This is a genomic window from Pseudorhodoplanes sp. (assembly GCF_050250235.1).
Lineage (GTDB): Bacteria > Pseudomonadota > Alphaproteobacteria > Rhizobiales > Xanthobacteraceae > Pseudorhodoplanes.
In genome coordinates this window covers 53763-95248 of record NZ_JBFWPA010000013.1, presented here as the reverse complement: position 1 = coordinate 95248, position 41486 = coordinate 53763, and the positions used below count along the sequence as shown (strand labels likewise).

General features: G+C 63.8%; 41 protein-coding genes and 1 pseudogene (1 of these 42 only partly in view). 28 read left to right on the top strand and 14 right to left on the bottom strand.

Annotated elements, in window-relative coordinates; translation table 11 throughout:
• Nucleotides 1-250: 250 nt before the first annotated feature.
• The 3 genes from AB7F49_RS08845 (at nucleotide 251) to AB7F49_RS08835 (ending at nucleotide 1820) form a co-directional block, all read left to right on the top strand.
• Nucleotides 251-424, top strand: a complete 174-nt coding sequence (locus AB7F49_RS08845; RefSeq protein ID WP_428521467.1) for a hypothetical protein — start codon at nucleotides 251-253, stop codon at nucleotides 422-424.
• A gap of 70 nt (nucleotides 425-494) precedes the next feature.
• Nucleotides 495-866, top strand: coding sequence for a DUF427 domain-containing protein (locus AB7F49_RS08840; RefSeq protein WP_428521466.1), 372 nt, complete (start codon nucleotides 495-497; stop codon nucleotides 864-866).
• A gap of 132 nt (nucleotides 867-998) precedes the next feature.
• The gene (locus AB7F49_RS08835) at nucleotides 999-1820 is read left to right on the top strand and encodes a DUF3108 domain-containing protein (protein ID WP_428521465.1); all 822 of its coding nucleotides are present in this window, start codon (nucleotides 999-1001) and stop codon (nucleotides 1818-1820) included.
• Between the two features lie 52 nt (nucleotides 1821-1872).
• On the opposite strand, the gene AB7F49_RS08830 is transcribed toward AB7F49_RS08835, so the two are convergent.
• Nucleotides 1873-2838, bottom strand: a complete 966-nt coding sequence (locus AB7F49_RS08830) for a S1C family serine protease (RefSeq protein ID WP_428521464.1) — start codon at nucleotides 2836-2838, stop codon at nucleotides 1873-1875.
• Nucleotides 2839-2908: 70 nt separating this feature from the next.
• On the opposite strand from AB7F49_RS08830, the gene AB7F49_RS08825 reads away from it, so the two are divergent.
• The 7 genes from AB7F49_RS08825 (at nucleotide 2909) to AB7F49_RS08795 (ending at nucleotide 8968) form a co-directional block, all read left to right on the top strand.
• Nucleotides 2909-3745 (top strand): nitroreductase family protein, encoded by an 837-nt coding sequence (locus tag AB7F49_RS08825; protein ID WP_428521463.1) that lies wholly within the window; start codon nucleotides 2909-2911, stop codon nucleotides 3743-3745.
• A 109-nt stretch (nucleotides 3746-3854) separates the two neighbouring features.
• On the top strand, nucleotides 3855-4994 hold the full coding sequence (locus tag AB7F49_RS08820) for a L,D-transpeptidase (protein WP_428521462.1): 1140 nt from the start codon (nucleotides 3855-3857) through the stop codon (nucleotides 4992-4994).
• 255 nt (nucleotides 4995-5249) lie between these two features.
• The gene (locus AB7F49_RS08815) at nucleotides 5250-6224 is read left to right on the top strand and encodes a hypothetical protein (protein ID WP_428521461.1); all 975 of its coding nucleotides are present in this window, start codon (nucleotides 5250-5252) and stop codon (nucleotides 6222-6224) included.
• Nucleotides 6225-6326: 102 nt separating this feature from the next.
• Nucleotides 6327-7373 (top strand): LLM class flavin-dependent oxidoreductase, encoded by a 1047-nt coding sequence (locus tag AB7F49_RS08810; protein WP_428521460.1) that lies wholly within the window; start codon nucleotides 6327-6329, stop codon nucleotides 7371-7373.
• A 39-nt stretch (nucleotides 7374-7412) separates the two neighbouring features.
• Nucleotides 7413-8087 (top strand): dienelactone hydrolase family protein, encoded by a 675-nt coding sequence (locus tag AB7F49_RS08805; protein ID WP_428521459.1) that lies wholly within the window; start codon nucleotides 7413-7415, stop codon nucleotides 8085-8087.
• Between the two features lie 136 nt (nucleotides 8088-8223).
• The gene (locus tag AB7F49_RS08800; RefSeq protein ID WP_428521458.1) at nucleotides 8224-8652 is read left to right on the top strand and encodes a hypothetical protein; all 429 of its coding nucleotides are present in this window, start codon (nucleotides 8224-8226) and stop codon (nucleotides 8650-8652) included.
• A gap of 67 nt (nucleotides 8653-8719) precedes the next feature.
• Nucleotides 8720-8968, top strand: coding sequence for a hypothetical protein (locus tag AB7F49_RS08795; RefSeq protein WP_428521457.1), 249 nt, complete (start codon nucleotides 8720-8722; stop codon nucleotides 8966-8968).
• Between the two features lie 22 nt (nucleotides 8969-8990).
• On the opposite strand, the gene AB7F49_RS08790 is transcribed toward AB7F49_RS08795, so the two are convergent.
• Both AB7F49_RS08790 and msrA read right to left on the bottom strand, forming a co-directional pair.
• Nucleotides 8991-9662 carry a polysaccharide biosynthesis/export family protein gene (locus AB7F49_RS08790; protein WP_428521456.1) on the bottom strand — a complete coding sequence of 224 codons (672 nt, stop codon included), beginning with the start codon at nucleotides 9660-9662 and terminating at the stop codon, nucleotides 8991-8993.
• A gap of 183 nt (nucleotides 9663-9845) precedes the next feature.
• Entirely contained in the window at nucleotides 9846-10502 is a 657-nt protein-coding gene (gene msrA, locus AB7F49_RS08785; protein WP_428521455.1) for a peptide-methionine (S)-S-oxide reductase MsrA, read from the bottom strand.
• A 183-nt stretch (nucleotides 10503-10685) separates the two neighbouring features.
• Here msrA and AB7F49_RS08780 point away from each other — a divergent pair, with 183 nt between their 5' ends.
• On the top strand, nucleotides 10686-11183 hold the full coding sequence (locus tag AB7F49_RS08780; RefSeq protein WP_428521454.1) for a GlcG/HbpS family heme-binding protein: 498 nt from the start codon (nucleotides 10686-10688) through the stop codon (nucleotides 11181-11183).
• 40 nt (nucleotides 11184-11223) lie between these two features.
• Here the strand turns inward: AB7F49_RS08780 and AB7F49_RS08775 are convergent, their stop codons facing one another.
• The gene (locus AB7F49_RS08775) at nucleotides 11224-11541 is read right to left on the bottom strand and encodes a hypothetical protein (RefSeq protein WP_428521453.1); all 318 of its coding nucleotides are present in this window, start codon (nucleotides 11539-11541) and stop codon (nucleotides 11224-11226) included.
• A gap of 356 nt (nucleotides 11542-11897) precedes the next feature.
• Between AB7F49_RS08775 and AB7F49_RS08770 the strand changes: the two genes are divergently transcribed.
• The 13 genes and pseudogenes from AB7F49_RS08770 to AB7F49_RS08710 all read left to right on the top strand — a co-directional run bounded on the left by AB7F49_RS08770 (nucleotide 11898) and on the right by AB7F49_RS08710 (nucleotide 28158).
• Nucleotides 11898-14180 carry an NADP-dependent malic enzyme gene (locus tag AB7F49_RS08770; RefSeq protein ID WP_428521452.1) on the top strand — a complete coding sequence of 761 codons (2283 nt, stop codon included), beginning with the start codon at nucleotides 11898-11900 and terminating at the stop codon, nucleotides 14178-14180.
• Between the two features lie 154 nt (nucleotides 14181-14334).
• Entirely contained in the window at nucleotides 14335-17223 is a 2889-nt protein-coding gene (locus tag AB7F49_RS08765; RefSeq protein WP_428521451.1) for a lanthionine synthetase LanC family protein, read from the top strand.
• A gap of 13 nt (nucleotides 17224-17236) precedes the next feature.
• Nucleotides 17237-17584, top strand: coding sequence for a hypothetical protein (locus tag AB7F49_RS08760; protein ID WP_428521450.1), 348 nt, complete (start codon nucleotides 17237-17239; stop codon nucleotides 17582-17584).
• 131 nt (nucleotides 17585-17715) lie between these two features.
• Nucleotides 17716-18612, top strand: a complete 897-nt coding sequence (locus AB7F49_RS08755) for a dihydrodipicolinate synthase family protein (RefSeq protein WP_428521449.1) — start codon at nucleotides 17716-17718, stop codon at nucleotides 18610-18612.
• 160 nt (nucleotides 18613-18772) lie between these two features.
• Nucleotides 18773-19039, top strand: coding sequence for a 30S ribosomal protein S20 (gene rpsT, locus AB7F49_RS08750; RefSeq protein ID WP_428521448.1), 267 nt, complete (start codon nucleotides 18773-18775; stop codon nucleotides 19037-19039).
• Nucleotides 19040-20236: 1197 nt separating this feature from the next.
• Nucleotides 20237-21670, top strand: coding sequence for a chromosomal replication initiator protein DnaA (gene dnaA, locus AB7F49_RS08745; RefSeq protein ID WP_428521447.1), 1434 nt, complete (start codon nucleotides 20237-20239; stop codon nucleotides 21668-21670).
• A 115-nt stretch (nucleotides 21671-21785) separates the two neighbouring features.
• Nucleotides 21786-22904, top strand: a complete 1119-nt coding sequence (gene dnaN / locus AB7F49_RS08740; RefSeq protein ID WP_428521470.1) for a DNA polymerase III subunit beta — start codon at nucleotides 21786-21788, stop codon at nucleotides 22902-22904.
• Nucleotides 22905-23018: 114 nt separating this feature from the next.
• Nucleotides 23019-24161 (top strand): DNA replication/repair protein RecF, encoded by a 1143-nt coding sequence (recF, locus tag AB7F49_RS08735; RefSeq protein ID WP_428521446.1) that lies wholly within the window; start codon nucleotides 23019-23021, stop codon nucleotides 24159-24161.
• 164 nt (nucleotides 24162-24325) lie between these two features.
• Nucleotides 24326-24562, top strand: a complete 237-nt coding sequence (locus tag AB7F49_RS08730; protein ID WP_428521445.1) for a hypothetical protein — start codon at nucleotides 24326-24328, stop codon at nucleotides 24560-24562.
• A 169-nt stretch (nucleotides 24563-24731) separates the two neighbouring features.
• A complete protein-coding gene (gyrB, locus tag AB7F49_RS08725; RefSeq protein ID WP_428521444.1) occupies nucleotides 24732-27164 on the top strand; it encodes a DNA topoisomerase (ATP-hydrolyzing) subunit B in 2433 nt (810 codons plus the stop codon).
• A gap of 26 nt (nucleotides 27165-27190) precedes the next feature.
• A complete protein-coding gene (locus AB7F49_RS08720) occupies nucleotides 27191-27511 on the top strand; it encodes a hypothetical protein (RefSeq protein ID WP_428521443.1) in 321 nt (106 codons plus the stop codon).
• Nucleotides 27495-27698, top strand: a pseudogene (locus AB7F49_RS08715) (nucleotidyl transferase AbiEii/AbiGii toxin family protein); the annotation flags it as partial. The gene AB7F49_RS08720 and the pseudogene AB7F49_RS08715, both read left to right, overlap by 17 nt.
• 49 nt (nucleotides 27699-27747) lie before the next feature.
• Nucleotides 27748-28158: a nucleotidyl transferase AbiEii/AbiGii toxin family protein gene (locus AB7F49_RS08710; RefSeq protein ID WP_428521469.1), complete on the top strand. Its 411-nt coding sequence runs from the start codon at nucleotides 27748-27750 to the stop codon at nucleotides 28156-28158.
• Here AB7F49_RS08710 and AB7F49_RS08705 read toward each other — a convergent pair.
• The 6 genes from AB7F49_RS08705 to AB7F49_RS08680 all read right to left on the bottom strand — a co-directional run bounded on the left by AB7F49_RS08705 (nucleotide 28155) and on the right by AB7F49_RS08680 (nucleotide 35793).
• Nucleotides 28155-29132 carry a Bug family tripartite tricarboxylate transporter substrate binding protein gene (locus tag AB7F49_RS08705; RefSeq protein WP_428521442.1) on the bottom strand — a complete coding sequence of 326 codons (978 nt, stop codon included), beginning with the start codon at nucleotides 29130-29132 and terminating at the stop codon, nucleotides 28155-28157. The two genes, AB7F49_RS08710 and AB7F49_RS08705, sit on opposite strands and share 4 nt — an antisense overlap.
• Before the next feature lie 274 nt (nucleotides 29133-29406).
• The gene (boxA, locus tag AB7F49_RS08700) at nucleotides 29407-30606 is read right to left on the bottom strand and encodes a benzoyl-CoA 2,3-epoxidase subunit BoxA (protein WP_428521441.1); all 1200 of its coding nucleotides are present in this window, start codon (nucleotides 30604-30606) and stop codon (nucleotides 29407-29409) included.
• 217 nt (nucleotides 30607-30823) lie between these two features.
• The gene (gene boxB / locus AB7F49_RS08695) at nucleotides 30824-32269 is read right to left on the bottom strand and encodes a benzoyl-CoA 2,3-epoxidase subunit BoxB (RefSeq protein WP_428521440.1); all 1446 of its coding nucleotides are present in this window, start codon (nucleotides 32267-32269) and stop codon (nucleotides 30824-30826) included.
• A gap of 23 nt (nucleotides 32270-32292) precedes the next feature.
• Nucleotides 32293-33981 (bottom strand): 2,3-epoxybenzoyl-CoA dihydrolase, encoded by a 1689-nt coding sequence (gene boxC / locus AB7F49_RS08690; RefSeq protein ID WP_428521439.1) that lies wholly within the window; start codon nucleotides 33979-33981, stop codon nucleotides 32293-32295.
• Between the two features lie 154 nt (nucleotides 33982-34135).
• Complete coding sequence (locus tag AB7F49_RS08685; RefSeq protein WP_428521438.1) at nucleotides 34136-34951, bottom strand: alpha/beta fold hydrolase; 816 nt, start codon at nucleotides 34949-34951, stop codon at nucleotides 34136-34138.
• Nucleotides 34948-35793, bottom strand: coding sequence for a helix-turn-helix transcriptional regulator (locus AB7F49_RS08680; RefSeq protein WP_428521437.1), 846 nt, complete (start codon nucleotides 35791-35793; stop codon nucleotides 34948-34950). Before AB7F49_RS08680 ends, AB7F49_RS08685 begins: the two co-directional genes overlap by 4 nt.
• A 196-nt stretch (nucleotides 35794-35989) precedes the next feature.
• Between AB7F49_RS08680 and AB7F49_RS08675 the strand changes: the two genes are divergently transcribed.
• From AB7F49_RS08675 to arsC, 4 genes are read left to right on the top strand one after another with little or no spacing between them, the layout of a single operon-like run.
• The gene (locus tag AB7F49_RS08675) at nucleotides 35990-36385 is read left to right on the top strand and encodes an ArsR/SmtB family transcription factor (RefSeq protein WP_428521436.1); all 396 of its coding nucleotides are present in this window, start codon (nucleotides 35990-35992) and stop codon (nucleotides 36383-36385) included.
• Nucleotides 36378-36905, top strand: coding sequence for an arsenate reductase ArsC (locus tag AB7F49_RS08670; RefSeq protein WP_428521468.1), 528 nt, complete (start codon nucleotides 36378-36380; stop codon nucleotides 36903-36905). Before AB7F49_RS08675 ends, AB7F49_RS08670 begins: the two co-directional genes overlap by 8 nt.
• On the top strand, nucleotides 36905-37603 hold the full coding sequence (locus tag AB7F49_RS08665; protein WP_428521435.1) for an aquaporin: 699 nt from the start codon (nucleotides 36905-36907) through the stop codon (nucleotides 37601-37603). Before AB7F49_RS08670 ends, AB7F49_RS08665 begins: the two co-directional genes overlap by 1 nt.
• Nucleotides 37600-38001 carry an arsenate reductase (glutaredoxin) gene (arsC, locus tag AB7F49_RS08660; RefSeq protein ID WP_428521434.1) on the top strand — a complete coding sequence of 134 codons (402 nt, stop codon included), beginning with the start codon at nucleotides 37600-37602 and terminating at the stop codon, nucleotides 37999-38001. Before AB7F49_RS08665 ends, arsC begins: the two co-directional genes overlap by 4 nt.
• A gap of 133 nt (nucleotides 38002-38134) precedes the next feature.
• Here the strand turns inward: arsC and AB7F49_RS08655 are convergent, their stop codons facing one another.
• The 4 genes in view from AB7F49_RS08655 to AB7F49_RS08640 are tightly spaced (each overlapping or abutting the next) and all read right to left on the bottom strand, a layout consistent with a single transcriptional unit that may run on beyond the window.
• Entirely contained in the window at nucleotides 38135-38848 is a 714-nt protein-coding gene (locus tag AB7F49_RS08655) for an ABC transporter ATP-binding protein (RefSeq protein WP_428521433.1), read from the bottom strand.
• Entirely contained in the window at nucleotides 38841-39608 is a 768-nt protein-coding gene (locus tag AB7F49_RS08650) for an ABC transporter ATP-binding protein (protein ID WP_428521432.1), read from the bottom strand. Before AB7F49_RS08650 ends, AB7F49_RS08655 begins: the two co-directional genes overlap by 8 nt.
• Nucleotides 39601-40593 (bottom strand): branched-chain amino acid ABC transporter permease, encoded by a 993-nt coding sequence (locus AB7F49_RS08645; protein WP_428521431.1) that lies wholly within the window; start codon nucleotides 40591-40593, stop codon nucleotides 39601-39603. Before AB7F49_RS08645 ends, AB7F49_RS08650 begins: the two co-directional genes overlap by 8 nt.
• Nucleotides 40590-41486: the 3' portion of a branched-chain amino acid ABC transporter permease gene (locus AB7F49_RS08640; RefSeq protein ID WP_428521430.1), read on the bottom strand. 21 nt of this gene lie beyond the right edge of the window; 897 of the gene's 918 nt are visible here — the last part of the coding sequence; its start codon lies off the right edge, out of view; it ends in the stop codon at nucleotides 40590-40592. Before AB7F49_RS08640 ends, AB7F49_RS08645 begins: the two co-directional genes overlap by 4 nt.

Here is a 41486-nt window from a genome sequence, read left to right as displayed (position 1 = left end):
AGAGCGTGCCGAAGGATACGCTCGGCGAGCGCGAATTTCAATTTCGTTAGCAATGCCAGTATGATAGCGTAGCATGGCGTGCCCTATCGTTTTTGAGCGTAGGGCGAGTTAAATTGCTCCGAAGGCAAAGGTCACACGTTCGAATCGTGTCGGGTGCGCCAGCGCAGCTTCTTCTCGGAGAACAGTGTCGATACCTTGGCCCAACGGACCCATTCTATTCGTTGGCACCAACGGCCGTCGCGAAAAAGGCATGCTGGAAATCGATCAAGCTTTTGACCGCGTGCAAGTTCTGATCGGCAAAGAGCCGCCGTCACACACGATGGGCTATCGGCATTTCGACATTCCCTACGTTCGGCGTCGGCTATGCCGAAAGCAATTCGTCATCGCGCCAACTTGCCGCCCCGGGGCTCGCCACGACCGCTGACAAAATGTCCGACGTCATTTTTCATCCCGGATGCTAATGTAAGGCACGACCTTCGCGAGGCGGACCAGACATGCCATCACCCGACCCCAGCCATCCCATCAGCATCGAACCTGCAACCCATCGCGTGCGGGTCACGCATGGCGGGCGCGTGATTGCCGATTCACGGCGGGCTCTCGCGTTGCAGGAAGCTTCCTACCCGGTGGTGCACTACATCCCGCGCGAGGATGTCGACATCAGCGCGCTGTCGCGATCCGATCACGCGACCCATTGCCCCCACAAGGGCGACGCCTCCTATTTCTCGATCGAGACCGATGGGCACAGCTCGGCCAACGCGATCTGGACCTACGAGGCACCATTCCCGGCGGTGGCCCGGATCGCCGGCCATCTTGCCTTCTACCCGCAGCGGGTGGACCGGATCGAGCTGCTGCCGCTGTCCGGTTAGGGCGTTAACGCTGGCTCAAGGGAGCCATCGCAGCGCGTGAGATTTGCGCCTGCAAGCCGTCGGATATGGCGTATATCCACCTGTGGTAGAACGCAGGCGTGACCGGAACGTCCCGCTCCAGGCGGTAAACCGATGCGGTGGAACTACCGAGGGACATATCTTGCGCTGATCGCGTTTGTCGCTGTTGAAGCCGGCGCCGGCGCTCCCGCCTGCGCGCAAGTCCGGTTCGACGCGCGTTATACCCTCTCCATGGCAGGGCTCTCGATCGGCAAGCTGACCTGGCAGACGCAGCTTGGCACATCCGACTATTCGACCATGGCCAGTGGACAGGTCAGCGGCTTCCTCAGTCTTCTGATGACCGGCGAAGGCAAGGTCGCGGTCAAGGGCCAGATCAGGGATGGGCGCCCGCGCCCCGCAAGCTTTTTCGCCGCGGTCGAGCGCGTGGATGAAAAGATCGGCATCCGGATGACGTTCGACGACGCCCGCGTGCGTGAACTCAAGGTCGATGAACCGCCGCCGGAAAGCGACCGGGTGCCGATCGCGGACTGGCACAAGGTCGGCGTCATGGATCCGCTTTCGGCGTTTCTGATTCCCGGTCCGGTCGATCCGATGGCGCGCGAAACCTGCGAGCGCTCGCTTGCGATTTTCGACGGCCGCCGCCGCTACGAGCTGACGCTGTCCTTCAAGCGCACCGACATGATCAAGGGGGACAATGACAAGCGCAGCATGGCGATCGTCTGCACCATCCGGTTTACGCCCATGTCCGGCCATCGTGCGTCGAGCCCGCTGGTGAAATTCCTTTCGGAAGGGCGCGATATCGAAGTCTGGCTGGTCCCCATTGCGGGCACGCGCATCCTTGCGCCGGTTCGCCTGTCGGTCGCGAGTCTCGTGGGCAACATGGTGCTGCAGGCCGATGAGTTCGAGACGACCGCGCTCGCCTTGTCCGGCAAATAGGCCGCGGAACTGATCGGCCAAAGGAACGGGGAGGCACCTCGCCGCACTCCGCTCAATGCATGCGCGGCGTTTTCAGGAAGGTGTTTCGGTCTGCCGACCGGATCGTGAGATCGACCTTCCGCTTGTCGCGCAGGACCGAGATCGGCACCTCGACGCCGGCATGGCCCATCGCCCAGATTTTCCGAAACAGATCGGCAAGGGTTCCGACCCGCTCGCCGTTGACCGCGAGCACCACATCTCCGGTTTCGACCTTGGCCCGCTGCGCGGGTCCGCGGCTGGCCAACCCCATGACCACGAGCTTGTCGTCGGTATCGGCGACATAGAGCCCGAGCCACGGACGCGCCGGACCTTTCCGGCCTCCCGAGGTGAGCAGATCGCCCATGATCGGCTTCAGGAGGTCGATCGGAACCATCATGTTGATATCCCGACCGGCACTCGCCTCAAGCTGCAGCGATCCGATGCCGAGCAATTCGCCGCGTTCGCCGATCAGCGCGGTACCGCCCCAATTGGGATGCACCGGAGCGGTGAAGATCGCCTCGTCCAAAACGTATTCCCAATAGCCCGCGAATTCCTGCTTGCCGACCACCTGTGCGGCCACGGAGCGCTTGCGACCGCCGGAACCGCCGACGACGACCTTGTCGCCGAGTTGAACCGCACCGGATTCTCCGAGCGGCAGCGCCGGCAAGTCGACATGGCCCAGCGCCTGCACAAGGCCGAAGCCGGTCGCCTGGTCGAAACCGATGGCGGTTCCTGCGACCGATCGGCCATCGGCCAGATGCAGCCAGATCTGGTCCGCCTCGGTGATCAGATAGCCAATCGTGAGAACAAGGCCGCGGTCGCCGATCAGCACGCCGTGCCCCGCCCGCTCGGTTCCGAGTGTCTCTGCGGTGAAGGCGTCCCGGGGCATGGTGGCGCGCAGGCCGACGATGGATTGAAGGGCGCGATCGAGATCGAAGGAATAGTCTTCGGGTCGGGGTTGCACGGCTGCCGTAACCTTCCACTCGTCGATCGATGGCATCCGCCATTTTCTCCTTTGCGCCCGTCGTCCCGATCGGCCACCAACGACCGCACCCAGACCGGAGACGCTCATGACCGCCTCTCGCCGCATCGAAGCGCTGCTTCAGGACCGCTTTGGCGAGCCTTTTACCGTCGATCCCGGCTGGCCCGGCCTCGAACGCATCGAATCCCTGATAAAACATCGCGTGATCCGGCGTTATTCCCCGCAGCCGGTCGACGCAGCGCTGATTCGCCTCATCTGCGCCTGCGCCCTCTCGGCGCCCTCCAAGAGCGACCTGCAGCTGCGCGACGTCGTCGTGGTCGAAAACCAGGCGACCCGGCAAGAGATTGCCGGCCTGATTCCGGACATGCCCTGGATCGGGCAGGCCCCGGTGTTTCTGGTGTTCCTGGGGAACGGCCGCAGGATCATGGAAATCGCGCGGCTGCGCACCAAGCCATTCCCCAACAATCACTTCGACCTGGTCTTCAACGCCGCGACGGACGCTGCGATCGCCCTGGCGACAGCCGTAGCGGCAGCGGAAGCCATGGGGCTTGGCGCCTGCCCGATCAGCGTGATCCGCGACCACGCTGCCCGCGTCGGTGCCCTGCTGGACCTGCCGGAGCGGGTGATCCCGTTCGCCGGCCTTTGCATCGGCTGGCCCGCCGATGAGGGCCGGATGTCGCCGCGGCTGCCGCTCGCAATGACGGTCCACCGCGACCGGTTCGACGAGGAGAACGCGCCCGACGCAATCGATGCCTATGACCGCCGCCGCGAACAAATGGCGCCCTACCGGACGCAACGCGACACCCAGATGTGGGGCGAGACGGCACGATACGGCTGGTCGGAGGACAAGGCGCGGCAATATGCACAGCCGCAACGGGGGGACTTCGGTGCCTATGTCCGGAGCCGCGGATTTTCGATGGATTGACCGCCGAGAGGATCACAAAGCCGTTGCTGCCGTCCGGCCTTTACCGCGCCTTCATGCTGCCTAATCTATCTCGCATAGGCGAACGCGTTCGGATGGGGGTTTCAGCGACATGCGGCGTCTGGTTCTGGTTTCATCACTCGCGGCTTTTGGGTTTGCGATCGCCGAACCCTCGAACGCCCAATACACGGATCCGCGCGGGTATCGCGGCAACGGCGTAATCGCCGTCGAGCCGGACGAGGATGACGGCCGGATCTTGCCACCAGGCCCCGCGGCCCGAGGCTCCTACGATCCCGCGATCGACCGGCAGACGCTGCCCCCCCTTCCCGGGGGCGAGGCGGCGTCCCAGCCTTACGATGCCTATCCGCGTGCCGCTGCCCCTGGTGACATCCTGCCTCCGCCGCCGGATCGCGATTTCGCAAACCGGGCGCCGCGCTATGGAACGATGGGGCCGCAACACGAACCGCCCTATTACGCTCCGCCTCCCGGCGGATACGCCCCGCCGCCCGGCGGGTACGCGTCGCCCGCGGCTCCCTATGGCGCACCGCCGCCCTATGCTGCGCCGCCCCCTGCGGCCTACGGCGCTCCGCCGGCCGCGCCATACGGCGCCCATCCGGACGACCTGCGTCAGGCACCGCCGCGCCCGCCGGGGGCGATCGAGGCGGGCCGGGGCTATCCGGGCACGACCGGCTCCATTCCGCCCCGGACCATCGCCGCGCTGCCACCGGAAGATCAGCCCGAGGTCGGCAAGCCGAAGGAGCTTCCGCCGCAATTCAAGCGCCAGGTCGTGGACTATCGGACCAAGCACCCGGCCGGCACGATCATCATCGATACGCCGAGCACCTTTCTGTACTACGTGAACGGTGACGGCACGGCGATCCGCTATGGCATCGGAGTCGGCCGCGATGGTTTCACCTGGGCGGGCACCGAGAAGGTGACCCGGATGGCGGAATGGCCGGACTGGCATCCGCCCGCAGAGATGATCGAGCGCCAACCCTATCTGCCGCGCTTCATGGCCGGCGGTGAAAGCAATCCGCTCGGTGCACGCGCGCTCTATCTGGGCAGGACGATCTACCGCGTCCATGGCACCAACCAGCCTTCGACCATCGGGCAGTTCGTGTCATCGGGGTGCATCCGCATGCTGAACGACGACGTGATCGACCTTTACTCGCGCGTGAAGGTCGGCACCAAGGTCGTGGTCATCGGCGACGGCAAGGGCCCGCAGGCACCCAATACCACTGCTGCGCGATGAGCTGCGGCAGTGTTGCCGCTGAGGCGGATTGAGCGGAAATTTTCCGCTCGCCGCCGAGACTTATGAACTATTCACATGACGGATTCGCGCGAATCAGAAAGGATTCGGCGATGAGATCGGCCGTGCCGTCGCCTGCACCGGCTGTCGCGGCAATGACGCGGCGCTCGATGCGCCGTCATGCAGGCTTTCTCACCTTGCGTGATGCGTGCTGCGCCGCTTCGGGCGACTCAACTTCTTTGGCTGCCGGATTCGCAAATGCTTCCCGATCTTCGGATCGTCATCGCCGCCGTCACCTCGACCTTCGTCTTTGCAGCGGGCGTCGGTTTCTACACGTCGTCGCTTTTCATCGACAAGCCGAAGAAACCGACCGAACCGTCCGCCACGGCCGAAGCCAGCCCGATTGACCGGATCGCACTGAGCTGGCCGGAGCCGACTCCCCAGCCCGAGCCACTCGCACTGGATTTCGCCGTGACCGCACGGGCGCTGCGCAACCCGGTACGGGACGTCACGAACGAGCCGATCGCAGCGAACCCTCGATCGCAGGAGGCCGGGGAGGCGCCGGTTCGCACTTCCGCGACCAGAACCGATGCGGCCGACGCCGCGAGCGAGCGGCCAGCGATTTCGCCTTCGGTCATCGAACAAACGGCGAAGGTCGAGCCGGCACCCGTTGCGCTGCCGGAGCCGGTCGCGGACCCCGTTCCCGTGCCCGGCGCGGCTTCGAACGAGAGCAAGCCCGCAGCGGACCGTCCGGCCCCGGTCCCGGAGCCCGACTTTCGGATCGCCGTGCAATATCCGCCCCTAGCCGAGTTGCCTCCGGAATTGCGCGCGCCCGCGATGATGGCGCCGGTGCTTCCTGCCGAAGCGCCATCGCAGCCGGCCGATATTGCCACCGGTTCCATCCCCGCGACGGACCAGCCGGGCGAGCCAGCCACACGGTCGGACGAGTCCGCGGCGAAGCCATCGGGGGAAGCGCCGCAGCCGCAAGTTGCGAGTCGACCGGAAGCGGAGGAGGCGCAAGAGGAGGCCCTGCCCCGGACCGTACAGCTGCCGGAGCTGCCAAAGCCTGCCCCGAAAGCCGCGCGCAACGCGGGACCCAAGAAGAAGGCCGCACCGGCCAGGGCTGCAAAGCGCCCCGCCAGAGCCACACGACGAAGTTTCCGTGCGCCGGCCAGGCCCCGCGCCACCGCGAACTTCCCGTTCAATTTCTTCGGCACCAACCTGCAGAACTGACGACCCTCGCCGAAGCGTCCTCATTTCGGCATGTCCGCCATCCGTTGGCGTTTCAGTCCGGGCGGCATACATCGACGGACGGAAAAATCATGGCCATGCCGCATGATCGCATTGTCAATTCTGGACCTGTCACCCGTCCCGGCCGGCGGCTCCGCCGCCCAGTCGCTGCGGGACAGCATTGATCTCGCGCGACACGCGGATGCGCTTGGCTATCGCCGCTACTGGCTCGCGGAACATCACAATCTCGCAAATATCGCAAGCTCCGCGCCCGATATCATGATCGGGCAGATCGCGGCCGCGACGCGCAACATGCGCGTCGGCTCCGGCGGCGTGATGCTGCCGAACCATGCACCGCTTGCGGTTCTGGAGCGCTTCAAGGTGCTGGAAGCGCTGTTTCCCGGCCGCATCGATCTGGGCATCGGCCGCGCGCCGGGAACGGATCACGTCACCTCGATCGCGCTGCGGCGGCGGCAGGATATTCGCGACGAGGACGATTTCCTCGATCGCTTCCAGGAATTGCTGCTGCTGGAAAACAACGGCTATCCGAAGGACCATCCGTTTCACAGCGTGCATGCGATGCCGAATGACGTCGCGCTGCCGCCGATCGTGCTGCTCGGCTCAAGCGATTACAGCGCGCAGCTTGCGGCGCAGATCGGCGCCGGCTTTTCCTTCGCGCATCATTTCGCCGGTCACGATGCCGAACACGCGATGCGGCTCTATCGCGACAGGTTCCAGCCGTCGGAACGGCTGAAGGAACCTCTCGCCATTCTGGCAACCGCAGCGGTGGTGGCGGAAACGCCCGAACAGGCCGAGCGACTCGCCTCCACCATCGATCTCAACTTCGTACGCCGTGCGAAAGGCGTCTACGCGCCGCTGGAAAGTCCGGAGGTGGCGCTCGCCTACGACTATTCACCCATCGACCGGGAACGGATTCGAAAAAATCGCGAACGTCTCGCCGTGGGCAGCCCGGCCATGGTGAAGGCGCGGCTGACGGAACTTGCAACCGCAACGCAGGCGGACGAGATCATGGTCACCACCATGATCCACGATCACGCGGCGCGGAAGCGGTCCTATTCGCTGCTGGCCGAGGCTTTCTCCGTCGCACCCTCGCGTGCTATGCCCCAGCCGCAGCCGGCTGCGGCCGGTTAGCGCTGATTGACGTAGCTGACGACGTACAGGGAGAGAGTCTTGGGCAAGCATTTTTCGCTCACCACCACCGACAATCATTCGCTTGCGGCCTATCGCGCCGACCCGAAAGGCAAGCCCAAAGGCGCGATGGTGGTCGCGCAGGAGATTTTCGGCGTCAACAGCCATATCCGCAATGTCTGCGACCGGCTCGCTGATGCAGGCTATGTCGCTGTCGCTCCCGCCCTGTTCGATCGTTTCGTGCGCGACTTCGAGTCCGGCTATACGCCCGACGAGGTTGCCCATGCCCGCTCCCATCTCGGCAAGATCGACTGGCCCAAAATGCTGCTCGATATCCAGGCCGGCGTCGACGACGTGAAGGCGGTCGGCCCGGTCGGCGTCATCGGCTTCTGCATGGGTGGCAGCGTCGCCTTTCTGGCGGCGACCCGTCTCACCGGCCTGAGCGCCGCGGTCGCCTTCTATGGCGGCCAGATCGTCAAGTTCGCCGACGAGGCGCCGAAATGTCCGGTGCAGATGCATTTCGGCGAGACCGACGCCAGCATCCCGATGTCTGATGTGGACATCATCAAGCAGAAGCGGCCGGATTGCGAAATCTACACCTATCCGGCCGGGCACGGATTCTATTGCGACGAGCGCGGCAGCTTTCATGACGATAGTGCGAAGCTGGCGTGGCAGCGCACACTCGACTTCCTCGGCAAGCATATGAAGCAATCGTGACTGCCGCCGGGACGCTGTCCCGTCGGCCTGTCGCCCTGCGAAATAGCCGTTGATGGGCCGCGAGCCCGATTGCGAAGGCCGCGCGCGCTGGATATTTTCGCGCGCGGCATTTTCCAATTGCGATCGGGGATCGACGATGAAATCGATTTTTGCTCACGGCGTGCTTTGCGCTGCTGTGACATTCGCGGCCCACTCGGCTTTTGCCCAGACGACACCACCCAATCTCGTCGGCACCTGGAAAGGCAAGGCCGAGGCGGTGATTATCGGTGCCAACCCCTATCGCGTCACCGAGAGTCCGGGACCGAATTTTGGCGGCGCGATGGAGTTCACCTACATCATAAAGCAGCAGCAGGGCGTCCGCTTCACTGGTGAATTATCGGCCAAGGTGACCGAAACGATCATCGGCACTCTGCGTCCTCCGGAATTCCGAAGCGGCATCATGCTCGACAACGACGGAGAGTACGACTTCACGCTTCGCGATGCGACGACGATGGACGTCTGCTACCGGCACATCAATCTCACCAGCAAGGCCGTGGCCTGCTGGACGATGCAGAAGCAGCCGTAGTGGTGTAACCCGCTTTGTAGTTCGCGGCATCTCAACGTCTGCCCGCCATCTCATCAAATTGCCTTTGATGGGCCGCGAGCCCGATTGCGAAGGCCGTGCGCGCTGGATTGTTTTCGCGCGCGGCATTTTTCGATCGCGATCCGAGTCGATCATCGGAACGTTGCGGCCACCGGAATATCGCAGCGGAATCATACTCGGCCACGACGGCGAATCCGACTTCGTGCTGCGCAACGCGACCACCATGGATGTGTGCTATCGGCACACCAACATGACCAGCAAGGTCGTGGCCTGCTTCACCCTGGTGAAACAGCCCTAGGCGGACGAAGCCGTAACCCGCATCAGAACCAGCGCTCGCGCACGGTGAGCGTATCGCCTGGCCGCAGCGGCATGTCCGGCAATACGCGCACCCGCATGACTTCCCCATTGAAGTTGCGGGCAAGCAGGATGTCACCCTTGTTGGCGCGCGGCGCAAATCCGCCGGCGATCGCGACCGCCGCCTCCACCGTCATGTTGGGTACATACGGATACTGACCGGGTGCGTTGACCTCGCCGAGAATGAAGAACGGGCGATAGACCTCGACCTCGACCGAGACATGGGGATTTCGGATATAGCCCGCGCGCAGCCGGTCGGAGATGACGCGCGCGACCTGGGCGGTCGTCAGACCCCTCACCGGCACCGAACCGATCAGGGTCAGCGAAATATTGCCGGCGGCATCGACGATATAGGAATTGGTCAGGCCCTCCTGTCCGAACACCTGAACCCGCAAGCGATCGCCGGCATCCAGCTGATAGGGCGCGTCGTGACCGGCCAGCACCGGTGCATAAGGGCCACCGGATGCGACCACGATCGGCATGGGGGCCGGCGCCTGCACCACCGCAGGTTCGATCGGCGCGGCTTCCACCGCACCGGGATCGGCGGGCGCGACATAGGCCTGACGATGCACGCAGGCCGGCAGCACCAGCGCAACAAGCAACACGGTCAGGCGGCTGAGCTTGGCCTTGGGCCGCATGGGCGAATCCGGGACGGTAAATTCCAAGCCCGATTAACGCCTTGTATGGTTAACAAAGTCTCTCTGCCGCCGGTCGCGGCCCAGCTATTTCGCCGCCTCGCAGGCGCCGCGAGCACAATGCGAAAGAGCGGCGGGATTGCTCCCGCCGCTCCTTCGCAAGAGCGAAGCATGGTCCGTCTGCTATCAGGCGGCGACGCCGGTCCCGACCGGACAGCTCACGCCGGTGCCGCCAAGCCCGCAATAGCCGGACGGATTCTTCGCCAGATACTGCTGGTGATAATCCTCTGCGAAGTAGAAATCCGGCGCGTCGACAATTTCCGTCGTGATCGCGCCGTAGCGCTTGTCGGCGAGCGCCTTGGCATACATGGCCCTGGTCGCCTCCGCGGCCTTGCGCTGGCCCTCGTCGAACACGTAGATGCCAGACCGATACTGGGTCCCGATATCGTTGCCCTGGCGCATCCCTTGCGTCGGGTTGTGGTTTTCCCAGAACGTCTTCAGAAGCTGCTCGTAGGAGATTTTCTTCGGATCGAACACCACGAGCACGACCTCGTTGTGGCCGGTGCGGCCCGAACAGACCTCCTCGTAGGTGGGGTTCGGCGTCGGCCCGCCGGCATATCCCACCGCGGTGACAAACACCCCGTCGCCGAGCTCCCAGAATTTTCGCTCGGCGCCCCAGAAACAGCCCATGCCGAACAACGCCTTCTCGGCGCCGTCGGGATAAGGGCCCTTCAGCGGATGGCCGTTCACAAAATGCGTGGTTGCGGTGGGAATTGGCGTGGCGCGGCCGGGCAGCGCCTCGGCCTTGCCCGGGATGGTCAAAGACTTTTTGAACAAGAGCATCGGAAGGTCTCCCGGTTTTCTCGCAATATAGTCATTCCGGCGCAGTTTCGCAGGTAGTTCCGGGGACCACGCCCCGGACAGGGCAGCGGCGCGGCGCAGCACTTCGTCATCTTCCCCTCGCCGGAGCGAAACCCTATGCTGGCACCTCGATTCAAGGCCGACGCCGGAATGTGAGGAGCAGTCATGAGGTTCAGCACGCTTGCGCTTGCGCTCGCCGGGCTTCTGTTCGCGGGTCCGCTGGCCGCCCAGACCGGGACGCCTCCACCCTACGGCCCCCCGATCGCTCTCGATGCGGCGAAGAAGGTCATCGCCGCCGCAGAGGCGGAAGCAGTCCGCAACAACTGGCAGGTGGCGATCGCGGTCATCGACAGCGGCGGCCACCTGGTCATGATGGTGAAGCTCGACAATACCCAGCTGGTTTCGATCCGGGTCGCGGAAGCCAAGGCACGCTCGGCACTGGGCTTTCGGCTGCCGACCAAGCTGCTGGAGGACGCCGTCGCGGCCGGCGGGGCCGGAACCCGCCTGCTCGCGGTTCAGGACATCGCCCCGTTCGAGGGCGGCTTCCCGATCATCGAGGCCGGCAAGATCATCGGCGCGATCGGCGTCGCCGGCGTCCTGTCGGCGCAGGACGCGCAGATCGCCAAAGCCGGGCTTGCCGCGATCGAAAATCCCAGCCGCTAATCCGCCCCACCAGCGGAAGGTGCAAGGCGGCCGGACGCGATCAGCGTGCGTAGCCGATCAACGGCTTGCGTTTGCGCCCGAGCAGGATCAGCACGGTTCCGACAATGCCGAAAACCAGCCAGGAGGGCTGATCGAGCAGGGTCGTGATCGCCGGGTCCCACACCACCGCAGGCAGGCTTGCCTGAACCTTGGCCTGGGCTGATTCCAGGCTGGCAGCATGGATATCGGTCCAGAGCTGGCCGAGCTTGTAAATATAAATCCGGCTGTCGGCGATCGACTTCGCCCCGTCATACATCAGGAGAATGAAGCCGGCGGCCAGAAACAGGACGCCGAGCAGACGCAGCAGCGCACGGATCATGATTGAGTCCCACACATCCGGAAGGGTCGGCGCGGACGGCTCTGTCGATACCTCCCCGCATCCGCCGGTTCAACCCGTATAGTCGCCAAGATGGCGATTCAGGGCTCGTCCCTTGAGGATCACATATCGGTTCCGCTAACGTCCGCACAGGCGGGACCCGCCCAGCAAGATCACCTTGCGTCCAGTGTGGTAATCAGAAATTCCTCGCTGTCGGCGCCAACCCAAAACGGAATTTCTGAAGCAGAAAATCGCGCCGGTCTCAGTAAATTGCTGGTGTCCCCCTGAATCCGAAATTCGCTCGGCAGAAGGCGACGGGTCATCAGCGAATTCCGGACTCAGAACACCAGGGAGTTGTAATGCCCGCTACGCCTCCGGGCCGTGCCAAACGGCCGCACTTCACCGATCAGGAAGCCCTGCTGTTTCATTCCGAGGGCCGTCCCGGAAAGCTCGAAGTCATCGCCACCAAGCCGATGGCGACCCAGCGCGATCTGTCGCTGGCCTATTCTCCGGGCGTAGCGATTCCGGTGCTGGCGATCGCGGAGGATCCGAGTCGGGCTTTCGATTACACGACGAAGGGCAATTTCGTCGCCGTGATCACCAACGGAACCGCCATCCTCGGCCTTGGCAATCGGGGCGCGCTCGCGGCAAAGCCGGTGATGGAGGGCAAGGCGGTCCTGTTCAAGCGCTTTGCCGATGTCGATTCGATCGACCTTGAAGTGTCGACCGAAGACCCGGAGGCATTCATCAATTGCGTCAAGCTGCTCGGCCAGAGCTGGGGCGGCATCAATCTCGAAGACATCAAGGCGCCGGAATGTTTCATCATCGAGCAGCGCCTGCGCGAATTGCTCGACATCCCGGTGTTCCATGACGACCAGCACGGGACCGCGATCATTTCCGCGGCCGGGCTGATCAACGCCCTGCATCTGACCGGGCGCGACATCAAGACCACCAGGCTCGTCTGCAACGGCGCGGGCGCCGCGGGCATCGCCTGTCTGGAACTGCTGGAGGCGATCGGCTTTCCGAAAGAGCATCTGATCCTGTGCGACACCAAGGGCGTGATCTACCAGGGCCGGACCGAAGGCATGAACCAGTGGAAATCGGCGCATGCGGTGAAAACCTCGGCGCGCACGCTCGCCGACGCGCTGGTCGGCGCCGACGTCTTCTTCGGACTCTCGGCCAAGGGCGCGGTGACCAAGGACATGGTCAAGTCGATGGCGGACAAGCCGATCATCTTTGCGATGGCCAATCCGGACCCGGAAATCACCGCCGAAGAGGTGGCCGAGGTGCGCGATGACGCGATCATGGCAACCGGGCGCTCCGACTATCCGAACCAGATCAACAACGTGCTCGGCTTCCCCTACATTTTCCGTGGCGCGCTCGATGTGCGCGCCACCACCATCAACATGGAGATGAAGATCGCCGCCGCGCACGCCCTTGCCGAACTGGCGCGCGAGGACGTTCCGGACGAGGTGGCTGCAGCCTATGGCGCGCGGCCCAAATTCGGGCCGGACTACATCATTCCGGTGCCGTTCGACCCTCGCCTGATCTCGTTCGTGCCGCCGGCGGTCGCGACCGCCGCAATGGATACCGGTGTGGCGCGCAAGCCGATCGTGGACATGGAGGGCTATCGCCAGCAATTGCGCACGCGGCGCGATCCGGTGGCCGGCGTCCTGCAGCGTGTCTATGAAAGGCTGCGCCGCTCGCCGAAGCGCGTGGTGTTCGCCGAAGGCGAGGAAGAGCAGGTGATCCGCGGCGCCGCCAGCTTTGTGCATCAGGGGCTCGGCACCGCGCTTCTGGTCGGCCGCGAGGATCGCGTTCGAGCGGCTGCCGAAGACCTCGGCGTCGAGCTTGGCGACAATATCCAGATCGTCAATGCCGCGCTGTCGCGGCGCAATGCCGAGTATGCGAGCTATCTCTACGAGCGGTTGCAGCGCAAAGGCTATCTGGTGCGCGACTGCCAGCGTCTCGTGAACACCGACCGCAATCATTTCGCCGCCTGCATGGTGGCTTTGGGCGATGCCGATGCCATGGTCACCGGCGTCACCCGCAATTTCTCGGTCGCATTGGAAGACGTCCGCCGCTGCATCGATCCCAAGCCCGGCCATCGCGTGATCGGGGTTTCGCTCGTGCTTGCGCCCCGCGGCCGCACGGTGATCGTCGCCGATACCGCGGTGACCGAAATGCCAAACGCGCAGGACCTCGCCGATATCGCGGTCGAGGTCGCGGGGGTGGCACGGCGCCTCGGCTATGAGCCGCGCGTCGCCCTGCTCGCCTTCTCCACCTTCGGCCATCCGCCGGGAGAGCGCGCCGCCCATGTGCAGGAAGCGGTGCGCATCCTCGATCAGAAGCGCGTCGATTTCGAATATGATGGCGAGATGGCTGCCGATGTCGCAATGAATCCCGAAATGCAGACGGCCTATCCGTTCTGCCGGCTGACCGGTCCGGCCAATGTGCTGGTGATGCCTGCGTTCCACTCCGCTTCGATCTCGACCAAGCTCCTGCAGGAACTCGGCGGGTCGACCGTGATCGGTCCGATCCTGGTCGGGCTCGACCGGCCGGTGCAGATCGTGCAACTCGGCGCGAAGGACACCAATCTCGTCAACATGGCATCACTGGCGGCGTACAATGTAAGCGGATAGCGCGCATTTTCGCCGCGGTGGAACGTCGAGCCGTTTCGACGACAAATTGCGGTGAATTCATCCCGGATTGGCATCGAATGCGCACGCCGTTCGACCATCTTTGATCAAGCACTGAACGGTACGCTGGGTCTACCGTAAACCCCGTGTGCCATTCATGCTTGATGCTCCGGTCAACCCGTCGTCTCGCCATGAGCCGTTGACCGAACAGGACACGATTCGCGCGATCCTCAACCGGCGCGTCCCCTGGGCAACGCACGACGAAAAGTTCAGCCAGCAGTCGTTCGGCATCGGGCCCTGGCCGGATCAGGGATGGAAGCTGCACGTCTCGGCAACGCCGCCGGCGGCGGCTGCGGTGCTCGAAAAGGTGCTTGACGTGCTGCTGCCGGACGGAGCGCGGTTCAAGGTGGTGAACACCATGAGCCTGCTGGGTGCGCTCAACAGCGGCTTGTTGGGCATCTCCCAGATCGGCAAGTTCATCACGGTCTATCCGAGCGACGATGCGCAGGCGGTCCGCCTGGCAGTCGCATTGGACGAGGCCACGAACGGCCATCGCGGCCCAAGGGTCCCGACTGACCGTTCGCTTCGGCCGGGCAGCCTCGTGCATTACCGGTATGGAACCATGCGCCGCGACGGCGGCAGCGAAGCCGACACCGGCTTCGACCTGCTCGATCCCGCAGGCCGGTTCACCGAGGATGTCCGTCTCACCTATTATCAGCCGCCGGATCCCTCGATCATCGACCCGTTCGAGGCCGCCGGCATTCGCGTCGCGGCACCGGCACGCGGACCGCTTCTCAACGGTCGCTATCTCGTGTTTGACGCCCTGGCACAGAGCCCGCGCGGCGGAATTTTTCGCGCGATCGACGTTCTCGCCGAGCCGGCTCGCATCTGTCTTCTCAAGGAGTCCTGGCACGATGTCGGGCTCGACCAGAAAGGCCGCGATGCGCTCGACTGGGCCAGCAACGAGCAGCACATCCTGACGCGCTACGCCGGCCACCCGGTCATTCCGCGCTTCTACGACAGCTTTCAGAATGATGGAAACCACTACATCGCGATCGAGTATATCGAGGGTGTCGCGCTCGACAGGGTGCTGTTCGAAGAGCACCTGGTCGAACTGGGACTCGAACCCCACGATGTCGTTGCCATCGGCCTCGCAACCGCCGAAGCCCTGGCACAGCTTCACGAGATCGGCCTGGTGTTTCGCGATTTCAAGCCGGCCAACACGCTCAAGACGCCGGACGGGCATTATCGGCTGATCGATTTCGGCATCGCCCATAACTACCGTGAACACACCAGCGAGCCGCTGAGCACCGGAACGCCGCCCTTCTACTCGCGCGAGCAGTATGAGGGGCAAACACCGAATCCGGCCGACGATATCTTCGCGTGGGGCGCCGTGCTGCATCACCTGGCCGGCGGCGACCAGGCCTTCGAGACCATGCCGAAGGACAAGGATTTTCTGCGACCATTCCCGCGCAAACCGCTCGCGCAGATCAAGCCGTCCTTTCCGGCCGCGCTCTGCAGTGTCATCGATCGCGCCGTGGCCTGGGAGCGCGCGCAGCGATTTGCAACGATGCGCGAGGCACGGGATGCGCTTGCGAATGCTGCGCGTGAGATCGCGACCAGGCAAGGCGGCTGTTCGAGCCGCACCCGGGCGGTCGCAGATCGCACGAAGACTGTCCCCGCTTCCTCCGCGCTCGGCAATGACGAGGCGCTTGGCCTCGCTTGCGAGGTCGGAGACGCTCTGTGCAAGGCCGCAGAGTCACATGCAGGGGGCTTGCGCTGGAAGCGGCGCTTCGAATGGGTCGAACGCACCGAATACAGCCCCGACCTTTATGCGGGGGCAGCCGGTATCGCCCTTTTCCTCGCCGAGCTGGCACGGGCCACCGGTGAGGAGCGATACGCCGACGCCGCCCGCGCCGCCGCGCGCTGGGTCGCGGGTCCCGCATGGGGACGCGGACGTGCGCAGCATGGATTCCACAGCGGCGAGGCCGGCATCGCGTTTTTCTTCCTGCGGCTGTCGGAACTGCTGGATGCGCCAGGTTACATCGCAGCCGCGGACATGCGGCTGCGGCGCCTGCGCGGCGCCGCGGCACTGACAAGCGATCTCATGTACGGCACCGGCGGCACGATCCTCGGACTGCTTGCCATGTACGCTGCTACCCGCGATTCCGGCTTTCTGGCGGAGGCGCGGGAACACGGCGACAGGCTGGTGAACACGGCCAGTACCGCGAAGCAAGGTCAGGGCTGCTATTGGGACGTGGCGTCCGCGGCCCCAGGCGGCCCGGTCCTGCCGCATCTCGGTCTTCTTCACGGAAGTGCCGGGATCGGCCTTGCGCTGGCCTATCTGGGCTGCGCGACTGGCGAGGACCGCTACATCGCAGCGGCACGGGGCGCCGCCGATCTTCTGCTTTCGAGCGCCGCCTGCGCGTCGCAGCGTCCTGGTGGCGAACCATGTGAGACGACTGCAGCGCATCTCACCTGGCCCGGGCATCTCGAGGACACGGCGAAAGGTCTGCAGGCTCATTGTCACGGCGCCGGAGGCGTCGGCCAATTTTTCCTCTGGCTCGACGCGCTCGTTTCCGACCGGCGCTATCGCGAGGCTGCGGAGGGCGCGGCCTGCGCGATCGCGGCACAGCGGGCCGGCGAGACGCGCGCAGGCATCTGCCACGGCATCAGCGGCACCGGTCACCTCATGCTCGACTGCCATCAGGATCTTGGCGGCGCGCAATGGCTCGCATTGGCGCGCGCGTGCGCGGGGCACCTTCAGCGATTCCGGATTCCGGATCAGCCTGGCGTGTATGCGATGCACGACAAGGGAGCCGTCTCCCCCGACCTGATGCTCGGATATGCCGGTGCCGGCAGCTTTCTGCTCCGGCTTTCAGGCGCGGCAAGCAGCTCGGATCTGCTGTTCGGTCCGCTGAACAAGATCATTCGCGAGTTGAGCCGCCTTCGGCCGGATGTTGTGTCCGCTCCGCAGGCCCAGGACGGTCCGCGCCTTGTACCGTCGACCCAGGGAGTTGCGCTCGCTTCATCGCCGTCGCTTTGAGAGGAGTAGTCCAATGTCTGAGAAAACACTGCACAAGTTTCTCGATCGGCTGAACACCGACAAGAAATTCCGCAGATCTCTCTACGACCAGAGGGACTGGGCATCGATGATCAAGGACCTCGATCTCAGCCCTGCGGAGCTGGCGGCGATTTCCACGCAGGACGAGGACGCGCTGCGCCGGCTGGCAGGCCGTGACATCAAAATCGCCGGACAGAATTTAGGCTTCTACACCACCAATCTGATCTGCTCCTGGTTGTGTTTCTGCCTTCCCTTCATCACCCACATCGACACGCCGCAGAGCGGCCGGGACTGCGGCACCGGCCCGCGAGGCACCGCCTGTTGCGCGGCGGAGCCGGACTGAATGTAGGCTGACGGGCGCGCCAATCAGGGATCGCCCGACGAGTGGCGCTATCGCTCGACACAATCGTCATGGATTTCGCTTCGCGAGACGTCCCCGTCGCGCTAGAACGACGCCCGTTTCAGGAGACACCCATGACCAACCGAACCCTGCGCGGTGTCGTTGCCGCCGTCGCCACCATCATCGCTCCCGACGGCGCGCCCGACCACGCCCGCTCGCTCAAGCTGGCGCGCTTCCTGCTCGATCATGGCTGCGACGGGCTCAACGTGCTCGGCACCACCGGCGAGGCGACCTCGTTCTCGCGCGAGGAGCGCATCGGGCTGATGAGCGCGTATCGCGACAACGGCCTGCCGATGCAGCGCCTGATGGTCGGCACCGGTGCCGCGGCTTTGTCGGATGCCATCGCGCTGACCCGCCATGCCGCGGAACTCGGATTTGCCGGGGCGCTGCTGCTGCCGCCGTTCTATTACAAGGGTGTGCCGGACGACGGCCTCGTCGCCTATATCGACGCAATCGTCAGCGCGACGGCCGACAGGCCGATCCCGCTCTATCTCTATCACTTCCCGGCGCAATCCGGTCTGCCGTGGCATGTGGCGCTGATCCGCCGCCTGCTCGACGCGCATCGCGACCGCATCGTCGGCCTGAAGGATTCATCCGGCGACATGGCCTATGCGCGCGAGGTCGCGAAGGTCTCCGATGGCTTCGACGTGTTCCCCTCGACCGAGGCTGCATTGCTGGAGGCGCGGTCGGGCGTGTTTGCCGGCTGCATTTCCGCGACAGCGAATTGCAACGCCGACCTCTGCCAGCGGGCCTGGTCGTCGGGAGATGCGGAAGCGTCGGAGCGCGCCGTCGCCATTCGAAATCTGTTCAATGGCCGGCCCCTGGTGTCCGGGATCAAGGCCCTGCTGGCCCATATCCATGACGACCCCGCAATGGCCACCATGAAGCCGCCGCTGGCGGAGCCCTCGGCCGCCGACCGGACCGCCATTATCGGCGGCTATGACGCCGTACGCGCCCGGAAAGTGGCCTGAAACCCGGGTCCCGGGGCGGTTTCGTTCGTTGACGGAACCCGGTCTCGCGACTATAACCCCGGCCAAATGAGGCGGCGGGCATCCGCCGCCTCTCGTTTTTCCGAAATCACCCGTCCGGCGCACGACAGGCTGCATCCGGACCTATGACATAGAGGGCTCCATGGCCAATACGAAATCGGCCAAGAAGAAGACGCGCGTGATCGCACGCCGCACCGAGATCAATCAGCATCGCCGCTCGATGATGCGCGGCTATATCCGCAAGGTCGAAGAGGCGATCACCGGCGGCGATCGCGCTGCGGCACTCGCAGCGCTGAATGCCGCGGAGCCGCAAATCATGCGCGCAAGTCAGAAGGGCATCGTTCACAAGAAGACGGCGAGCCGCAAGGTATCGCGGCTGACACACCGGATCGCCAAGATAGCTCAGTAGCTTAAGATCGGCCTTCGAACGCCGTGACGTTGCAGAACCCGGCTCGCGCCGGGTTTTTTGTTGCCGAATGTTAGAATCAAAGGACCACTAGCAAGTATTGGATTCTAGTGGAGCTTTGGATTTGACATTCGCTTTTCGAGCCCGCGGCCCGAGTGGGTAGCGAATGTCAAATCCGCTCCCCTAGCCGGAGGCCGTCATTCGGCCGCGATACGCCTTGAAATCTGCGCGATACCGCCCTCACTGGGTTGAATTTCGATCACGAAAAACATCGGAAACGTAACGGTTTACAGACATAGCAACGCGGGGGCTTTCGATTCCCTCTTCCGGTACGGCTGAAAGTGACGAGTTGCAGGCTTTCGCCATCCGATACGGAATTATTGCGTTGCCGCCGGAGTCGCCAAAAAAGCTCACGCGGATTCAAGACGTTGTCATGACAGAATGGCGAAACAGGCTGTCTTTTGGGCCACAACTGCGCTCTTCGAATGTCGTGTTTTGACAAACGTATTGCAGTTCGGAGGGGCGCGTGTATCTTCAAAAAACCGCCGCGCTTGCAGCGGCGGCCTTCAGTAAATGGTCTGTTTTCAAACTCACGAAAGATGAGGTCGGGTGAGGTGTGTTTGAATTTCTCATCATCTTGATCTGGTCATATCTTGATCTGGCGATATCTTGATCTGGCCATGGGTGCGACGGACTAGACGCTACATTCACTGCTAAACTTTGCGACGCTGCGTAATCGTATCTGTGTCGCTAGGAAGCTCCCGGAACTCTAACGTCGACAAAGAATCGGACCACCGCGTGGAGGCGCGCGGATGGCAGGGGGAGTTATGACGACGGGTCAGGCGAACGACAAAGGCCGCAGTCACAAGCGGCACAGGATACGACAGGCGTCGCTGCGGACAGAACAGCGGCAAGACGATCATGCGGTCACACAACAGGAGTTCGCCCGGCTGATGCCGGGCGCGGCGGACCGCTTGCGGCAGACGATGATTGCAACCGGATCGCTGGGGGCTGCTTCTCCGCCAAACGGTGGTTAGGGATCGCGCTCTTTGCTGTCGCGCGTTGCGGTCGGGTCATTCTGATTCCGCACCCGTTTTTTCGTTCAACGCTGCGATCTGCAAGAGCCGTCCCCGCGGCGGGCTGCGCGTTGGCCGCGAGTTCATCCATCGGTTTTTCGACATTCGGGAAGAGGCGACCGAAATGACGAGTCTGGAGCAAGAGCGTTGGTCCCGGGTCAAGGGCCGGCTCAAGGCTGAAGTTGGCGAAGATATTTTCTCAAGCTGGTTCGCTCGCATGGACCTGGAGTGCGTGGAGAAGGACACGGCGCGGCTGTCGGTGCCGACGCGATTCCTGAAGAGCTGGATCCAGTCCCATTACAGCGATCGTGTCCTGCGCTGCTGGCAGGCCGAAGAGCGCTGCGTACAACGCATCGAACTGACGGTGCGGACCGCCGCCATCAAGGCGCCGCCGGCCAGGCCCCGGATGGAGGAGCAACCGGAGCCGGCTCGTGAGCCGAAGGCCGATCGCCTCAACGGCGCCGAGCTGCGCCTGAGTCCGGCGCCGGTCTCGGCTGCGCATGAAGCCTCCGGCGGATCGCCGCTGGACCCGAGGCTCACGTTCGAGACGTTCGTGATCGGGCGCTCCAACACACTCACGCACGCAGCGGCAAAGCAGGTTGCAGCGACGCGGCGTGGCGACCTCGTGATGTTCAATCCGCTCTACATCCATGCCGGAGTGGGCCTCGGCAAGACGCATCTGCTCCAGGCCATCACCTGGGCCGGCAATGCGGGCGGCGACCGCAAGCTGCAATATCTCACCGCCGAAAAATTCATGTACGGGTTTGTGACGGCGTTGAAGAACCAGAACGCCATCGCCTTCAAGGAAGCGCTCCGCGGCATCGACGTCCTGGTCATCGACGACCTGCAATTCCTGACCGGCAAGAACATGCAGGCCGAGTTCTGTCATACGCTGAACGCGCTGATCGATGCCGGCCGTCAGGTGGTGATCGCGGCCGACCGGCCGCCCTCCGAACTCGAAACGCTTGATGACCGGGTGCGGTCGCGACTCGCCGGCGGGCTGGTCGTGGAGATGGGTCCGCTCGGCGAGGAATTGCGCTTCGAAATTCTGAAGAACCGGATTGCGGCGGCGCGCGCGCATCATCCCGGCTTCGAAGTCCCCGACACCGTCGTGTCCTACATCGCCAAATCCGTCACCCATAACGGCCGCGATCTCGAAGGCGCGCTCAACCGGCTGCTTGCGCTCAGCAAGCTCACCGGGCAACCGATCACGATGGAAGTGGCGGAGCGGGAGGTGCGCGACCTGATCCGCCCGCAGGAACCCAAACGGGTGAAGATCGAGGACATCCAGCGCGTGGTGGCCCGGCAATACAATGTCAGCCGTTCCGACCTGTTGTCCTCGCGCCGGACCGCAAACGTCGTCCGGCCCCGGCAGGTCGCGATGTATCTCGCAAAAACGCTGACGCTGCGGTCGCTGCCGGAAATCGGTCGCAGGTTCGGCGGCCGCGACCACACCACCGTGCTGCATGCCGTGCGCAAGATCGAGAATCTGATCGGCAACGACGCGTCGCTGGCCGACGAAATCGATGCCCTGAAGCGGCATCTGCAGCAGGAATAGGGCTTGCTCAAATCGTTCCGGCGCGGCAGTTTCGCGTCCCCCCGGCTGTCCGGCACCCCGCCGGCGGCCGGCCATGGTCACAGCGGCGCTGTCCGGGCGCTCCAGGGTTTGCGACATGAAGGTCACCGTCGAGCGCGCGCAACTGCTTAAATCGCTCGGCCACGTTCACCGCGTGGTCGAACGGCGCAACACCATTCCCATTCTCGCCAACATCCTGATCCGGGCCGAGCGTGGCAAACTGACGCTCAAGGCCACCGACCTCGATCTCGAGGTCAACGAAGCGATCGCCGCCGAGGTCTCGCCGGCCGGCGCGACCACGGTTCCCGCGCATATGTTCTACGATATCGTACGCAAGCTGCCGGACGGATCGCAGATCGTGATCGAGGCCACCGGCGATCGCGGCGTGCTCACGATCCGCGCCGGGCGTTCGCGCTTCACCCTGCAGACTCTGCCCGAAAGCGACTTCCCCGATCTGAATGCCGGCGACATGACCCACAGCTTCAGGCTGCCGGCGGGCGATCTGAAGAAGATGATCGACAAGACCCAGTTTGCGATCTCGACCGAAGAGACCCGTTACTACCTGAACGGCATTTTCCTGCACACCGCGATCACCAACAAGACGGAGATGTTGCGGGCGGTCGCAACCGACGGCCATCGTCTCGCGCAGTTCGAGATTCCGCTGCCCTCCGGTGCCAAGGGCATGCCGGGTGTGATCGTGCCGCGCAAGACCGTCGGCGAAGTTCAGCGCCTGATCGAAGACAGCGAAGCGGAATTTCTGATCGAACTCTCGACCGCGAAAATCAGGTTCACCATCGGTGACGTGGTGCTGACCTCGAAGTTGATCGACGGCACCTTCCCCGATTATGCCCCGGTCATCCCGCTCGGCAATTCCAAGACCCTGCAGGTGGACAAGAACGAGTTCGAGCACGCCGTCGACCGTGTCTCGACCGTATCGAGCGAACGAGGTCGCGCCGTGAAGCTCGCTCTGGCCGGCGGCAAGCTGACATTGTCGGTCAACAATCCGGATTCCGGGAGCGCCACCGAGGAACTCGAGGTCGAGTATGACTCCGACCCGCTCGATATCGGCTTCAACTCGCGCTATCTGCTCGACATCGCCTCCCAGATCGACGGCGAGACCGCGGTGCTGAAGCTCTCCGACCCCGGCTCGCCCACCCTGATACAGGACAAGGATGGCGGGAAAGCCCTGTATGTTCTGATGCCGATGCGGGTGTAGCAGTGTTGTCATTCCGGGGGCGCGGCGAAGCGGCGAACCCGGAATCCATACTCATGAACCGGGATCATGGATTCCGGGTCGGGCCGTTCAGGCCGTCCCGGAATGACGAACGAAATGACCGCCGCCCGCATCCTGCGTCTGAACCTGTCGAATTTCCGCAGCTATCGCACCGCCAGCCTGACGCTCGGTGACCGCCCGGTTGTGCTGGTCGGGCCGAATGGGGCCGGCAAGACCAATATTCTCGAGGCAATTTCCTTTCTCGCGCCAGGCCGTGGCCTGCGGCGCGCCACGCTGGACGAGGTCGCCTTCGGTGAAGGCGATGGCTCCTGGGCGGTGTCGGCGGAAATCGAAGGTGCGCTCGGGCTCGCAACGCTCGGCACCGGCATCGAGGCGCCGCATGGGGAGGAACACGCCTCAACCCGGCTTTACCGGATCGACCGCGAGCCGGCAGGCTCCGCCACGGACTTCTCGGAACACCTGCGGATCATCTGGCTGACGCCGGCAATGGACGGGCTTTTCGCCGGCCCCGCCTCCGAGCGGCGCCGGTTTCTCGACCGGCTGGTGCTCGCGGTCGATGCAACGCATTCCGGCCGCGTGTCCGCCCTGGAGCGCGCGCTGCGCTCGCGCAATCGCCTGCTCGAGGACGCGCATGCCGATCCGCATTGGCTGGACGCAATCGAGCACGAGACCGCGGAGGTCGCCGTCGCGGTCGCGGCCCTGCGCGCGGAGACGGTCGGTCGGCTGCAGAGCACTCTGGCCGCGAGCCGCGGCGCGGCGACCGCTTTTCCATTCGCCGAGATTGCGCTGAAGGGCTGGATGGAAGAGGCGCTCGCCTCGCAAGCCGCGTCCGCCGTCGAGCAGCGCTACCGCGCCATCCTGCGCGAGGGTCGCGGTCGCGACGCCGCCGCAGGGCGCACGCTCGATGGCCCTCATCTCACCGACCTGCATGTGGTTTACGGCCCGAAGGCCATCGCGGCGGCGGATGCCTCGACCGGCGAGCAGAAGGCCATCCTGATCCGGCTGGTGCTGGCGCATGGCGGCCTGCTTGCGGAGATGACCGGGCATGCGCCGGTGCTCCTTCTTGACGAAGTGGTGGCGCATCTCGATCCCGGCCGGCGACAGGCGTTGTTCCAAGCGCTTTCCGAACTCGGCGCGCAGGTCTGGATGACGGGCGCGGACCCGCATGCTTTCAACGACATTGCGGACCGCGCGCAGATCGTCGACGTAGCGCCCGGGCGAATCCTGTCGCGTTCCTAGCTGTCGTCCGGGTCGCGCAGCGTCCGAGAGGTCCCAGGGGACGCGCGCACGGTCCTGGTTCCCGGAATTCATGCACCGCGCGTCAGGAACCGATCCCTAGGTCAGGCTTTGACTCTGCGGAGGAGAGGAAGAGGGGACTCCGCGACGGAGAAAGGCTGGGCGATATGGCACGCAAGAAATCAGGACCGGAAGATATCAGCGACAAGCTGCACGAGGCGATCGACGGATTGCGCAAGGACGTGACGCGCGTGGAGATTTGGGCAACGGCGCTGGCCACATTCTCGCAGCCTGTTCCTGAGTACCGACTGAACGCCAAATTCGAGCTTGGCAAGGCCGGCGATACCGATCCCGACAGGAAAAATGACCCTGCCGAACCGCTGTCAAGCAAGCGCGAAAATTAATCGGGTTAGGGGCCTGCAAGGGGCCTATTTTTCAGCTCCGTGAAGGCTTGAAAATTGTTGATTTTCAATTACTTATGACACGCGAAATAGGCCTGTACGGCCCGGTTTTTTCGTGGCAAACGAATAGCCGTTCCCAGACACTTTTTCACGCTGATTCGAAGGCTGCCTGATGGCCGAGCCCGCCCGCCAGAACACTCCCGATCCGTCCGCCGGATATGACGCCGAGTCGATCAAGGTCCTGAAGGGCCTCGACGCCGTGCGCAAGCGGCCGGGAATGTATATCGGCGACACCGACGACGGCTCGGGCCTTCATCACATGGTCTATGAGGTCGTCGACAACGCGATCGACGAGGCCCTGGCCGGGCATGCGTCGGAGGTGCTGGTCAGGCTGAATCCTGACGGCTCCTGCACGGTGCACGACAACGGTCGCGGCATCCCGGTCGACATTCACAAGGGTGAAGGCGTGTCGGCGGCCGAGGTCATCATGACCCAGCTCCACGCCGGCGGAAAATTCGATCAGAATTCATACAAGGTTTCCGGCGGCCTGCATGGCGTCGGCGTCTCCGTGGTCAACGCGCTGTCGACCTGGCTCAAGCTCACGATCTGGCGCGACGGCGACGAATATTTCATGGAATTCCACGACGGCGTGGCGCAGGCACCGCTGAAGGTCGTCGGCAAGGCGGACGGCCGCAAGGGGACGGAAGTCACCTTCCTGCCCTCGCCCAACACCTTCACCATGGTCGAATTCGATTTCGCGACGCTCGAGCACCGGCTGCGCGAACTGGCCTTCCTGAATTCCGGGGTCACGGTGGTGCTGACCGACGCGCGTCACGCGGTCGAGAAGCGCGAAGAGATGCGCTACGACGGCGGCATCGAGGCCTTCGTCAAGTATCTCGACCGCAACAAGACACCGCTGATCCCGCAGCCGATCACGATCCGCGTCGAGCGCGACGGCATCACCGTCGAATGCGCGCTGTGGTGGAACGACAGCTACCACGAGAACGTGCTCTGTTTCACCAACAACATCCCGCAGCGGGATGGCGGCACGCATCTGGCCGGATTCCGCGGCGCGCTCACGCGCCAGGTGACGCAATATGCCGAGACCATGGGGTCGGCCCGCAAGGAGAAGGTCGACCTCACCGGTGACGATTGCCGCGAAGGTCTGACCGCGGTTCTTTCGGTCAAGGTCCCCGATCCGAAATTCTCCTCGCAAACCAAGGACAAGCTGGTCTCGTCCGAAGTGCGCCCGGTGGTCGAGAGCGTCGTCAATCAGGCGATGCAGGACTGGTTCGAAGTTCATCCGGGCGAAGCCAAGACCATCGTCGGCAAGGTGGTGGAAGCCGCCGCCGCACGCGAGGCCGCGCGCAAGGCGCGCGAATTGACCCGCCGCAAGGGCGCGCTCGACGTGTCGTCGCTGCCGGGCAAGCTCGCCGATTGTCAGGAACGCGATCCGGCCAAGTCCGAACTGTTCATCGTCGAGGGCGACAGCGCCGGCGGATCGGCGAAACAGGGCCGCAACCGCGAATTCCAGGCGGTGCTGCCGCTGCGCGGCAAGATCCTGAATGTCGAGCGCGCGCGCTTCGACAAGATGCTGTCCAGCCAGGAGATCGGCACCCTGATCACCGCGCTCGGCACCGGCATCGGGCGCGAGGAATTCAACCCCGACAAGCTGCGCTACCACAAGATCATCATCATGACCGACGCGGATGTCGACGGCTCGCATATCCGCACGCTGCTGCTGACATTCTTCTACCGGCAGATGGCGGACTTGATCGAGCGCGGCCATCTCTACATTGCTCAGCCGCCGCTCTACAAGGTGAACCGCGGCAAGTCCGAGCAATATCTGAAGGACGAGCGCGCGCTCGAGGATTATCTGATCGGCACCGGGCTCGAAGAAATGGTGCTCCGGGCGGCGAACGGCGTCGAACGCGCGGGAGCGGACCTGAAGCGGGTCATCGAGGAAGCGCGCATCGTACGCAACCTGCTGAACGGCCTGCACAGCCGCTATAACCGCAAGGTCGTCGAGCAGGCCGCGATCGCGGGCGTACTCACGCCGCAGATCACCAGCGATCCGGAGGCGGCAAGCGCGGCCGCTGCCTATATCGCACGGCGTCTCGACGCGCTCGCCGACGAAACCGAGCGCGGCTGGGTAGGCCGGTTCGACGAGGCCGGATTCCATTTCGAGCGGATGGTGCGCGGCGTCAAGGAATACGCCGTGATCGACCAGGCGTTGCTCGGCTCGGCGGATGCGCGCAAGCTCGACGAGCATGCGCCATCGCTGCAGGAGCTTTACGCCAAGCCCGGCTCGCTTCGGCGCAAGGACGAGACCATCGCGATCCACGGCCCGGTCGGCCTGTTCGACGCCGTCACCGCTGCCGGCCGCAAGGGCGTCACCTTGCAGCGCTACAAGGGTCTCGGCGAGATGAACCCCGATCAGCTGTGGGAAACCACCCTCGACATCAATGTCCGCTCGCTGCTGCAGGTGAAGGTGAAGGAAGGCGACGACGCCGACGACATTTTCAGCAAGCTAATGGGCGAACTGGTCGAGCCGCGCCGCGATTTCATCCAGGAGAACGCGCTGCAGGCCAGCGTGGACGCGTAGGCGGCTCCAAGGCCGGGGCGCGGGCGATGACAGATTTCGAGATTGCGTTGCCCGAGGCGCTCACGAAAGAGCTGGAGACGAAGTATTTCTGGTGGGAGCCTGTCGGCTCGCCACGCAGTTGTGCGCGCATCCTGGCTCAGGCGATGGATATGGCACCCTTTGAAGAGGTGCGCCGCCTTGAAACCGCGATCGGCGCCGGTGCGCTTGCCGACCTGATGTTGCATGCGCAGCCGGGCTGGTTGAGCGACCGGTCATGGGAATTCTGGCGCGGGCGCCTCGCGCTTGCCACCGGCCGTACGCTTCCTGAGGAGCCACCTCGGAGATCGTTCGATGCGCCGGCGCTTTGAACCGAGGCTGGACACCCTTCCGGACGCGCAAAAGAAGCTTTGGCCCCAACTCGGACCCGCGCGGAGACTGGATTTCGTCTTATATGGCGGCACCGCTGTGGCGCTTCATCTGGGCCATCGCAGTTCGATCGACTTCGATTTTTTCCGTTCTCAGCCGTTGGCCAAAGGCGATGTCGAACAGGCCTTTGCGTTCATGCATGGCGCAGAGACGCTTCAGGAGAGCGTCAAAACCCTCGTTGTCGACCGCGCAAACCTCCCATGGGTACGTGAAGAGTTCCTATTCCGGCGGCATGGGAATCGGGCGCATCAACAACCCGCTGGAAACCCAGGATTCGGTACTGCTGGTGGCCTCGCCTGAAGACCTGCTGGCGACAAAACTGAAAGCAATTCTCGATCGCGCGGAGGCGAAGGATTACAGCGACATCGCCGCGTTGCTGGCGTCCGGCGTATCGCTGGAGCGGAGCCTCAGCGGTTTCGCGCAGATGTATCATAGGGATCCTGCGCTCCCGCTGAGGGCCATGGGCTTCTTTCAGGACGGAGATTTGCCGTCGCTCCCGCAGCGTGAACGAGACGTGCTCCGTAACGCCAGAGACCGTGTGAAGGCAATTCCCGGACTGGCGATTACCTCCGGATCGCTCGCCGGCTAATTCGGCTTGATGTTCGCCGCCTTTGCCAGTTCGACCGTTGCGTTCACGTCGTCGTGGAAGAATTTCGTGAACGCGGCCTGGCTGCCGGGCAGCGGCTGTACGCCAAGCTGCGCAAAGCGTGTCTGCACGGCGGGCGCTTCCAGCGCCTTTGCGATTTCCCGATGCAGGCGTTCGACCACCGCCGACGGCGTGTTGGCCGGCACGAACACACCCGTGTAGAATGGATAGACCGATTCCGGCGGCAGCCCGAGCTCGACGGTAGTCGGCGTGTCCGGCAGTGCCGGAATCCGCTTGTGTGCACTGACCGCGAGCGGGACCAGCTTGCCGTCCTTGATCAGCGGCAGCGTCGTTGCGGTCAATTGCACGCTGAAATCCGAGCGGTCCGCCACCACGTCCGTCACCGCTTCGGCCGCGCCCTTGAACGGAAGGTGCTGCGCCTGGAAGCCCGCGGCCGTGCGCAAACGCTCCGCCCCGAAATGCGACGCCGATCCGACACCCACGGACGAATAATTCAGCAAGCCCGGCTTCGCCTTTCCGGCGGCGATCATGTCCTTGAGCGTCTTGTAGCCTTTGCCGGGCGAGGTGACGATCACCAGCGGCTGCTGCCCGAGCGCAATCACCGGGACGAAATCCTTGAACGTGTCGTAAGGCAGCTTCGAATGCATCGCATGTGCGGTGTTGAGTGCGCCATAGATCAGGATCGTATAGCCGTCCGCTGCGGACTTCGCGACCAGGTTGGCACCGATGGTTCCGCCGGCGCCGGGCCGGTTCTCGACAACGATCGGTTGCCCGACCTGCCTGCTCACCTGATCCATCACCACCCGCGCGACGATGTCGCTGGCGCTGCCGGCGCCAAGCGGCACCACGGCGGTGATGGGTTTCGCTGGCCAGTCCTGGGCAAAGGCTGCGCCTGCGGTCATGCAAAGCGCCAACATGGCGAGCGGGAACGCGCGCCGACCGAATCGGGTTTTCATGCGGGTCTTCCCCTGGGTTTCCTCGTTACTCACGGCTTGTGACGCCGGCGCATGGCTTACCGCCATGTCGTAGGGAGCAGCGTAGCATGCGCCAACCATGTCGTCATGGCCGGGCTTTAGACACATGTCATGCCCCGCGAAGGCGGGGCATCCCAGTATGCTCATGCCGGAATGTGATTGCTGGATCGCCCGCCGGAGCCTGTCATCGGGCCGCGCTTGGCGCGGACCCGTTGGCGGGCGATGACAGCCTAGCGAACGCCGCGGCTCGACGTGTCTAATACGTCTCGACGTGATAGCGGCCCTGCGCGCGCATGGCCTGGCGCAATTCGGCCCAGTCCATGCCGGAGCCGCGGCAGATATCGGCCAGCGCTTCGTCAACGCCGGCTTCCATGCCCTTCAGGCCGCAAATATAGATGTGCGTCTTTTCATGTTTCAGAAAAGTCGACACCTCGCCGGGCGTCGCACGCATGCGATCCTGCACATAGGTCTTCGGTTCTCCCGGCACGCGTGAATACGCAAAGAACTTGCGCAACAGGCCGTCCGGCACTTTCTGCAACGGCCCGAAATACGGCAACTCCTCGGGCCGCCGCGCGCCGAAAAAGATCATCATGCGCCCGGGCGCATCTCGCATGGTGCGGCGCCTGCGCTCGGTGAAGCCGCGGAACGGCGCCGAACCGGTGCCGGTGCAGATCATGATGATGTTGGCAGACGGATCGTCCGGCATCAGGAAGGTGGCGCCGAACGGCCCCGTCACCTGCACCCGGTCGCCCTTCTTCAGGTCGCACAAATAGTTCGAGCACAGCCCCTGCGGTTCGCGCTTGACGGTCAGCGCGAGATTGTTGTGCTTCGGCCGCTCGCCGTCGCGCGAACTGGCGACCGAATAGAGCCGGATCACATGCGGTTTGCCGCTGTGATCCGCACCCGGCGGGATGATGCCGATGCTCTGGCCTTCCAGCACCGGAAACGTGGTGTCGCCAAAATCGAGAATGATATGGCGGACGTCATTGTCCGCATCCGTTGCGGTCAGGCGGAAATTACCGGTGACGGTCGCCATCGCCGGCCGGCTGCGATTGTAGAGATTGATCGTCGGCTTGCTGGCGGATTTCGGTGCAATGCTCTTGCCGCCGCTGCCGGCATGAGCCTCCGCGATCAGCCTGGCCGCTTCGTCGTCTTCCGCCTCGGCTCCGGTCTCGCCTGCTGCAATCTCCTCCTGCGCCGGCAATTCCTCCCACCCGAACTGCTCCTCGACCGAATAGGCGCTCGCCACGATCCGCCAGTTGTCGATCGAGCCGGTCGGGCATGGCGATATGCAGTCGAGACAGAAATTGCACTTTGTCGCGTCGACGACATAGTTGTTGTCGTCGTGCGTGATCGCATCGACCGGGCAGGTTTCCTCGCAGGTGTTGCAACGGATGCAGATCTCGGGATCGATGAGATGCTGCTTGTGGGGTGATGGGGTTGTGGTTGCGTCCATGTGTCTGCTCGTGAGCGATGCACGGCGCTTCTTACCCTCCCCCTTGTGGGGAGGGTCGCCTGCTAGGCTAAGCGCAGCAGGCGGGGTGGGGGTAGCCGTTTCGAACTCCGGGGTGTCCTTGCGATCCAATCACTATCACCCCCACCCCGATCTCCTTCGCTGCGCTCAGTCGATCGGCCCTCCCCACAAGGGGGAGGGCAAGGGGTGTACATTGCAGCTACGCCGCGATCCTCACATATTCGAAATCGCCCGGCTTGTTGTCGATGCCGACCTTGGGCGGCGAGATCCAGCCGGCAAACTTGCCGGGTTCGATTACCGGCTTCATCAGCGCTTCGATGAAATCGCCGTCGGCCTTCGACGGCAGATAATTGTCGCGCTGCTTTGCCCATTCGGCATCGCTGAGAATGACGCCCGTCGGCGTGGCATGCACGTCCTTGAACTCGCCGACATGGCGATGGAAGGCGACATGCGGCAATTCGAGCCGGAAGTTCACGCCTGCCTTCTCGATCACCTTGTTCCAGCGTTCGACGCCCTTGGCGCAGTCCGCGGTGTAGTCATCACGCAGCCGCATGTTGAGTGCGGTCAGCGCCGGCTCGTCGACCCGCTTGATCTGGCCATCGACCATCTTCAGCACCGGATAGGTGTCGTTGGTGAGACGATGATCGTCCTGGATCCGGGTCTCCTGATAGCGGCCCTTGATGCCGTTGTTGTAGGCGTTGGCGGCGTTGGTCGAAACCTCGGAGCCGAACAGGTCGAGCGACAGCGAGTAATGCAGGTTCAGCTTCTTCTGGATGGTGGGCAGATCGATCACGCCGAGCTTGCGCACCTTCTCGATCTCGTTCGGATCCTCGATGCCGGCTTGCTTCATCGCCTCGCAGGTGCGCTGCACGGTGCGGGAGATGCCGGTCTCGCCGACGAACATATGATGCGCTTCCTCGGTCAGCATGAAGCGGCAGGTGCGCGACAACGGATCGAAGCCCGACTGTGCAAGGCTTTCGAGCTGCATCTTGCCGTCGCGGTCGGTGAAGAATGTGAACATGAAGAAGGACAGCCAGTCCGGCGTCGCCTCGTTGAAGGCGCCGAGCATGCGCGGCGCTTCGGCCGAGCCGGAACGGCGGCGCAGGAGATCATCGGCCTCTTCGCGGCCGTCGCGGCCGAAATACTTGTGCAGCAGATAGACCATCGCCCACAGATGGCGGCCTTCCTCGACATTGACCTGGAACAGGTTGCGCATGTCGTAGAGCGACGGCGCGGTCTTGCCGAGATGGCGCTGCTGTTCGACCGAAGCCGGCTCGGTGTCGCCCTGGATCACGATCAGGCGGCGCAGCAGCGCACGATGCTCGCCCGGCACTTCCTGCCACGCCGGCTCGCCGAGATGCTGGCCGAAATTGACCTTGCGGCCTTCTTCCGCGGGAGCAAGCAGCACGCCCCAGCGATAGTCAGGCATCTTCACGTAGTCGAACTTGGCCCAGCCCTTCGGATCGACCGAGACCGCGGTGCGCAGATAGACCAGCGATTGCTGGAAGCCTTCCGGTCCCATGTCCTGCCACCAGCTCAGATAGCCGGGATGCCAGGTCTCCAGCGCCTTCAGGACACGCGCGTCCTCGGTGAGCCCGACATTGTTGGGGATGCGGGTCGAGTAGTCGACATTCATGAAGTTCATGGGACGCTCCTCTGATTTCTTGCTTACACGCGCCGCGTATCGAATACCGGCTTCTGGCCGCTGCCATAACGGCGCAACGCGCCCTCCTCGCCAACCGCGTTCGGGCGCTGGAAGATCCAGTTCTGCCATGCGGTCAGGCGCGCAAAGATTTTCGATTCCATGGTCTCGGGCCCGCCAAAGCGCAGATTGGCTTCGAGGCCGGTAAGGCCGTCGGGCGAGAAGCTGGCGCGCTCTTCCAGGAAGATGCGGATCTCGTCGTCCCAGTCGATGTCGTCATAGGCGAAGGTGACGAGGCCGAGCTTTTCGGCTTCTTCCGCCTCCAGCATCGTGCCGATCGCGGCCTTCGCCTTGTCGAGCGAGGCCTTGTCATCAAGGAAGCGGCTCTCCAGACGGCTGATGCCGTTCGGCATCGGATAAGGTCCGAAATTGGCTTCGCTCAGCGCGATCGCGGCGGGTGCACGGTTGCCGCCATTGAGCTGACCGATCAGCATGTAGGAGCGGTCGCAGGCGAACGGGATCTCGGCGAGCGTGCCGGCGAAGCACGAGCCCGGCTCGATGATCGCGACCAAAGAGCGCGAGGTGAGATCGACGCGCTTCAGCACGCGCTTCCAGTACAGGCGGATCTCGCGCGCGAGCCAGTTCGACTGGTTGGCTTCGAGGAAGGCGTCATAGGCCAGCACCTGCGCCGGATCGCCTTCCGACTTGAAAACGATCACGGCGATCTCGCCCTCGTTGGTGCGCAGATCGAGGATTGCGTCGTCCAGTTCGCGAGCAAGCCGCAGCGGCCAGAATTCGGCGCCGAGCTTTGCCATTTCTTCGAGCGTTACCGGCGGCGGCAGATCGGGTCCGCGCAGCGTGATGGTGGCGGTGCGCGCCGGGCGGTCGATGGCCACGGTCACGGATTGATAGTCGCAGGTGTCGCCACTCCACTTCTTCTTCAGTGGGGTCAAAGCAATGCCGCTGATGCCAGATGGTCTGTCCGACCTTGCAGCGAACTCTCTTGCGCGGCTCGCGACGATCTCTTCCAGCTTCGGCGCCGCAACCACCTCGTCGACCAGGCGCCAGTCGACTGCGCGCTTGCCCTTGACCCCTTCTTCCGTCGTGCAAAATACGTCGGCGTGATCGCGGCGCACTTTTCTCTTGTCGGTGACGCGGGTTAGTCCGCCGGTACCGGGCAGCACCGCGAGCAGCGGCAGTTCGGGCAACGACACCGCCGACGAACCGTCATCCACCAGCATGATGTGATCCGCCGCCAATGCGAGTTCATAACCCCCGCCGGCGCACGATCCGGTCACGACGCAGATGGTCTTCTGCTTTGAATTTTCACTGGAATCTTCGATGCCGTTGCGGGTCTCGTTGGTGAATTTGCAGAAATTGACCTTGTCGGCATGGGTCGAACCCGCCAGCATGCGGATGTTGGCGCCGGCGCAGAACACGCGCGGCTTGCCGGACCGCAGCAGAATCACCTTCACCTCGGGATGTTCGAAGCGCAGCCGCTGCAGCGCGTCGGCAAGTTCGATGTCGACACCGAGGTCGTAGGAATTCAGCTTCAGAAGATATCCTTCGAACAGGCCGCCGTTCTCATCGACGTCCATCGCCAGCGTGGCGACATCGCCATCGACCGACAGTTTCCAATGCTTGTAGCGGGCGGGCTCGGTCTCAAAACCGATACGAGTCAAGCCGTTAGCAAGCTTGCGGGCGTGTTCTGCCATCCCTGAAATCCCGTTTTACGCTTGGTTTGTTGACATGCACTATAGTGCATGTTGGTCGAGAGTCCAGCGGAAACTTGGGACGTTTCCAAACCGACGCGCGCCGGCCCCGCCCTTCAAGACCGATCAAGATTCCGGCTTCGGCCCGTGGCCGCGATTATGCCGCAGACGCAGCGGTCTCGTGGCTCCGCAGGATGCGTCTGACGAAATCCGACACCATCTGCAGCGTGATGTCAGTCGCCTCGCGCGCGGGATTGTGTTTGACACCCGGCAGCAACGCGACGTCGACCGGGCAGTAGCATTCCTCCTGCGCGATCTCGATCTGGCGCACCGTGCCATATTGATCGTCCACCCCCTGCACGATCAGAATCGGCACACGGATGTAGGCAAGCTCCTCCGAAATATCCCATTGCCGGAAGTCGTTCTCGAGCCAGACATCATTCCAGCCACGGAACGCCACATCCACATTCGAGTGATATTTGGCGAGGCGCGTACGCAGATCGGCGCCGTTGTAGGCCTCGCGCGCCGCCGCGATCGATCTCACGCTGACATCTTCGACGATGAAGTGCGGAGCCATCAGCACCAGCCCGCGAACTCTGTGGTCCTGATGACTGCCGCCATAGATTGCCGCGATCGACGCACCGTCGCTGTGCCCGACCAGAATGCCACGCTGAAATCCGATCGCATCCAGCAAGCGCGGCAGGCTCTGACTTGCCTCTTCATGCATATAGGTGATCTGCCGCGGCAGCGGGACTGGCGATGATTTGCCATAACCGGCGCGCGAATAAACGAAAACGCCGCAGCCCGTCGCGGCCGCAAGCTTGTCCGGGAAGTCGCCCCACATGCCGACGCAGCCGAGCCCCTCGTGCAACATGACGAGCGTTGGCGCCGCATCCGGACGCGGCCCGATCATGCGATATTCCAGCGTTTCCGGGCCCAGATCGAGCAGCCCCTGATCGGCAAGCGCCGTCATTTCGTCCACTCCTGCACCAGGCGAAACAGCCGGTCGGCGCTTTGTTCGACCGTCAAGCCGGAGGTGTCGAGTTGCGCCTCGGCCTGGGCATAATCCTGCGAACGGGCTTCCAGGATGGCGACGAGATCGGCCATGGCCTCTCTGTTCTCGGACATCGGACGCATGTCGCCTTGCGCCATCACCCGGCTCATATGCTCCTGCGGTTGCGCCTTGACCCACACGGCATGCGCGCGGCGCAACAGCAGCGCATAGGTGTCCGGTGACGACACGATCCCGCCTGCGGTCGCGATCACAACCTTATCGTTGTTGCCAATTACCTTCTCCAGCGATGCGCGCTCATAGCGGCGGAAGGTCGAAACCCCCGACATCTCGATCAGCATGGAGATGTTGGCGCCGTATTCCTGCTCGACCACGCGATTGAGCTCCACGAACGGATAGCCCAGTCGTTGCGCGAGCATCTTGCCGAGCGTCGACTTGCCGGCGCCGCGCAAGCCCACAAGTGCAATCCGATTTGCGCGATCGGACTTCGCGCTTTGCAGGATGCGGTTTTCGATCAGTCCTTCAAGCGCGGGCCATTCCGACGGCGCGAGGCGGTTGACGAGTTCGACAATACGGCTCAGCCGTTCATGCCGGTCGTCGAGCGGAAGCAACTCGGTGATCGGGCTTTCCAGCGCATCCGCCACGGCCTTCAAAACGGTCAGCGAGGGATTGCCGTATCCGCCCTCGATCTGCGCCAGATAGCGCTCCGAAATGCCGGAATCGGCAGCCAGTTGGCGGCGCGTGATGCCACGGCGGGCCCGTCCACGACGCACCAGCCGCCCGACCGCCTCGGCGAAGGCCATGCTCGTAGAAGCCTGATTGCTCGGCCCGGGAGCAACCTTCTCGCGACGTTTTTCGTGAGTTTCGGACAAGAGGGCACCGTTCATGTTCTGACATGCACAATAGTGCACGCAATTCCATCCGCAACCCGGAAGCAGGCCCTCCTCGACTGAAGCAGGCCTCCTTGACTCTTGTCCATATGTCGAGAATTATCGACATATGGACTCGTCTGCCGCAATTCTCGCGCTTGCCGCGCTCGCGCAGCCGACACGGCTCGACGTGTTTCGCCTGCTGGTCAAGCATGAGCCGAAGGGGTTGCCGGCCGGCGACATCGCCAGGGGGCTGGCGGTGCCGCACAATACGATGTCCTCGCATCTCTCGATCCTGGAGCGTGCCGCTCTGATCGCATCCGAGCGGCAGGGCCGGTCGATCGTGTACCGAGCCAATCTCAACACGCTGCAGTCGATGACATTGTTCCTCTTGCAGGATTGTTGCGGCAGCGAGCCTTGGCTGTGCGCAGCGCTGATCGAATCGATCAAGCCGTGCTGCGCACCGAATGAAGAAAATGCCCGGGAGAAAACCCATGTCACGTCCCATGTCAGGTCCCATGTCTGATCGCGTGTTCAACGTCCTGTTCCTCTGCACCGGCAACAGCGCCCGCTCGGTCATCGCCGAGTCGATCCTGCGCAAGGAAGGGCGCGGACGCTTTCGTTCGTTTTCGGCGGGAAGCCAGCCGAAAGGCGAAATCAATCCTTACGCCCTCCGCGTGCTGGAGCGTGCCGAGTATCCGACCGACGGCCTGCGCTCGAAAAATTGGTCGGAGTTTGCGGCGGCGGACGCGCCCGTCATGGACTTTGTGTTCACCGTCTGCGACAGCGCCGCCGCCGAATCATGCCCGGTCTGGCCGGGCCAACCGATGAGCGCTCATTGGGGGATCGAGGACCCGGCCGCCGTGGATGGCACCGATCTCGAAAAGGAAGCCGCCTTCGTCAAGGCCCAACGCTACCTGAAGAACCGCATCGTCGCATTCGCCAACCTCCCGCTCGCGTCGATCGACCGACTCTCGCTCGGCGCCAGGCTGCGCGATATCGGCCGGCTCGACGGCTCGACATTCGGGCGCGAGAAGGCGAGTTGATGGCCGATTTCGATCTCCCGCGCCGGCTGGCTGCCGAAGCACTGGGAACCGGCCTCCTCGTCGCCACCGTCGTCGGCTCCGGCATCATGGCGGAGACGCTGACCAAGGATGTCGCGCTGGCGCTGCTTGGAAACACCTTGCCGACCGGCGCCATCCTGGTGGTGCTGATTACGATCCTCGGTCCGATCTCCGGCGCTCATTTCAATCCGGCAGTCACGCTGGTCTTCACGCTCAAGGGCGACCTGCCGATACGCGAGGGCGTGCTGTACGGGGCCGCGCAGATCGCAGGCGGCATCGCCGGCACCCTGGCTGCGCATCTGATGTTCGCGCTGCCCCTGATCGATTTTTCGCTCAAGACCCGCAGCGGCGGCCCGCAATGGTTCGCCGAAGGCGTTGCTGCGTTCGGGCTAGTCGCCACGATACTTGCGGGCATCCGCTTCCAGCGCGATGCGGTACCGTGGCTGGTGGGCCTCTACATCACCGCGGCCTACTGGTTCACGGCGTCCACGTCGTTTGCGAATCCGGCGGTCGCGATCGCGCGATCACTCACCAACACATTCTCCGGCATCCGGCCGGCCGACCTGCCCGGGTTCATTCTCGCCGAACTGTCCGGAGCCGTGATTGCCCTGCTGCTCATGTCATGGTTGCTGCGCACCAGCCGGGTCGCCGACCCGATACCGCAGGAGGCCAAGCTGTGACCGTCACGATCTATCACAACCCGAATTGCGGCACCTCGCGCAACACGCTGGCGATGATCCGGCAAAGCGGCGAGGAACCGTTGGTGATCGAATATCTGAAGACCCCGCCGAGCCGCGAGCGCCTGGTCGAGTTGCTGCGCAAGATGGATATGAGACCGCGCCAGCTTCTCCGCGAAAAGGGCACGCCCTATGCGCAGCTTGGTCTGGCCGATCCGAAATGGACCGACGACGAACTGATCGATTTCATGATGACGCACCCGATCCTGATCAATCGGCCGATCGTGGAAACACCGAACGGCACGCGCCTGTGCCGGCCGTCGGAGACCGTGCTGGAGATCCTGCCGAATCCGGAGATCGGGCGTTTCACCAAGGAGGATGGCGAGGTAGTGGGCGGGTAGGCGCAATCTCCCGCTCATTCCCGCGGAAGCGGGAATCCAGCGCCAATTTATCTAAAGGTCCATGGCCGAACCACCGCGCTGGGTCCCCGCCTTCGCGGGGACGAGCGGCCGAAACACAGAGGCACGAAGCGCCTCAAACCCCGAGATAGCGGTGCTGCACATCCGGCGCGGCGCCGAGTTCCTTCGACGTTCCGCTCCACACCGTGCGACCGCGCTCGATCATGTAGTGCCGGTCGGCGATGGCAATCAGGGCCGCCACATTCTTGTCGATGACAAGGATCGACTGCCCGGCCTGTTTCAGCCGTGTCAGGCATTGCCAGATTTCCTGGCGGATCAAGGGTGCCAATCCCTCGGTCGCTTCATCGAGAATCAGCAGCCGCGGATTGGTCATCAGCGCCCGCCCGATGGCGAGCATCTGCTGCTCGCCGCCGGAGAGAAGATTGCCCATCTGCGACGCGCGCTCGGCAAGGCGCGGGAAGAGCTCGATCACCGTTTCATAGGTCCAGGGGCTGGAGGAACCGGAAGTATTGGCAGCGGTCGCGATCAGGTTCTCGCGCACCGTAAGATTCGGAAAAATCTGGCGCCCTTCCGGCACCAGCCCGACGCCCATCTTCGCCACGCGATAGGACGGAAAGCCGCGGATATCCCTGCCTGCGAAACGGATGACGCCGGCGCGCGCCGGCGTCAGCCCCATGATCGAGCGTACGGTCGTGGTCTTGCCCATGCCGTTGCGACCCATCAGCGTGACCATCTCGCCCGCGGCGATGGCGAGCGAAAGCCCGAACAGCACCTGGCTGCGGCCGTAGCAGGTCTCGATGCCGGAGAGTTCAAGCAGCGTGTCAGCCATCGGCCACCACCGCTTCCTGCTCGCCGAGATAGGCCTGCCGGACATCCGCATTGGCACGGATTGCGTCCGGCAAGCCGGTCGCGATCACACGGCCATAGACCAGCACCGAGATGCGATCGGCGAGCGCGAACACCACCTCCATATCGTGCTCGATCAGGAGGATCGTGTATTGCTTCTTCAGCTCGAGCAGCGTTTGCACCATGGCTGCGGATTCTTCCGGGCCCATTCCGGCCATCGGCTCGTCGAGCAACAGCATGCGCGGCCTGGTGGCGAGCGCCATCGCGATCTCAAGCTGGCGATGCTCGCCATGGCTCATGCTCGACACCACGGTGTCGGCGCGATGCGAGAGGCCGACACGATCGAGCGCGGCACGCGCGGGGGCACGCAATTCTTCCTCGCCGCGAGCCTCGCGCCAGAAATGGAACGAGTGACCGGCATGCGCCTGCACCGCGAGCGCAACATTGTCGAGCGCGGTGAAGTCCTGAAACAGCGAGGTGATCTGGAACGAGCGCGCCAGCCCCATTATCGAGCGCTGGTAGGTCGGCAGCGCGGTGATGTCGCGGCCGGCAAAGACGATGGTGCCGCTATTGGGGTCGATCTCGCCGGTCAGCTGGCCGATCAGCGTGGTCTTGCCGGCACCGTTCGGACCGATGATCGCGTGCAGTTCGCCCTGAGGCACCGACAGCGTGATCCCGTCGGAGGCCAGCACGCCGCCGAAGCGTTTGGTAATGCCGTTGATGGCGAGCAGCGGTTCAGCCACGGCGGATTTTCTCCAGCAGTCCGTCGATGCCGCCCCGCGCGAACAGCACGACCAGCAGCAGCATGGGACCGAGAATCAGCGCCCAGTATTCCTTGGCCGCGACCACCGGCTTTCCCGTGATGAATTCGCCTACCGCGCCGATCATGCCCGGCAGGGTCTCTTCCAGCACCAGCAGCGCCACCGCACCGATCACGGGGCCCAGCACCGAACCCATGCCGCCCAGCACCGCCATCACGATCAGGTCGCCCGAGCGGGTCCAGTGCATCATGGCCGGGCTGACGAAGTCGGTCTGGTTGGCGAGCAGGATTCCGGCGAGCCCGCACAGCACGCCCGCGATCACGTAGCAGGTCAGCCGATAGCGATAGGCCGGAAAGCCGATCGCGCGCATGCGGCGCTCGTTGGAACGTGCCCCCTGGATCACCATGCCGAAGCGCGAATTGACGATGCGCCAGACAAGGTAGCAGGTCGCCATCAGACACACGAAACAGAGATAATAGAAGGTGGTCTTGTCGGACAGATTGATCAGCCCGGCAAAGTCGCTGCGCTGATAGATCGTCAACCCGTCATCGGCGCCGTAGCGGTCAAGGCTGACGCCGACATAATAGATCATCTGCGCGAAGGCGAGCGTGATCATGATGAAATAAACGCCGCGCGTGCGCAGCGACAGGGCGCCGGTCGCGAGCGCGAACAGCGCGCAGGCGATCAGGGCGACGGGCCACTGGATGAAGCCGGAATTGATGCCTTCATGCGCCAGGATACCGACCGCGTAACCGCCGATTCCCAGATACGCGGCATGGCCGAAACTGACCATGCCACCGAAGCCCATGATCAGATTGAGGCTGACCGCGGCGATCGCGAGGATGACGATGCGGGTGAACAACGTCATGATGAAGACGTCGCCGGTCATCTGCGAGTAGACCGGGATCAGCGCGAGGAACAGCAGCAGCGCGCCGACCAGGATATTGCGGACGGTCAGCGCCTTCATTTGCTGGCCGCAGGAAACAGTCCCTCCGGCCGCACGACCAGAATGACCGCCATCACCAGATAGATCAGCATCGAGGACAGCGCCGGGCCCGCGGTCGAGGCAGCCGCGTTCGACAGGAACAGCTTCAGCACGTCGGGCAGGAAGGCGCGCCCGACCGTGTCGATCATGCCGACCAGGATCGAGGCGACGAAGGCGCCGCGGATCGAGCCGATCCCGCCGATGATGATGACCACGAAGGCAAGGATCAGGATGTTTTCGCCCATGCCGATCTGCACGGTCAGGATCGGCGCCTGCATCATGCCCGCCAGGCCTGCGAGCGCCGCGCCCATGCCGAACACAAAGGTGTAGAGCAGCTTGATGTTGATGCCGAGCGCGCCGATCATCTCTCGGTTTGACGCGCCGGCGCGGATCAGCATGCCGACACGGGTGCGCATCACCACGACATACAGGAGAAACGCAACCGTGAGCGCCACGGTGATGATCATCAGCCGGTAGGTCGGGTAAAAGACGCCGGGGAATATCTCGAAGCTGGTATTGAGCCAGGCCGGCAGCGGCAGGCTCATCCCGGCGGGTCCCCAGACCAGCCGGACGAACTCGTTGAAGAACAGCAGCAGGCCGAAGGTCGCGAGCACATGGTCGAGATGGTCGCGGCCATACAGCCTGCGCAGCGCGATGACCTCCACCGCCATGCCGACGGCGAGCGTCGCGACCAGCGCCAGAATGACGGCGAACACGAAGCTGCCGGTCAGCGCGGCGAAGGTCGCGGCGAAATACGCGCCGATCATGTACAGCGAACCATGCGCGAGGTTCACCAGATCCATGATTCCGAAGACCAGCGTCAGGCCGGCTGCCAGAAGAAACAGCAGCAGGCCGAATTGCAGGCCGTTCAGGGA

Bases quoted from the DNA above. Each gene is read 5' to 3' on its own strand.
- AB7F49_RS08845 (WP_428521467.1), top strand. From the start codon at position 251: ATGCTGGAAATCGATCAAGCTTTTGACCGCGTGCAAGTTCTGATCGGC.
- AB7F49_RS08840 (WP_428521466.1), top strand. From the start codon at position 495: ATGCCATCACCCGACCCCAGCCATCCCATCAGCATCGAACCTGCAACC.
- AB7F49_RS08835 (WP_428521465.1), top strand. From the start codon at position 999: ATGCGGTGGAACTACCGAGGGACATATCTTGCGCTGATCGCGTTTGTC.
- AB7F49_RS08830 (WP_428521464.1), bottom strand. From the start codon at position 2,838: ATGCCATCGATCGACGAGTGGAAGGTTACGGCAGCCGTGCAACCCCGA.
- AB7F49_RS08825 (WP_428521463.1), top strand. From the start codon at position 2,909: ATGACCGCCTCTCGCCGCATCGAAGCGCTGCTTCAGGACCGCTTTGGC.
- AB7F49_RS08820 (WP_428521462.1), top strand. From the start codon at position 3,855: ATGCGGCGTCTGGTTCTGGTTTCATCACTCGCGGCTTTTGGGTTTGCG.
- AB7F49_RS08815 (WP_428521461.1), top strand. From the start codon at position 5,250: ATGCTTCCCGATCTTCGGATCGTCATCGCCGCCGTCACCTCGACCTTC.
- AB7F49_RS08810 (WP_428521460.1), top strand. From the start codon at position 6,327: ATGATCGCATTGTCAATTCTGGACCTGTCACCCGTCCCGGCCGGCGGC.
- AB7F49_RS08800 (WP_428521458.1), top strand. From the start codon at position 8,224: ATGAAATCGATTTTTGCTCACGGCGTGCTTTGCGCTGCTGTGACATTC.
- AB7F49_RS08795 (WP_428521457.1), top strand. From the start codon at position 8,720: ATGGGCCGCGAGCCCGATTGCGAAGGCCGTGCGCGCTGGATTGTTTTC.
- AB7F49_RS08790 (WP_428521456.1), bottom strand. From the start codon at position 9,662: ATGCGGCCCAAGGCCAAGCTCAGCCGCCTGACCGTGTTGCTTGTTGCG.
- msrA (WP_428521455.1), bottom strand. From the start codon at position 10,502: ATGCTCTTGTTCAAAAAGTCTTTGACCATCCCGGGCAAGGCCGAGGCG.
- AB7F49_RS08780 (WP_428521454.1), top strand. From the start codon at position 10,686: ATGAGGTTCAGCACGCTTGCGCTTGCGCTCGCCGGGCTTCTGTTCGCG.
- AB7F49_RS08775 (WP_428521453.1), bottom strand. From the start codon at position 11,541: ATGATCCGTGCGCTGCTGCGTCTGCTCGGCGTCCTGTTTCTGGCCGCC.
- AB7F49_RS08770 (WP_428521452.1), top strand. From the start codon at position 11,898: ATGCCCGCTACGCCTCCGGGCCGTGCCAAACGGCCGCACTTCACCGAT.
- AB7F49_RS08765 (WP_428521451.1), top strand. From the start codon at position 14,335: ATGCTTGATGCTCCGGTCAACCCGTCGTCTCGCCATGAGCCGTTGACC.
- AB7F49_RS08760 (WP_428521450.1), top strand. From the start codon at position 17,237: ATGTCTGAGAAAACACTGCACAAGTTTCTCGATCGGCTGAACACCGAC.
- AB7F49_RS08755 (WP_428521449.1), top strand. From the start codon at position 17,716: ATGACCAACCGAACCCTGCGCGGTGTCGTTGCCGCCGTCGCCACCATC.
- rpsT (WP_428521448.1), top strand. From the start codon at position 18,773: ATGGCCAATACGAAATCGGCCAAGAAGAAGACGCGCGTGATCGCACGC.
- dnaA (WP_428521447.1), top strand. From the start codon at position 20,237: ATGACGAGTCTGGAGCAAGAGCGTTGGTCCCGGGTCAAGGGCCGGCTC.
- dnaN (WP_428521470.1), top strand. From the start codon at position 21,786: ATGAAGGTCACCGTCGAGCGCGCGCAACTGCTTAAATCGCTCGGCCAC.
- recF (WP_428521446.1), top strand. From the start codon at position 23,019: ATGACCGCCGCCCGCATCCTGCGTCTGAACCTGTCGAATTTCCGCAGC.
- AB7F49_RS08730 (WP_428521445.1), top strand. From the start codon at position 24,326: ATGGCACGCAAGAAATCAGGACCGGAAGATATCAGCGACAAGCTGCAC.
- gyrB (WP_428521444.1), top strand. From the start codon at position 24,732: ATGGCCGAGCCCGCCCGCCAGAACACTCCCGATCCGTCCGCCGGATAT.
- AB7F49_RS08720 (WP_428521443.1), top strand. From the start codon at position 27,191: ATGACAGATTTCGAGATTGCGTTGCCCGAGGCGCTCACGAAAGAGCTG.
- AB7F49_RS08705 (WP_428521442.1), bottom strand. From the start codon at position 29,132: ATGAAAACCCGATTCGGTCGGCGCGCGTTCCCGCTCGCCATGTTGGCG.
- boxA (WP_428521441.1), bottom strand. From the start codon at position 30,606: ATGGACGCAACCACAACCCCATCACCCCACAAGCAGCATCTCATCGAT.
- boxB (WP_428521440.1), bottom strand. From the start codon at position 32,269: ATGAACTTCATGAATGTCGACTACTCGACCCGCATCCCCAACAATGTC.
- boxC (WP_428521439.1), bottom strand. From the start codon at position 33,981: ATGGCAGAACACGCCCGCAAGCTTGCTAACGGCTTGACTCGTATCGGT.
- AB7F49_RS08685 (WP_428521438.1), bottom strand. From the start codon at position 34,951: ATGACGGCGCTTGCCGATCAGGGGCTGCTCGATCTGGGCCCGGAAACG.
- AB7F49_RS08680 (WP_428521437.1), bottom strand. From the start codon at position 35,793: ATGGCCTTCGCCGAGGCGGTCGGGCGGCTGGTGCGTCGTGGACGGGCC.
- AB7F49_RS08675 (WP_428521436.1), top strand. From the start codon at position 35,990: ATGGACTCGTCTGCCGCAATTCTCGCGCTTGCCGCGCTCGCGCAGCCG.
- AB7F49_RS08670 (WP_428521468.1), top strand. From the start codon at position 36,378: ATGTCTGATCGCGTGTTCAACGTCCTGTTCCTCTGCACCGGCAACAGC.
- AB7F49_RS08665 (WP_428521435.1), top strand. From the start codon at position 36,905: ATGGCCGATTTCGATCTCCCGCGCCGGCTGGCTGCCGAAGCACTGGGA.
- AB7F49_RS08655 (WP_428521433.1), bottom strand. From the start codon at position 38,848: ATGGCTGACACGCTGCTTGAACTCTCCGGCATCGAGACCTGCTACGGC.
- AB7F49_RS08645 (WP_428521431.1), bottom strand. From the start codon at position 40,593: ATGAAGGCGCTGACCGTCCGCAATATCCTGGTCGGCGCGCTGCTGCTG.